Origin of the sequence: Streptomyces sp. NPDC007095 (assembly GCF_040634475.1) — a bacterium.
Lineage (GTDB): Bacteria > Actinomycetota > Actinomycetes > Streptomycetales > Streptomycetaceae > Streptomyces.
The window spans coordinates 1-56,683 of the sequence record NZ_JBEYFS010000050.1 but is presented as its reverse complement, the minus strand read 5'-3'; the positions used below and the strand labels follow the sequence as shown (position 1 = coordinate 56,683).

General features: G+C 69.1%; 49 protein-coding genes and 7 pseudogenes (1 of these 56 cut by a window edge). 28 read left to right on the top strand and 28 right to left on the bottom strand.

The features are described from left to right. Positions 1 to 754, top strand: partial view of an MFS transporter gene (locus ABZ656_RS19025; RefSeq protein WP_360269351.1) — the 3' portion only. 383 nt of this gene lie to the left of the window's left edge; only the last 754 of its 1,137 coding nucleotides appear in the window; its start codon lies beyond the left edge, outside the window; it ends in the stop codon at positions 752 to 754. Between the two features lie 46 nt (positions 755 to 800). Here the strand turns inward: ABZ656_RS19025 and ABZ656_RS19020 are convergent, their stop codons facing one another. Beyond that, positions 801 to 1,112: an antibiotic biosynthesis monooxygenase gene (locus ABZ656_RS19020; RefSeq protein WP_101408316.1), complete on the bottom strand. Its 312-nt coding sequence runs from the start codon at positions 1,110 to 1,112 to the stop codon at positions 801 to 803. Between the two features lie 295 nt (positions 1,113 to 1,407). Between ABZ656_RS19020 and ABZ656_RS19015 the strand changes: the two genes are divergently transcribed. Continuing rightward, positions 1,408 to 1,569, top strand: coding sequence for a hypothetical protein (locus ABZ656_RS19015; RefSeq protein ID WP_360269341.1), 162 nt, complete (start codon positions 1,408 to 1,410; stop codon positions 1,567 to 1,569). A 152-nt stretch (positions 1,570 to 1,721) separates the two neighbouring features. After that, positions 1,722 to 2,153 (top strand): cupin domain-containing protein, encoded by a 432-nt coding sequence (locus ABZ656_RS19010; RefSeq protein ID WP_360269349.1) that lies wholly within the window; start codon positions 1,722 to 1,724, stop codon positions 2,151 to 2,153. Between the two features lie 292 nt (positions 2,154 to 2,445). Here ABZ656_RS19010 and ABZ656_RS19005 read toward each other — a convergent pair whose 3' ends face one another. Further along, positions 2,446 to 2,913, bottom strand: a complete 468-nt coding sequence (locus ABZ656_RS19005; RefSeq protein WP_101406579.1) for a GNAT family N-acetyltransferase — start codon at positions 2,911 to 2,913, stop codon at positions 2,446 to 2,448. A gap of 330 nt (positions 2,914 to 3,243) precedes the next feature. Between ABZ656_RS19005 and ABZ656_RS19000 the strand changes: the two genes are divergently transcribed. Together ABZ656_RS19000 and ABZ656_RS18995 are read left to right on the top strand one after the other, a co-directional pair. Then, the gene (locus tag ABZ656_RS19000; protein WP_101406578.1) at positions 3,244 to 3,561 is read left to right on the top strand and encodes a hypothetical protein; all 318 of its coding nucleotides are present in this window, start codon (positions 3,244 to 3,246) and stop codon (positions 3,559 to 3,561) included. Between the two features lie 55 nt (positions 3,562 to 3,616). After that, the gene (locus ABZ656_RS18995) at positions 3,617 to 4,099 is read left to right on the top strand and encodes a GNAT family N-acetyltransferase (protein ID WP_360269338.1); all 483 of its coding nucleotides are present in this window, start codon (positions 3,617 to 3,619) and stop codon (positions 4,097 to 4,099) included. A gap of 399 nt (positions 4,100 to 4,498) precedes the next feature. Here ABZ656_RS18995 and ABZ656_RS18990 read toward each other — a convergent pair whose 3' ends face one another. The 8 genes and pseudogenes from ABZ656_RS18990 to ABZ656_RS18955 form a co-directional block, all read right to left on the bottom strand. After that, positions 4,499 to 4,849 carry a metalloregulator ArsR/SmtB family transcription factor gene (locus ABZ656_RS18990; RefSeq protein ID WP_101406576.1) on the bottom strand — a complete coding sequence of 117 codons (351 nt, stop codon included), beginning with the start codon at positions 4,847 to 4,849 and terminating at the stop codon, positions 4,499 to 4,501. Between the two features lie 357 nt (positions 4,850 to 5,206). After that, a complete protein-coding gene (locus tag ABZ656_RS18985; protein ID WP_101406575.1) occupies positions 5,207 to 5,575 on the bottom strand; it encodes a hypothetical protein in 369 nt (122 codons plus the stop codon). Positions 5,576 to 5,633: 58 nt separating this feature from the next. Then, positions 5,634 to 6,059 carry an ATP-binding protein gene (locus tag ABZ656_RS18980; RefSeq protein ID WP_101406574.1) on the bottom strand — a complete coding sequence of 142 codons (426 nt, stop codon included), beginning with the start codon at positions 6,057 to 6,059 and terminating at the stop codon, positions 5,634 to 5,636. Then, positions 6,056 to 6,466, bottom strand: coding sequence for a pyridoxamine 5'-phosphate oxidase family protein (locus ABZ656_RS18975; protein WP_101406573.1), 411 nt, complete (start codon positions 6,464 to 6,466; stop codon positions 6,056 to 6,058). The genes ABZ656_RS18980 and ABZ656_RS18975 overlap by 4 nt, the downstream gene beginning before the upstream one ends. Then, positions 6,463 to 8,196 carry a SulP family inorganic anion transporter gene (locus tag ABZ656_RS18970; RefSeq protein ID WP_101406572.1) on the bottom strand — a complete coding sequence of 578 codons (1,734 nt, stop codon included), beginning with the start codon at positions 8,194 to 8,196 and terminating at the stop codon, positions 6,463 to 6,465. The genes ABZ656_RS18975 and ABZ656_RS18970 overlap by 4 nt, the downstream gene beginning before the upstream one ends. Further along, a complete protein-coding gene (locus tag ABZ656_RS18965) occupies positions 8,193 to 8,534 on the bottom strand; it encodes a metalloregulator ArsR/SmtB family transcription factor (RefSeq protein WP_101406571.1) in 342 nt (113 codons plus the stop codon). The genes ABZ656_RS18970 and ABZ656_RS18965 overlap by 4 nt, the downstream gene beginning before the upstream one ends. Positions 8,535 to 8,694: 160 nt before the next feature. Next, positions 8,695 to 8,996, bottom strand: a pseudogene (locus tag ABZ656_RS18960) (zinc ribbon domain-containing protein YjdM). A gap of 8 nt (positions 8,997 to 9,004) precedes the next feature. Next, positions 9,005 to 9,136 (bottom strand): annotated as a pseudogene (locus ABZ656_RS18955) (helicase); the annotation flags it as partial. A 14-nt stretch (positions 9,137 to 9,150) separates the two neighbouring features. Between ABZ656_RS18955 and ABZ656_RS18950 the strand changes: the two are divergent. Beyond that, positions 9,151 to 9,276: a hypothetical protein gene (locus ABZ656_RS18950; RefSeq protein ID WP_360269353.1), complete on the top strand. Its 126-nt coding sequence runs from the start codon at positions 9,151 to 9,153 to the stop codon at positions 9,274 to 9,276. A gap of 111 nt (positions 9,277 to 9,387) precedes the next feature. Here the strand turns inward: ABZ656_RS18950 and ABZ656_RS18945 are convergent, their stop codons facing one another. Both ABZ656_RS18945 and ABZ656_RS18940 read right to left on the bottom strand, forming a co-directional pair. Then, positions 9,388 to 9,954 carry a SigE family RNA polymerase sigma factor gene (locus ABZ656_RS18945; protein WP_360269334.1) on the bottom strand — a complete coding sequence of 189 codons (567 nt, stop codon included), beginning with the start codon at positions 9,952 to 9,954 and terminating at the stop codon, positions 9,388 to 9,390. A gap of 359 nt (positions 9,955 to 10,313) precedes the next feature. Further along, a complete protein-coding gene (locus ABZ656_RS18940) occupies positions 10,314 to 10,823 on the bottom strand; it encodes a hypothetical protein (RefSeq protein ID WP_360269332.1) in 510 nt (169 codons plus the stop codon). Between the two features lie 205 nt (positions 10,824 to 11,028). Between ABZ656_RS18940 and ABZ656_RS18935 the strand changes: the two genes are divergently transcribed. After that, positions 11,029 to 11,715 (top strand): response regulator transcription factor, encoded by a 687-nt coding sequence (locus ABZ656_RS18935; RefSeq protein WP_101406567.1) that lies wholly within the window; start codon positions 11,029 to 11,031, stop codon positions 11,713 to 11,715. Beyond that, on the top strand, positions 11,709 to 13,397 hold the full coding sequence (locus tag ABZ656_RS18930; RefSeq protein ID WP_360269330.1) for an ATP-binding protein: 1,689 nt from the start codon (positions 11,709 to 11,711) through the stop codon (positions 13,395 to 13,397). The genes ABZ656_RS18935 and ABZ656_RS18930 overlap by 7 nt, the downstream gene beginning before the upstream one ends. A 583-nt stretch (positions 13,398 to 13,980) precedes the next feature. Here the strand turns inward: ABZ656_RS18930 and ABZ656_RS18925 are convergent. Then, positions 13,981 to 14,946 carry an ADP-ribosylglycohydrolase family protein gene (locus ABZ656_RS18925; protein WP_360269328.1) on the bottom strand — a complete coding sequence of 322 codons (966 nt, stop codon included), beginning with the start codon at positions 14,944 to 14,946 and terminating at the stop codon, positions 13,981 to 13,983. A 357-nt stretch (positions 14,947 to 15,303) separates the two neighbouring features. Between ABZ656_RS18925 and ABZ656_RS18920 the strand changes: the two are divergent. Then, positions 15,304 to 15,921, top strand: a pseudogene (locus ABZ656_RS18920) (aldo/keto reductase); the annotation flags it as partial. A gap of 277 nt (positions 15,922 to 16,198) precedes the next feature. Then, a pseudogene (locus tag ABZ656_RS18915) lies at positions 16,199 to 16,507 on the top strand (alpha/beta hydrolase); the annotation flags it as partial. Positions 16,508 to 16,895: 388 nt separating this feature from the next. Here ABZ656_RS18915 and ABZ656_RS18910 read toward each other — a convergent pair. After that, positions 16,896 to 18,185 (bottom strand): cellulase-like family protein, encoded by a 1,290-nt coding sequence (locus ABZ656_RS18910; protein ID WP_360269326.1) that lies wholly within the window; start codon positions 18,183 to 18,185, stop codon positions 16,896 to 16,898. Positions 18,186 to 18,344: 159 nt separating this feature from the next. Between ABZ656_RS18910 and ABZ656_RS18905 the strand changes: the two genes are divergently transcribed. After that, positions 18,345 to 20,393, top strand: coding sequence for a glycoside hydrolase family 2 TIM barrel-domain containing protein (locus ABZ656_RS18905; protein ID WP_360269324.1), 2,049 nt, complete (start codon positions 18,345 to 18,347; stop codon positions 20,391 to 20,393). Between the two features lie 56 nt (positions 20,394 to 20,449). Here the strand turns inward: ABZ656_RS18905 and ABZ656_RS18900 are convergent, their stop codons facing one another. Genes ABZ656_RS18900 through ABZ656_RS18885 form a run of 4 tightly spaced genes read right to left on the bottom strand, consistent with a single transcriptional unit; the run spans position 20,450 to position 25,746 of the window. Continuing rightward, on the bottom strand, positions 20,450 to 21,322 hold the full coding sequence (locus ABZ656_RS18900; RefSeq protein WP_360269347.1) for a carbohydrate ABC transporter permease: 873 nt from the start codon (positions 21,320 to 21,322) through the stop codon (positions 20,450 to 20,452). Positions 21,323 to 21,378: 56 nt separating this feature from the next. Next, positions 21,379 to 22,308 (bottom strand): sugar ABC transporter permease, encoded by a 930-nt coding sequence (locus ABZ656_RS18895; RefSeq protein ID WP_101406563.1) that lies wholly within the window; start codon positions 22,306 to 22,308, stop codon positions 21,379 to 21,381. After that, positions 22,305 to 23,657 (bottom strand): extracellular solute-binding protein, encoded by a 1,353-nt coding sequence (locus ABZ656_RS18890; protein ID WP_101406562.1) that lies wholly within the window; start codon positions 23,655 to 23,657, stop codon positions 22,305 to 22,307. Before ABZ656_RS18890 ends, ABZ656_RS18895 begins: the two co-directional genes overlap by 4 nt. 49 nt (positions 23,658 to 23,706) lie before the next feature. Beyond that, entirely contained in the window at positions 23,707 to 25,746 is a 2,040-nt protein-coding gene (locus tag ABZ656_RS18885; RefSeq protein WP_101406561.1) for a beta-galactosidase, read from the bottom strand. Positions 25,747 to 25,872: 126 nt separating this feature from the next. Here ABZ656_RS18885 and ABZ656_RS18880 point away from each other — a divergent pair, with 126 nt between their 5' ends. The 6 genes from ABZ656_RS18880 to ABZ656_RS18855 all read left to right on the top strand — a co-directional run bounded on the left by ABZ656_RS18880 (position 25,873) and on the right by ABZ656_RS18855 (position 31,128). Next, positions 25,873 to 26,616: an SDR family oxidoreductase gene (locus tag ABZ656_RS18880; RefSeq protein ID WP_360269321.1), complete on the top strand. Its 744-nt coding sequence runs from the start codon at positions 25,873 to 25,875 to the stop codon at positions 26,614 to 26,616. A 67-nt stretch (positions 26,617 to 26,683) separates the two neighbouring features. After that, positions 26,684 to 27,430 carry a FadR/GntR family transcriptional regulator gene (locus ABZ656_RS18875; protein WP_101406559.1) on the top strand — a complete coding sequence of 249 codons (747 nt, stop codon included), beginning with the start codon at positions 26,684 to 26,686 and terminating at the stop codon, positions 27,428 to 27,430. Then, positions 27,427 to 28,572 carry a galactonate dehydratase gene (dgoD, locus tag ABZ656_RS18870; RefSeq protein ID WP_101406558.1) on the top strand — a complete coding sequence of 382 codons (1,146 nt, stop codon included), beginning with the start codon at positions 27,427 to 27,429 and terminating at the stop codon, positions 28,570 to 28,572. Before ABZ656_RS18875 ends, dgoD begins: the two co-directional genes overlap by 4 nt. A 46-nt stretch (positions 28,573 to 28,618) precedes the next feature. Next, entirely contained in the window at positions 28,619 to 29,239 is a 621-nt protein-coding gene (locus ABZ656_RS18865) for a bifunctional 4-hydroxy-2-oxoglutarate aldolase/2-dehydro-3-deoxy-phosphogluconate aldolase (protein WP_360269318.1), read from the top strand. Continuing rightward, on the top strand, positions 29,236 to 30,210 hold the full coding sequence (locus tag ABZ656_RS18860; protein WP_101406556.1) for a sugar kinase: 975 nt from the start codon (positions 29,236 to 29,238) through the stop codon (positions 30,208 to 30,210). The genes ABZ656_RS18865 and ABZ656_RS18860 overlap by 4 nt, the downstream gene beginning before the upstream one ends. Positions 30,211 to 30,225: 15 nt before the next feature. After that, entirely contained in the window at positions 30,226 to 31,128 is a 903-nt protein-coding gene (locus ABZ656_RS18855) for an SMP-30/gluconolactonase/LRE family protein (RefSeq protein WP_360269316.1), read from the top strand. A gap of 121 nt (positions 31,129 to 31,249) precedes the next feature. On the opposite strand, the gene ABZ656_RS18850 is transcribed toward ABZ656_RS18855, so the two are convergent. The 6 genes and pseudogenes from ABZ656_RS18850 to ABZ656_RS18825 all read right to left on the bottom strand — a co-directional run bounded on the left by ABZ656_RS18850 (position 31,250) and on the right by ABZ656_RS18825 (position 35,273). Beyond that, on the bottom strand, positions 31,250 to 31,672 hold the full coding sequence (locus ABZ656_RS18850; RefSeq protein WP_360269314.1) for a nuclear transport factor 2 family protein: 423 nt from the start codon (positions 31,670 to 31,672) through the stop codon (positions 31,250 to 31,252). Next, positions 31,663 to 32,472 carry an MBL fold metallo-hydrolase gene (locus ABZ656_RS18845; RefSeq protein WP_360269312.1) on the bottom strand — a complete coding sequence of 270 codons (810 nt, stop codon included), beginning with the start codon at positions 32,470 to 32,472 and terminating at the stop codon, positions 31,663 to 31,665. The genes ABZ656_RS18850 and ABZ656_RS18845 overlap by 10 nt, the downstream gene beginning before the upstream one ends. Positions 32,473 to 32,524: 52 nt before the next feature. After that, positions 32,525 to 33,141: pseudogene (locus tag ABZ656_RS18840) on the bottom strand (DsbA family protein). A gap of 153 nt (positions 33,142 to 33,294) precedes the next feature. Continuing rightward, entirely contained in the window at positions 33,295 to 33,789 is a 495-nt protein-coding gene (locus ABZ656_RS18835; RefSeq protein WP_101406551.1) for a MarR family transcriptional regulator, read from the bottom strand. Positions 33,790 to 33,870: 81 nt separating this feature from the next. Further along, positions 33,871 to 34,095, bottom strand: a complete 225-nt coding sequence (locus ABZ656_RS18830; protein WP_360269310.1) for a hypothetical protein — start codon at positions 34,093 to 34,095, stop codon at positions 33,871 to 33,873. 140 nt (positions 34,096 to 34,235) lie between these two features. Beyond that, positions 34,236 to 35,273: a LacI family DNA-binding transcriptional regulator gene (locus tag ABZ656_RS18825; protein WP_101406550.1), complete on the bottom strand. Its 1,038-nt coding sequence runs from the start codon at positions 35,271 to 35,273 to the stop codon at positions 34,236 to 34,238. Between the two features lie 331 nt (positions 35,274 to 35,604). Here ABZ656_RS18825 and ABZ656_RS18820 point away from each other — a divergent pair, with 331 nt between their 5' ends. The 6 genes from ABZ656_RS18820 (at position 35,605) to ABZ656_RS18795 (ending at position 45,113) form a co-directional block, all read left to right on the top strand. Continuing rightward, positions 35,605 to 36,552 (top strand): sugar ABC transporter permease, encoded by a 948-nt coding sequence (locus ABZ656_RS18820; protein WP_218978313.1) that lies wholly within the window; start codon positions 35,605 to 35,607, stop codon positions 36,550 to 36,552. After that, positions 36,549 to 37,370, top strand: a complete 822-nt coding sequence (locus ABZ656_RS18815; RefSeq protein WP_360269307.1) for a carbohydrate ABC transporter permease — start codon at positions 36,549 to 36,551, stop codon at positions 37,368 to 37,370. Before ABZ656_RS18820 ends, ABZ656_RS18815 begins: the two co-directional genes overlap by 4 nt. A gap of 32 nt (positions 37,371 to 37,402) precedes the next feature. Further along, a complete protein-coding gene (locus ABZ656_RS18810; RefSeq protein WP_360269305.1) occupies positions 37,403 to 38,671 on the top strand; it encodes an extracellular solute-binding protein in 1,269 nt (422 codons plus the stop codon). Between the two features lie 157 nt (positions 38,672 to 38,828). Next, entirely contained in the window at positions 38,829 to 41,849 is a 3,021-nt protein-coding gene (locus ABZ656_RS18805; protein WP_360269345.1) for a family 78 glycoside hydrolase catalytic domain, read from the top strand. A 63-nt stretch (positions 41,850 to 41,912) separates the two neighbouring features. After that, the gene (locus ABZ656_RS18800; protein WP_360269303.1) at positions 41,913 to 44,711 is read left to right on the top strand and encodes a family 78 glycoside hydrolase catalytic domain; all 2,799 of its coding nucleotides are present in this window, start codon (positions 41,913 to 41,915) and stop codon (positions 44,709 to 44,711) included. An 84-nt stretch (positions 44,712 to 44,795) separates the two neighbouring features. Further along, positions 44,796 to 45,113: a hypothetical protein gene (locus ABZ656_RS18795; RefSeq protein ID WP_360269301.1), complete on the top strand. Its 318-nt coding sequence runs from the start codon at positions 44,796 to 44,798 to the stop codon at positions 45,111 to 45,113. 47 nt (positions 45,114 to 45,160) lie between these two features. Here ABZ656_RS18795 and ABZ656_RS18790 read toward each other — a convergent pair whose 3' ends face one another. The 4 genes and pseudogenes from ABZ656_RS18790 to ABZ656_RS18775 form a co-directional block, all read right to left on the bottom strand. Continuing rightward, positions 45,161 to 49,432 carry a serine protease gene (locus ABZ656_RS18790; RefSeq protein WP_360269299.1) on the bottom strand — a complete coding sequence of 1,424 codons (4,272 nt, stop codon included), beginning with the start codon at positions 49,430 to 49,432 and terminating at the stop codon, positions 45,161 to 45,163. Next, complete coding sequence (locus tag ABZ656_RS18785) at positions 49,429 to 49,812, bottom strand: CU044_2847 family protein (RefSeq protein ID WP_360269297.1); 384 nt, start codon at positions 49,810 to 49,812, stop codon at positions 49,429 to 49,431. Before ABZ656_RS18785 ends, ABZ656_RS18790 begins: the two co-directional genes overlap by 4 nt. Before the next feature lie 311 nt (positions 49,813 to 50,123). Continuing rightward, positions 50,124 to 50,726, bottom strand: a pseudogene (locus ABZ656_RS18780) (peptidoglycan recognition family protein); the annotation flags it as partial. Positions 50,727 to 50,785: 59 nt separating this feature from the next. Continuing rightward, positions 50,786 to 51,082, bottom strand: a pseudogene (locus tag ABZ656_RS18775) (M23 family metallopeptidase); the annotation flags it as partial. Between the two features lie 71 nt (positions 51,083 to 51,153). Here ABZ656_RS18775 and ABZ656_RS18770 point away from each other — a divergent pair. From ABZ656_RS18770 to ABZ656_RS18750, 5 genes are all read left to right on the top strand, one after another. Continuing rightward, positions 51,154 to 51,327, top strand: a complete 174-nt coding sequence (locus tag ABZ656_RS18770; protein ID WP_180362621.1) for a hypothetical protein — start codon at positions 51,154 to 51,156, stop codon at positions 51,325 to 51,327. 754 nt (positions 51,328 to 52,081) lie between these two features. Further along, positions 52,082 to 52,933, top strand: coding sequence for an alpha/beta hydrolase (locus ABZ656_RS18765; protein ID WP_101406544.1), 852 nt, complete (start codon positions 52,082 to 52,084; stop codon positions 52,931 to 52,933). A gap of 441 nt (positions 52,934 to 53,374) precedes the next feature. Continuing rightward, positions 53,375 to 54,244 (top strand): alpha/beta hydrolase, encoded by an 870-nt coding sequence (locus tag ABZ656_RS18760; RefSeq protein WP_360269295.1) that lies wholly within the window; start codon positions 53,375 to 53,377, stop codon positions 54,242 to 54,244. A gap of 183 nt (positions 54,245 to 54,427) precedes the next feature. Further along, on the top strand, positions 54,428 to 55,339 hold the full coding sequence (locus tag ABZ656_RS18755; RefSeq protein WP_360269293.1) for an alpha/beta hydrolase fold domain-containing protein: 912 nt from the start codon (positions 54,428 to 54,430) through the stop codon (positions 55,337 to 55,339). Between the two features lie 39 nt (positions 55,340 to 55,378). Then, complete coding sequence (locus ABZ656_RS18750) at positions 55,379 to 56,392, top strand: NADP-dependent oxidoreductase (RefSeq protein WP_101406542.1); 1,014 nt, start codon at positions 55,379 to 55,381, stop codon at positions 56,390 to 56,392. The last annotated feature ends 291 nt before the right edge of the window (positions 56,393 to 56,683 follow it).

The following is a 56,683-nucleotide window of genomic DNA, read 5'->3' as shown; positions in this document are numbered from 1 at the left end:
CGGCTTCTACAAGTCCGTCGGCTACACCCTCGGCCCGCTGCTCGGTGGGGTGCTGGTGTGGGCCGGAGGTCTACGGCTGCTGTTCACGGCGCTGGCGTCGCTCGGCACGGCGGTCGCCGGATGGGCCGCGCTCGCGGTCCCGGTCGTACCTCCGCTGCCGAAGGTCCGGCAGACGGTCCTCGACCTGGCCCGGCGGCTGACCCACCCCGCCTTCCTCCGTCCGACCGCGGCGCTGGCCGCAGCGACCGCCGCCCTCTCGGTCGGCGTGGGCTTCCTGCCCGTCTCCGGCAGGGCGGCCGGGCTGGGTACCGTCGCCACCGGCGCCGCCGTGTCGGTGCTCGCAGCCTGTGCGGCTCTGGTCCAGCCCCGGGCCGGTCGAGCCCTGGACGCCGGGCGCCTCACCGCACGCGGCGGCATCACAGCAGGTCTGCTGCTCACCGCCGCCGGCCTGGGGTGCGCGATGCTGCCGGGCCTGCCCGGGGTGCTGTCCGGCGCGGCTCTGATCGGTGCCGGAACCGGACTGATCACCCCCCTGGGCTTCGCCGCCCTGGCCGCCTCCACCCCGGCCGAACGGCTCGGCCAGACCATGGGTGCTGCCGAACTGGGCCGTGAACTCGGCGATGCGGGCGGCCCGTTGCTGGTCGCGGCCGTCGCCACGCTCACCACCCTCACCTCCGGCTACGCGACACTCGCCGTACTGCTTGCGATCGGGCCGGCCTGGGTCCTCATACGCAGAGTCTCAGGAGCTCGCTGACCGCTCCTGCCCACGTGGACACGGGCCCACTGGGACGGTGTGGGCTTCAGCTCGGCCGGGTCTGTGCCATGCGGTGAGCCTTGACATCGAACAGTGCGAGGGCGGGTTCCGCGCCGACTCCACGGAAGAGCCGGGGCGCTGCCATTCCCTCCGGTGCCGCGCGCACGGCGTCGACTGCGGCGCGGTCCCGCCACAGCGTCTGAATGCGCCAGTGTCCGTCCTCTCCGCCCAGTAGCTCGGTGCGGATCAGTCCATCGGGCAGGGTACGAGCGACGAGCTCACGGTAGGCGGCGACAAGGTCGGCTTCACGCTCGGGTATGACGATGGCGCTGACCTCGGTCAATACCTGTCCGGCCATGATCCTCATCTCCTTCTCCGTCCACGCTACGCGGCACGCCCCGGGGACACGCACGTGAAACCAGGCGTGATCGCGGCCCCATGGGGAGGATGCCGGGGTTCGGATTCCACGCCACGAATGATCATCTTCCAGTCCTGCGGACGGGTTTCGCCCGATCCGGGGGTTTGCCACCCGGCCCGGCATGATCGCCCCGGGCCGCGGCGAGACTGCCGCTCGTGACCGCACCCGCACACGTCCACCATTTCCTTCTCCCGCCGGCGAGATCCTCGACCGGCTCCGCCGGCGGGAGGAGGAAATGGAAGAACAGCTGACAGCCGTGCGCGAGCGCCTGGCCGCCGTCGAGCGTTGGCGATGCCTGCTCGATGCTTCCGCGGCCCGAGCCGTGCTCGCCACCGGTGATGGCGTCCCCGCCGAAAACGCGGAGGACGCGCCTCGGACGTGTTTGTCTGTTCGCTGATCGCCGCTGTTTTGTTGCCGGCCGAGATTCTGACTTCAGGGGCGCCCGGATTGCGGAGCAGGCCGGCAGGAGGGAGCCTGGATTCGGTGCCCTCAGCAGGCGGCTGCCGACGTACAGTGCGTGCCGGGCAGGTCCAGGGAGGTGTGTTCGTGGTGTCAGGAGAGAGCCCCCAGCCATTCGACTTGAACTCGCTTCAGGAATTCCTGACGACGCTTCAGGACGTGAAGCCACCGTTCATTCCGGAGGGTGCTTCGGCGATGACCCTCCTCGCCGAGTGGCCTCCCGGTCACCCCGGGCTTCCGCCGCATCGCCACTCGGGGCCGGCTTTCGGGTACGTGATCGACGGCGCCGTCCGGTTCGAAATCGAGGGTGAGCCGGAGCGCGTGGTCAGGACGGGTGAGACGTTCTGGGAGCCGGGCGGCGACGTGATCCACTATCAGGACGGCAACGCCCAGTCGGACGCACCGACCAAGTTCGTCGTGACCATGCTGTGTGAGCCCGGTCAGCCGATGCTCACGTTGGTTGGCGAGGAGGAGCTCAAGAAACGGGCTCACCAGCGCGCTCCGCGTCCCGGAGCCGCCTGACCCGCGAGTTCGAGACGGCCAAGCGGCCGACCGCGGTTACGGCCACGACAGGTGCCGGCGCCTTTGCGGGCATATGGCACTCGTCCCCGGTCATTACCGAACGGGGCCAGGAACACGGCTCGGGTTGGGCATTTTCCGTCCGACTTCGATCCGATGGGAGCGGCGCGGTGACATCCACGAGGCACGCCCCGGCCTCGCCACGCGCCTGATCGCCTACGGGCATGTCCAACGTCTTGGTCAGTACCTCTTACGGCCTGGGGAGCGATACCCAGTGACGGCAGGTTGGTCAGGGCTACGAGACGTTGAGCGGCAGGTCTCGGTGGAAGACGGCCATAGCCAGGCCAGGGCCGTTGTAGTCGTCGACGATCTTCGTGTCGAAGCCGAGGCTGCGATGGAAGGCGATTGAGCCGGTGTTCTCGATTGACGTGATCGCCTTCAACTGCCGTGCACCGTGACGTTCCGCCGCTTCGGCGAACGCCGTATACAGACGACGCCCGAGACCGGTCCCACGGGCGTCGACCCGTGTGGCGATCAGATGCACGTACCCGGTGCCGCCTGGGGTGACGAACCCGAAGATGTACCCACGGATTCCGTCCTCGGCTCGGGCAACCAAGCAGGTAGACCCGAACTCCTGCACCAGTGCCAGAAGGTGCAGCGACCGAAGATCGCGTTTGCCCCAGTAACGGGGGTGATCGGTCAGGACCTGGTGGAAGTCGGCCACCCCGGCTGGTGCGATGTGTATCCCCATGATGGCGATCATGGCAGGCGCCTTGGCCGTTACAGGCCAAGGTCCGTACGAGTTGGGCAAGTTGTGACGACCGCTCGCTCTTCTGGACACAGGGCGGTGCCAATTTCTCGATGGGTGGGTCGCCGTGCTGATCGCTCGGACGCCAGTCAGGCGACCGCGGCCTGGGTTTCGAGGAAGTCCTCACGCCGTCCGGTGTGGCGCTGCTTCGTCCGCCACTGCTTGTGCTCGGCACTGTCGTGTTCCACCGTGCGATCCGTTCTGAGGACTGGCGGGGCGGACGACGGGCCTGGCGGCGGGCATAACGCTCCCGCTGGACTTCAGGGGCGGCTTCCCCTCCCGGCCGTGGCCGACGTATTGAGCGTGGCCGAGGACATCCAGCGGACCTTGCCACAGGCCGTGGTCGTCAAGACATTGAACACGGTGGGCAACTCCGTGATGATGGAGCCCGGGCAGGTCTCCGGTCGGCCAGGTCATCGTCAGCGGCGAGGACCAGGCGGCGAAAGACACCGTAGCCGCGCTGGTCGGCGAGTTCGGCTGGGGCCGGACCGGATACTGGACCTCGGCGGGCTGTCCACCGCGTGGCCGATGGAGCAGTACGTCGGACTGTGGATCGCGCTGGGCACCGCGGACATCAATATCCAAATCCACCGGGAGGGCTGAGCGGCCGCGCACCCGATCTGGATCAGCGACCGGGCCGGCGGGTAGATTCCGGATCGTGACGTCTGCGCAGGTGCGACTCGACCCGATGACCGAGGCCGAATTCCAGGCCTACTTCGAACACATGCTGGTCAAGTACGCTGCCAGCAATGTGACCTCGGGCAACTGGACGGCCGAGGAGGCTGCGGCGAAGTCCGCGGAGAACCTGGCCCGGCTGCTGCCCGACGGGCTCGCCACCAATGACACCCATCTCTGCCTGGCCCGGGATGCTGCGAGCGGCGACCGTGTGGGCATCATCTGGCTGAATCTGCGCCCGCATGGAACGGAGACTGCGGCATTCATCTACGACATCGAGGTCGATGCCGGGTTGCGCGGTCGCGGCTACGGCCGGGCGGTGATGCTCGCGGGTGCCGACCTCGCCCGTGAACTCGGCTCGGTACGGATCGGACTGCATGTCTTCGCGTACAACGAGACTGCGATAGCGCTGTATACCTCGCTTGGCTTCGCCACCACCGATCTGGTCATGTCCTTGCCGCTGTAACAGATGGGGCAGCTGTGTCCATCGGGCAGCGTCGGCTTGGCGGTTCGGCTCTGGGGTGATCGTGGTCAGCAGGCGGCGGTGCGTGCGAGGAAAACGGTGGATGCGATCGGGACCCGCCTGTCCGGCTCCTTCCGCGAGCGTCCCAGCCGCACCGATCCGCCGAACCCGGCGGCCGCTCGCCCTCCGGCATGGGCGGAGAGGGCTCGGCCACCCGCCCGGTGTCCCGGATCTTGCGCAGCAGGCCCATGAACCCTCCCTGACCCGGTGAGGACTTGTCCGCGGGTGTCCGACGGGCCACCTGCGACCGGAGCTACGTCACTCGGTGTGAAGCGACCGCCTCCCGCACCACAGAGCGCTGTCGACTCGTGGGAGGCGGCCGCCGATTGTGGGCCGCCGCCGCTACGACGGCGGTTTCGGCTGCGGCTGGGCGGCCTGCAGATCGGCAAGCAGCTCGGCCTGCCCCGCCAGGACCCCGGACAGGATGGTCCGAGCGACCCGCAGCAGCTCCGCCACGTGTGGGCTGGTCAGGGAGTAGTACACGGTCGAGCCCTCCCTGCGGGTCTTGACCAGGTTCGCCCGTCGCAGCACGGCCAACTGCTGTGAGAGGTGCGCCGCTTCGACGCCCACCTCGGGCAGCATCTCGGCCACCGCGTGCTCACGCTCGCTCAGCAGTTCCAGGACACGGATGCGTGCCGGGTGCCCGAGCGTCTTGAAGAACTCGGCTTTCAGTTGGTACAGCGGCGTACTCATGCCGGCGTCCCCTCCCCGACACAACAGCACGGCCGTACCGGCCGCTCCCTGGCGCATCGCATCCACCCACTCGTCAAACACATGCGGCCCATCCTCGCCCGCGCCACCGGCCACACCGAATCAGCGCACGAGAACCCAGCCGTCCGAATGCAGTAGTGATGACCTCATGAGTTGCTAAGATCAGCAACTCCATACGTTGTATGGGGGAGGCATGAGTGCGAATCACCCCGCTGCGCGGCCTGGGCGTCGCCTTGCACAAGTGCCCGAACTGCCGCCTCAAGTGCCGCCCCACCGCCGTCGGCCCCGACGGTCAGTGTCCCCGCTGCCCGGCGGTCAGGCGGGCCAGCCGCCGGTCCGCTACTCGTGTCGGCCTTCGTCGCCCTGGTCGCGTGCCCCGTGTGCGGCGAGGGCCGCTGCGAGGTCGCTGTGGACGGCGATGGGCGGGCAGTCGCCGTCGGGGACGAGGGAGCCGTCGGCGGGGATCGCGGCCAGTTCCAGACCGCGGCCTTTCCCTGTGAGGCGGCGGGCGGCCTCGGTGACGGCGAGCTGCCCTTCCAGCGACCAGCCGCGCAGTCCGGTCATGTCGGCGACGACCGGTCCGGTGCCGCGGGCCATCACCCAGTCGATGGCTCCGGTGAAGCGATGAGCGCCCTCCGGGCCGAGGTATCCGGAGAGGGAGAGGAGGCCGAAGTGCTCTCCGGCGGTGTACTGCCATTCGATGGTCATGGTGGTGAACCTCCTTGCGCGGGCGGCCGGTTTGGATCGGTCGTGTCGGTCATGCGGATCAGAGGGGCAGCGTGATCCAGATGCTTTTGCCCTGGCCGTCGGCGTCGCCGCGGACGACCGCGGTACCGCCCAGTCCGAGGGTGAGTTCCATGACGGTGGCCAGGCCACCCGTCCCTCTGCCGGTCACCGCCCCGTACAGCGGCGGCTGGTGGGGGTGGCGGTCATGGACGGCGAAGGCCAGGCAGTCCTTGCTCGCCGCGTAGATGATGGTGATCTGCGGGGAGAGGTCGACGGCGTGCCGGACGCTGTTGGTGACCAGCTCGCTGAGGATGAGCAGGGCCGGTCCGACAGTGGGATGGCGCAGGCCGATGCCCCACTCGGCCAGGGCCTGCTCGGCGGTTTCCCGGGCCGTGCGGACCGCGGAGGGCATCGTGGGCAGAGTCAGCACATGGCGGTAGGGCAGGGTTTCGAGCTGCGATCTCACAGCGCCTCCGCCCGGGCGAGGCGGAAGCCGGTCACGGTCTGCGGACGGAGGCGCAGCAGGGTGTCGTGCGGTCCGTGCGTCCAGCCCCGCAGAGTGCGCCGGTAGTGGGCCGCCTCGTCGCGGTCGGTGATGACCTCGGCGGGTCCGGCAGCCGTGACGGTCCATCCGGTGCCCGTGGCGGCGCGGACCTCGTCCACGTGATAAGTCGCCGTCAGCGGGACCGCGGCCGCCTGGACCGGTGTGCGCACGACGAGGCGGCCGTACTCCCACACATGCCGGGCCGGACGTACGACGGTCAGCTCCCGCTGCACGTACACCAGGCGTCCCAGCGCGCTGCCCTCCAGCAGCCAGACCGCCTCCGCGCCGGAGACCTCGATCATGCGCAGGATGGAGGACGGGGTACTCATCGAGCGGGTTCCTCGCTGGCAGTCGTGGGCTTCGGGGTCGTCTGAACGGAGGCTGCGGGCAGGATGCCGGCCATCTCCAGGTAGTCGTGGGCGCCACGGATCGCCTCGGGTGTGGTGGCGTACTCGCGGCCCTCGACGCGCAGCAGGTCGAGGGCGCCGACGGAGTCCAGGACCTGGCGCTGACCTGGCCGTATCCCAGAGGCCAGGACGACGATGCCGCGCCGGTTCAGCTTCTGCACCGCGTCCTTGAGGACGAGTGCGCCGGTGGCGTCCATGGTCGACACCCGGGACATGCGCAGGATGACGACCCGTACGTCGGCGACGTCGGTCAGCTCCAGGAGGAAGCGGTGGGCGGCGGCGAAGAACAGCGGTCCGTCGATGCGATAGGCCACGATGTGCTCGGCGAGCAGCGCGTGCTCCTCGGCGCCGTGGTCACCGCGGTCGAGCGGCACCTGGTCGAAGCGGGCCTGCTGGGCAACGGCGCGCAGGGCCAGGGCGCCCGCGACGGCCAGGCCGATGATCACGGCATACACAAGGTCGAGCGCGAGGGTCGCGACGGCGGTGAGGACGAGAATCAGCGCGTCGGAACGGGTGGCCTTCACCATCGCCTTGAGCGAGCCAACCTCGACCATGCGGATCGCGGTGGCCAGCAGCACACCCGCGAGCGCGGCGAGCGGGATCCTGGAGACGAGGGGCGCCGCCGCGAAGACGATCACCGCGAGGACCGCGGCGTGGGTGAGGGCTGCCAGCCTGGACCCGGCGCCGGTACGGACGTTGACCGCGGTCCGCGCGATCGCGCCGGTCGCGGGTACACCGCCGAACAGAGGGGCCGCGATGTTGGCCAGGCCTTGCCCGAACAGCTCGCGGTCCGGGTCGTGCTTCTGGCCCACCGTCATGCCGTCGGCGACCGAGGCCGACAGCAGCGACTCCAGGGCGGCCAGTGCCGCCACCGCGACGGCTGGGGCGAGCAGCGAGCCGAGCGCGCCCGGGTCGACGAAGGCGAGGGACGGTGCGGGCAGGCCGGACGGCAGGTCCCCGATCGGCTTCGCCGCGTCCAGGCCGGCCACCTGGGCAACGATGGTGGCCGCGGTCACCGCGAGGATGGAGAAGGGGATCGCGGGCCGCCAGCGAGCGCCGACGGCCATGACCGCGGCTACCGCGAGGGCGAAGGCGACGGCGGTCCAGTTCGGGTTTTTCGCGAACGCCTCCAGGGCGCGCCAGGTCACCACGAGGACACGGTCGCCCTCCGGCTTGGGCACCCCCAGGGCGTTCGGGACCTGCTGCAGTCCGATCACGCAGGCGATGCCGAGCGTGAAGCCCTCGACGACCGGGGCGGGCACGTACTGCATGTACTTCCCGGCTCTCAGCAGGGCGAGCGCGACAAGCATCACGCCCGCCATCAGTCCCACCGTGAGCACTCCGGACGGTCCGTGCTCGGCGACGATCGGCACCAGCACGACTGTCATGGCGCCCGTCGGCCCGGACACCTGCAGGTTCGATCCGCCGAACACCGCGGCAAGCGCACCGGCGATGACCGCGGTCGCCAGCCCCGCCTCGGCGCCGAGGCCGGAGGAGACGCCGAAACCGAGCGCGAGCGGCAGCGCGACGATCGCCACCGTGAGGCCGGCCAGCAGGTCCCGGCGCGGGTCGCGGCGTATCTCGGCCAGATCAGTACGGCCAGGCAGCAGCGCGGCGAGCCGGGCCCCGAACCAGCCGGCGGAGACTCTCATCGCGCGGCGACCTGGGCTTCCCGCAGCTCGGCCAGCAGCTCGTTCTTCCCTGCCAGCATCTCGGTCAGAATGCGGCGCGCGGCCCGCATCAGGTCGGCTACGTCCCCGCTGGCGAGCGCGTAGATCACCGTCGAGCCCTCCCGCTGGGAGGTGACGATGCCCGAGCGGCGCAACACCGCCAGCTGCTGCGACAGGCTGGCGGGCTCCACCTCGATCTCGGCCAGCAGATCACGTACCGGCATCGGCCCGTCCTGCAGCAGCTCCAGCACCCGTATCCGTACGGGATGCCCCAGCATCCGGAAGAACTCGGCCTTGGCCTGGTACAGCGGAACGGACACGACTCCTCGCCTTCCTCGACAGCACCCCTCCCGGGGCAAGCGAACGCTGCGCCCGCGGCTACCTTGCAGGCATAGTAAACACAGCATCTAACCAATTGCATAATTTTGCAATTCGACATCCTGCTGCTGCCGGGCCGTCCCCGCGGTCGGGGCGGGCGGGTCAGCCCTTCTTGACCATGCTCGACTTGAGCTGCATCGCCCCGAAACCATCGATCTTGCAGTCGATGTCGTGTCCGTCGACTCCGTCGACCAGACGGATGCCGCGCACCTTGGTGCCGGCCTTGATCCCCGAGGGGCTGCCCTTCACCTTGAGCGCCTTCACCACGACCACGGAGTCGCCTCCCGCAGCACATTGCCGACGGAATCCTTGCCGACGCGCTCCGCCGGGGCGCCGGAATCCGTGCCGCCCTCGGCGGGCACCCATTCGTGGCCGCACTCCGGGCATACCACCAGGGCGTGCATCTCGTACTTTTCCTCGGCGCTCGAAGGTGCCCCTCGCGCTCGTAGAAATGGCGGGCGGCGGCATAGTTCATCGACCAGCCGTAGGCCTGAGGGCGGCGCGCGGGTGGCTTATCGTCCTCGGTGGTGGGCTCGATGGTGAGTCGGGCCGCCCGTAGTGCCGGAGCCATTTCAGGGATACGAAGTCTTCTGGTTCGGCCACGACGAACTGCGCGACCGGGACCGGGCCCGGACGGTGCTCACTCCCTTCTTCCGCGCGCTCCTGCACCAGCCGCACTCGTGAGCGGTCGCCGCGGCACGCTGGGGGTGACTCCAAACGAGGCCCCGGCTGGCCTGTGCCTAGTCGAGGATGCCGAGGGCCGGGTCCGGTCGGCAGTGGACGCAGGGCGGCGCATCATCGTGCCTGGTGGCTGGCCGATGGGCTCACACGACAGGCTGCTGGCGTTGAAGTTGAGTCGGGGTCGCGGTGCCGGAGTTCGCGGCGGAGTTGGGCGAGTGCTCGGTGCAGTGTGCTTTTGACGGTTCCGGGCGCCATGCCGAGGGCGTTGGCCGTCTCGTGGGTGGACATCTGTTCCCAGTGCCGCAGCGTGACGACCCTGCGCTGCTGGGGCGTCAGCGTCTTCATGATGTCGATCAGCAGGGCGCGGTCGGCGTACTGATCGGTGGAGTCCTCGACGGGTGCGTCCGGCAACTGCTCTACGGGGAGCTCTTTCAGCTTCCGGGCCCGCCACCACTCCGTCCGGGTGTTGATCATGACGCGGCGCAGGTAGGCGTCCGCGAGCTGCTTGTCCGCTATTCCCTCCCACCGGAGGTATGTGCGTACGAGGGCGGTCTGCAGCAGGTCCTGGGCGTCGAGCGGGTCGGCAATCAGGCGCTGGGCGCTGCGCAGCAGCGCCTCCTGCCGAGTACGAACGTACTCCTCGAAGTCCATTGAGAGGTCGGGGTATTTGCGCGGATGCATGTGCGGGTCCCCTTCGTATGTAGGTGTGAAGGGCAGGGAGGGATGAGTGGAGATGACACGGGGCGGCGGGCGGGGGTACGACTGCGTCCCTCGCGGCTTTTGGTAGGCGTCGTAGCCTTGTTCGTCCCGCTGTTGCCCAGTGCGCCCTCGTGACGGCTGGACGACGGCACTCGCATCGAGCAGGCTGCGGGTGACGCCGGCAGTGCGAGGCCGGTCGGCGGTCTGCCGCCGACACCGCAGGTTGATAGAACCGGTGCGCGGCCGATGCATACCCCCGTGAGGCATCGGCCGCGCACCGGGGTGAACCGGCGTGTGACGCCGGGCGGGAAGAGCAGTTGCCCGCCCGGCGTCATCGCTGATCACCGCCTGTAGGACGCCCAGACCTCAGAGCCCTGGTCGCCGTTGACGACGATGCGCAGGTGGTCAAGGTGCTGGAACGCCTTGGTCTTAGTGTGGAAGGCCTTGTGGGGGTTGCAGGTGACCTTGCCGCTGTCCGCGATGTACCGCTGGGCTTCGACGTTGTAGATGCGCACCCTCATCTTGGCGTTGGTGTTGTAGCACTGCAGGTACGCGTATGCAGTCTTCCCCTTCGACCGGTAGGGCTGGGAGACCCACTTCTTGCCGTGGTGGGTGAGGTAGGAGCCGGAGATCCAGCTCGGTCCCCACTGACGGCGGAGGGTCGACTGCACGGTGGCCCCTCCCTGCACGGCCGTGCCGGTCTCGTGAACCGCCGTGTGCTGCTGGGCGACGGTATGCGCGGGGGCCTGCGGTGCGGTGGTCGCGAGGGCGTCGGCGGCCGGCCCCGAGGCCATCGCGACGGCGCATACGGCGGTACCGAGAGCGAGCGCAGAGCGCCTGAGTGCAGTCATGATCAACTCTTTCTTCCAGGTATACGGAGAGGCGGACACCGGCCGATGCAGGGGCCTTGAGGCGGACCTGACCGGTGCCTGGCGACGACTGTGGCAGCGAGGAGCTGTGGGGAAGCTGAAGATTTCTGAGAGGCCCGTACGTCAACTCCGAGGCGCTGTGCGGTTCTTCAGGTTGGCCACAGGTGTTCTCCCTCATGCTGGAGTCATGCGCTTACTCGTGGTTGAGGACGACCGGCGGATGGCGGAGCTGCTGCGGCGCGGCCTGGTTGGTGAAGGGTGGGCGGTGGACGTCGTGCACGACGGGCCGTCAGGGCTCGAGCGGGCGGGCGAGAGCCCGTACGACGCGATCGTGCTGGACGTGATGCTGCCGGGCCTGAACGGATATGGAGTGTGCGGTCGGCTGCGTGAGGCGGGCATCTGGGCGCCGGTGTTGATGCTGACCGCGATGGACGGGGAGTACGACGAGGCAGAAGGGCTGGACGTCGGGGCGGACGACTACGTGACCAAGCCGTTCTCGTTCGTGACGCTCATGGCCCGGCTGCGGGCGCTGATGCGGCGCGGACAGCCGCAACGCCCCGCCGTGCTGCGCGTCGGGGACCTGGAAGTTGACCCCGCCGCCCGGCACTGCCGTCGCGGCACGGTGCCGGTGACCCTCACGGCACGGGAATTCTCGGTCCTGGAGTACCTGGCGCGGCGCGGCGGCGAAACGGTCACGAAGACGGAGATCCTCGAGCACGTCTGGGACGACCGGTTCGACGGGGACGTCAACGTGGTGGAGGTCTACGTCAGCGCCCTGCGCCGCAAGATCGACACCCCCTTCGGGCGGCGGTCCATCCGTACGGTCCGGGGGATCGGGTACCGGCTCGACGGCATGCCGGAGACGGCATGCTGAGGACGCCTCAGCTGCGCCGAGACGCCCGCGGCCCGCGGCCGGGCAGCGCGCGGCTGCGGCTGACACTGGCCGCGACCGCCGTAGCCGCCGTCCTGCTGACACTTGCCGCCGTTGCCTGCGCCGTCGCCGTGCGCAACTCACTGGTCGCCTCGGTGGTCCAGGTGGTCACGGACGGTACCAGCGTCGAGCTGGTCGAGTCGCCTCCGGGCGACGACACTTCATACGTCGAAACCCCGCTCGACGAGTACACCGGCCGGCGCGACAGGCTCCCCCTGATCCACGGCGAACGCCTGTCCCTGTGGCCGTGGACCGACCCGGGCGATGCGACGCCCGCGGAGTTGATTGAGGCCGACGGGACGTCCCTGTGGTTGGCTCGGGAGGACTCCGGTCCCTACCCCGACGCCTGGACGGACCAGCAGCGGCTGAACACCACCGTGGGGTGGCTGGCTGGCGGCACGCTGGGACTCACGATGCTGACAGCCGGCGGGACATGGCTGGTCATCGGCCGGGCCCTGAAACCGGTGGACGACATCCGGACGCAGTTCGCCGCCCTGAGCTTGAGCCGTCTCGACCAGCGCATACCGGCGCCGCGTGGCGGCCGGGAGTTCAAGCAGCTGGTGGCGACGATGAACAGCGTCCTGGACCGCCTCGATGCGGCGGCCGCCCGGCAACGGCAGTTCACCTCCGACGTCGCCCACGAACTGCGTACCCCGCTCGCCTGCTTGCGCGCCGAACTTGAACTTGCGCTCACCTCGTCCGGGGCCGCCCACTGGCTCGACGCCGCCCGTGACTCCCTGCACGACACCCTGCAACTCCAGGACATCACCACCAACCTGCTGCTCCTGGCCCGGCTCGACGCGCACGCCTCCCACTCGAGAACTCTCCTGACCGAGCAAGTCGACGTAGCTGACCTGATCCGCGATGATGTCGCCCGCCGTGACGTGCCCGATCACCTGAGTCTCGCCGTCACCGCACCCGACGAACCCGCGCCCGTGACCGGCCACCGAGGCCTGCTCGCCCGCGTCCTGGCCAATCTTCTCGACAACGCCGAACGCCACGCGGCCACCAGGATCACCGTCACGCTCGCCCTAGACCACGAACGCCGACAAGCCGTAGTCGACGTGGCCAACGACGGCCCGCCCGTCCCGCCCGAACATCAGGAGACGATCTTCGAACGCTTCAGTCGGCTCGACGACGCCCGCACACGGGACGCCGGGGGCACCGGCCTCGGCCTGGCCATCGCCCGCCGCATCACCGCACTCCACCACGGCACCCTCACCCTCGCCCCCAGTCGGCAAGACCAGGCGGGCGCCCGGTTCACCGTACGACTGCCCCTCACCCACGAGGACGCCCAGCCGCTGGTCACCGAACTCCTGCACGCCTGGGACCAGCCCGCGGACATCCCTGCGCTCCTCACCCACAACGCCGGAGGTCAGCCCCTCGAAGACGTCGTGCCCGATCTGGCACGTGCCCTCATCACAGCCGGACGCGACCACCACCTCCACGCACTGCTCCTCCACGTCGCACGGCAGGCACCCGCCTGGGAAGTCACCGGCCTCGCCGACATCCTCCGGGACGAAGGTATGCCTGCAGCCGCCGACGAACTGCTCGCCGCCCGCACGGCACAGCGCAGGCTCACGTCGGCGAAACCACGACAGCGTTCTGTTAAGGAGACCCCGTAGACCGTCGCGTTGAGTATGCCGCTCCGAGCCCGACGAGTGCTGCGGCTGAACGGCTGGCTCGCCGGGTCCTGGTGGTTGGAGCCGGCGGCCGGGCCATGTATGACCCACGCCTCGAAGACCCGCGCCACTGGGACTGGTCCGGCGACACACCTTGAAACTACGTCAGGCACCCCGGCTGCCGGCCCGCCTTCATTCCGCGCCGCCAGGGCTCGTGCGCGGAGTTGAGGACGCGCAGGTTGATGAACGCCCAGCTGCGCAGGTTCAGGCGGCGTTTCGTTGAGTCCTTCTTCCGGGCTTCGGAACGCCCGGCGGATACATGGCCGGGGCGGCGCGCTGGCTTCACCGGGGTCGCGGGATTCCCGGCTGTGCGTGGATGGGTCCAAGTGAGCCGACTACTCGGGGGAGGTGCCGTGCAAGGCCTGCCTGGCGCCCAACTTCAAGCGCGCTCCTCGTATGGCGCGCCGCCTCGACCGCCCCGGCTCCGCGCCGGGCGAGCCGGTTCTGCAATTGCTCGAACGCCAGGTGGCCCACGGCTTCCCATACGACCAGCTCGCCGTTCATGCGGGCTACCACACCTGTCTCATCAACAGCTCTCATCCGCCTGCTGATCACCGGCGTGAGTGGTTTCGAGGCGGTGCGCAAGACGGAGTAGATCTGCCAGGCGCAGCACCCGTCCATCGAATCCCGGGAGGGGGACATGGAGTGGCTGGGTCCAGTGTGCGGGGATTGCATCCAGGCCGTAGTACGCCCCCGCGAGGCCTCCGGTCACCGCGGCGACGGTGTCCGTGTCACCGCCGAGATCGATCGCCGCGCGTAGGGCGTCTTCGAAGCTGGTGGTGATGCGCAGGGCCCAGACGGCGGAGCCCAGGCAGGGCCATACGGCGCCGTTGAACTCGGTCGCCTGATCGGGGTGCCAGTCGGGAGCGAGGACCGTGGCGTAGCGGCCGCGGTGGTCGGGGTGGACGAGAGCCAGGATGTCCGGGAGCGCGGTGAGGGGGTCGGTGTCCTCGAGCGTGACGCGGATGAGTGCGTGGAAGATCGCGGTGCCTTCCCAGGCCGCGCGGTCGCCGTGGGTGAGGGCGGCGATGCGGCGGGCCGCGTCCATGGTGGCCGTTGGGCCGGCGGCCGCGAAGTGGACCGCGGAGGTCGATGCCCGCATCAAGGAGCCGTTTCCCGCTGCTCGTTGGTTGACCTGGAAGTGGATCGCGGCGGCGAGGTCCCAGGGCATGCCGTTGGTCAGGACGTCTTCGGTCTGCAAGCCGATGTCCTTCGGTTCTGATGCTGCCCATCGCTGGAAGCGGGCGAAGATGTCCGGCAGGTCCAGTCGGCCCCGTTCCAGCAGGGACTCCGCGACCAGGACGGCCATCTGCGTGTCGTCAGTGGCCTCGCCGGGGTCCCAGCCACCGCCTCCGCACATCTCGCCACCGGTACCAGGCGCGGGAAACCGCGCGGAGAATGCTCCCTGGGGACCGAACTCGAAGGGGCCGCCCAGGGCGTCACCCACCGCTGAGCCGACGACCGCGCCAGCCGCCCGCTGAATCCGCCTCATTCGCGCAGGTTATCTGTGCCGCGCCGACGGCCGCGCAGCCCTGTTCCTTCTTCGGCTCCCGGAACCATCGGCGACAAACGCGTCTGGTCCCCGGGGGTAGCCGCCTGAGACACCCTGGAGTCCAGCCATTGCGACAGGTGTGGTGCTGTCGCCTGAAGGGGCTATAGGTGGGCTTTCGCGTTGACGTTCCGGGCGGCGTGTCCAGCCTGGTCGACTGCGCACTCCTCGGCTCCGAAGTCCTTCCAGCCATCCGCGCGGGCGGGCAGTTGGTCATGGCCCGGAGGTCCGACATGCCTGGAGCCCCCGCGCTGGGTGATCACGGAGACATCACTGTTCACGAGGCCTTCGTACCGGACTATCGACCTCTACCAGATCCACCGCTTCGACCCGCAGACCCCGGTCGAGGAGACCATGGAAGCCCTGCACGACCTCGTCAAGGCCGGCAAGGTCCGCTACCTCGGCGCCTCCTCGATGTGGGCCCGGCAGTTCGCCACCATGCAGCACGCGGCCCACAGCCACGGCTGGACGCCCTTCGTGTCCATGCAAGATCAGTACAACCTGCTGGCGCGGGAGGAGGAGTGCGAGATGTTCGGCCTGCTCGCCCACTCCGGCGTCGGCTCCATCCCCTGGAGCCCCCTGGCCGGCGGCCGTGGCGTCCGCCCCTGGGGCCAGGACAGCACCGCACGGGCCAAGACCACCCCCGACACCGACTTCGCCGGCCGCCCCATGTTCGTCGACACCGACGAAGCCATCGTCGACGCCGTCCAGAAGATCGCCGACGCGCACGGTGTCCCGATGGCCCAGGTCGCGCTGGCCTGGGTACTGAAAAACCCTGTCGTGTCCGCGCCCATCGTCGGCGCCACCAAGACCCACCACCTCACCGACGCCGTCGCCGCGCTCGACCTCACGCTCACCGCGGACGAGATCGCCGCACTGGAAGACCCCTACACCCCGCGCCTGCCCACCTTCTTCTGATCCGGCCAACCACTGCCGGTCCCGCAGCTCGGGCCGCCGTCGAGCGCCCAGCGTCGTCGCCGACCCCAGACCTGGCACGAGGGAGTGCAGGTCACCTCCGCAGCCAGGAGACGGAGGCGAAGCACACGGCGGCCGACAATGAGTACTACGGGCGGCGTCGAGAAGAGATCGCGAAGTGGAAGGCCGCGGCGCAGAAGGACCGGATCGCGGCCACTTCAGCTCCCCGCCGTGGCCACTTCGATTCCCCACTGGCGGCCACCTCGTGTACACACTGTGTGAGACTGGCTGGAGCGCCCCGCTGGGAGAGGCGCGTGGCACCGCCGGCGTCTCGCCCTATGCCGCGCCTGCCCGCGCCGACGATCTGTCCAGCCTTCCTCCGGCGTTCATCGACGTCGGCTCGGCGGAGACCTTCCGGGACGAGGACTGCGCGTACGCGAGCCGCATCTGGCAGGCTGGCGGCATCGCCGAGCTACATGTGTGGCCGGGCGGCTTCCACGGCTTCGACGGCCTCGTACCGCAGGCCTCCCTCTCCGTGGACGCCCGCGCGGCCCGGCTTCGTTGGTTGCGCCGACTGCTGGGCGAGTGATCGGCGAGGGGCTTCGCGTGATGCGGCCTGGGTGATCTCCGGTGGGAGCCACGCCTTCCCCGAAACCGCCCCACTCGCCGACCGCTCCCACAGTATCGACGTATCCCAGGACGGGCTGCTTTCACGAGGCTTGTCGACGCTGACCACGATCCGGCAGGACCGATCATTCGAAGGGGGCCATCATGGTCAACGCGTCCCCGTCATCTACCAGGAACTGATGCACTGTTGAGCTGTCCATGGACGCTCGTCGCCGCCATGCCGATCACCGGTACGCGGGTGCGGGATCACCGTGGCCGTCCTGGCTATGCTGCTCGCTTCCTCACAAGCATCACTTCTTGGGCATCGTGTCGGCATGGCTTGGCGTCTGCGTTCCGGGCCGCCGGCGCGTTCAGACCGCGGTGATGCGGGCGTTGACCCGCCGCATCCAGTCCGGATCGGTGTGCCACATGGGGTGGTGCGGGGCCGCGTTGGAGGTCAGGACGACGCCGTGGAAGCCCGCGGCGAGGCAGCGGTCGACGACGAACTCGGCGATGTCCTTGCCGACGGCGTCTTCCTCGAAGCGCGTCAGCAGTGGGGTGTAGCCCACGACGCCTTCGCCGAGGACGGCGGGGATGCCGCGGCGGCGGGCGAAGTCGGCGACGGCGTCGATCCATCCGGCCAGGGTCTCGCGCATGGCCTGTCGGTGCGTCGGATAGTTCTCGTAGAGCCACAGGTCCCAGCGGTCGGGGTCGACCCAGTCGTGTGCGTAGAACAGTTCGCGCGGGATGCCGGTGGCGGCCAGTCGCCAGGGTTCGTCCGGCTGGTAGTCGGTGAAGGCGGGCGCGTCGGGGCGCAGCATGGCGGCCAGTTCGGGGGTGGGCCAGGTGGCCGTTTCGGGGGCCGCTTCGGTGCCGTGCCCGAGCCCCACCGCCTCGTACAGCGCGCCGAGCACGCCGTAGACGTAGAAGTGGAAGTGCGCGATCTGCGCCTGCTCCGGCAGGTCGTCGAGTTCGCCGGGCCAGGGCTCGCCCAGCGAATAGGTGACGGGGATGTCGGGGTGGCGTGCTTGCAGCAGCTTCACCGCGCGTTCGAGGGGGCCGCGCAGCCGGGCGTAGTGGCCGGCGGTGCCGTCGGCCGGTACCAGGGAGCAGTTGTCGACCTCGTTGTGCACCTCGACGTAGGCGACGCCGTCGGCCAGTCCGCGGTCGGTGAGGAAGTCGAGTAGCGCGGCGAGGGCTTCGGCCACGGCCTCGGCGCGGTCCGGGCCGGGGACGGCGGCCAAGGCGCGGTGCCAGGCGTCGGTGTCGGCGAAGCTGGGGGACTGCTGGTACTCCCAGGAGGACACGATGACCTTGCAGTCGTGGCGGGCCGCTGCCTCGAACAGCTCGACGAGCCGTCGGCGGCTGTCCAGCGGATAGCCGCCGCGCACGTCGTACCAGCGGGTGCGCTGTCCGAACTGATCGCCCAGGCCGCGGACTTGGAGGGACTCCGGGGAGTGCACGTGTCCGGAGAACAGCAGGAAGGGCATGGCGCAGACGCGCACGGTGTTGAAGCCCCGTTCCACCGCCTCGGCGAAGGCGCGGTCGAGGTCGGCGAAGGGTTCGCCGGGTCCTGCCTGCGTGTACCAGCTGAAGTCCCACAGGGTGATGGCGAGTCGGCCCGTGGTCTCGCGCGTGGTGGCTTGCTGCTGTGCGGTCATGAGGTCACCCGTCGTTCGTGTGCGGTGGGACGCCGTCGGCGGCTCGACGGCACCACGTTAGCTCAATTCATTATTTATGAATAATCCTTGACGAGGGTGACGGCGTTGTCCAGGCTGTGGGGCGAACGGACACGCACGTGTTTCAAGGAGCCGCCTGCCATGACCGAATCCATCCATCCGTCCCGGCGCACCGTCGTCACTGCACTCGGTGCGGCGGCCTTCGTCGCCCTGCCGGCGTGGCCGGAGACGGCGCGAGCGGCAGACGGCACGGCCGCGGCCGCCGCGAACGGCCCGGTGCTCGACACCCATCCGGCCACCGAGCCCTCCGGCACCCATGTGCGTGATGTCGGCGGCACCAACGTCGTCTTCCAGTACGGCACGGTCCTCCCCGCGTTCGACGGCTGGCGCACCCACGAGCCCACCCGCGACTACCTGTCCCTGGACAAGCGGTGGCGCTTCCGCTTCGACCTCGCCGACCAGGGACTCGGCGAGGGCTGGCAGTCCCCGCACCACGACGACAGGGCCTGGGACCTCATCGACGTCCCGGCGGCCTGGGACCTACTGGACACGCCCGGATTCGGCTCGGAGAGCGCCCCGTTCGGCAAGGGCACGGCGTTCACCGACGGGTACGCCTGGTACCGCACCACCGTCGACGTGCCCGCGTCCTGGCGTGCCCGGCACGTCCGCATCGCCTTCCTGGCCGCCGGATACAGTGCCGAGGTCTGGGTCGACGGCACGCACCTCGGCAAGCATGAAGGCGCCAACTCGCCCTTTGCGCTATCGGTGGAAGGGGCGCTCCGGCCGGGAGCCCGTCAGACGATCGCCGTGCGGGTCTTCCGCCGGGCGAGCTACACCGACTACACGGCCTCGACTCCGCAGCCGGTCACCGACGAGTACGAAGTGCCGTACAAGCCCGTCGACTACTGGCCCTACGCGGGGCTGACCCGGTCGGCCTGGATCGAGGCGGTCCCGCAGGTCACCATCGCCAAACTGCTCGTGTCCGCCGCGAACGGGCGCCTTGAGGCACGCGCGGTCGTCGAGAACCACGGTGCCTTCGACTTCGAAGGCCGGCTCACCCTGGATCCCGGCCGGGGCAGCGGTGGCCGGCCTGCCGTGATCGCGGCCCGGATCGCCGCCCGATCGGCAGGCGTCGTACGGGTCGTGCTTTGCGTGCCCGGTGCCCCGCGATGGAGTCCGGCCTCGCCGCACACGCTCACCGCCCGCGCCACCCTGACCGCTGGGAGGCACCCGGGCCCGCGGGTGGACACGCTGTCCACCGTGTACGGCATGCGTGAACTGACCGTCGGCGACGCGCAGTTGCGGCTGAACGGCAACCCACTGTTCCTCAAGGGGCTCAACTGGCACGAGGAGACGGCCGCGCACGGCAGGGCGATGATGCCGGCCGAGTACGACCGCGAGCTGGGCCACATCACGGCACTGAGCGCCAACTTCATCCGCAACTGCGTCTACAACCGCCACCCCTACGTCTACGACTGGGCGGACGCGCACGGAGTGTTGGTGATGGACGACATCGACACCATGTGGCTCAACACCGCCCAGGAGAAGCTGCAGACCGAGCGCTACGGCCTCGCCCGCGCGCTGGCCCTGACCATGGCGTGGAACCAGCACAACCACCCCTCGGTGATCCTCTGGGGCCTGCAGAACGAGTCGGAGATCGACGCCGACGGCGCCCCGGTCTACCGGGCCTGGCTCGCCGACCTGAAGGCGGCCGTGAAGGCGGTCGACCTCACCGCCCGCCCGGTGACCTGGGCCTCCAACACCAGCAACGACCCCGCCTTCGACCTCGCCGACGTGATCGGGTTCAACGAGTACTTCGGCTACTTCTACGGCAAGGACGCCGACCTCGGCCCCACGCTGGACGCCGTGCATGCGAAGTATCCGGACAAGCCAATTCTGATCACCGAGAACGGCACCTGGTCGCAGGCCGGCAGCCACGGCCCCAGCACCACGCAGGGCACCGAGGAATGGCAGGCGGCAAGCTTCACCGCCCACTGGGCACAGGTGGCCGCGCGCAGCGAGTTCGTCGCCGGCTTCACCTACTGGGTCCTCAAGGACTACAAGCAGCGGGCCGGCTACAACCAGGCCTACAACGGCATCTCCGTCATGGGCCTGGTCACCTTCGCCGAGGAGCGGCCCAAGCTCGTCTACGACACATTCCGCAAGGCCGCCAATCCGCGGGGAAGGTGACCCGCAGGACCGGCGGCCGGTGACGAGGGGAGGGGCAGGCTGCCCCTCCCCTTCTTTCAGCCCTTGACGCTGCCCTGGGTCAGGCCGGAACGCCAGTAGCGCTGGAGGACGAGCATCGCGGCGGCCAGCGGAAGGATCGACAGGAACGCCCCGCCCACCGTGAGCTGGTAGAGCTCGGGGTGCCGGTCCGCCTGCGACTGCCAGGTGGTGAGGCCCAGGGTGAGCGGGTACTTGTGGTCGTCGGACAGCATGACCAGGGGCAGGAAGTAGTTGTTCCAGATGCCGACGAACTGGAAGAGGAACACGGTCACCAGCGCGGGCGTCATCGTGCGCAGGACAAGGGTGTTGAAGATCCGCCACTCGCCGGCGCCGTCGACCCGTGCCGCCTCCAGCATCTCCGCGGGTACCGCCGCCTCGGCGTAGATGCGGCACAGGTACACCCCGAACGGGCTGACCATGCTGGGGATCAGCACGGCCCAGTAGGTGTTGGCCAGGCCCACCTTGCTGAACAGCAGGTACAGCGGGAGCGCGAGAGCGGTGCTGGGCAGCAGCACACCGGCGAGCACGACCTTGAAGACCGCCTCGCGACCGCGGAAGCGGTACACGGCGAGGGCGTACCCGGCAGCACACGCGAACAGGGTCGCCAGCGCGCCGCCGACTCCCGCGTACAGGAAGCTGTTCCACGTCCAGTTCCAGAAGACGCCGTCGTCGTAGGAGAAGACCTGCGACAGGTTGTGCAGCCACTGTGGGTCGGAGAACCACAGCCCGAAGCTGCCGAAGAGATCCGCACTGCTCTTGGTGGAGGCCACCACCAGCCAGTACACGGGCAGCAGGAAGTACAGCGCCGCTACCGTGAGCAGGGCGACCACCAGGATCCGTGACGGCCGCACCCCTCGCCCTGGTCGGTGGTCACGGCCGGCCCGGGCGATCCGCGAGGGGTCGGTGGGGAGGTCCACCGACGTCGTCGTCTGTGGTGTGGACACGCTCACCGCGCACCCCTTTCCTTACGGTTCACCAAGCTGAGGAAGCCGAACGACAGCACGCTCGCGACCAGGGCGAGGATCACCGACTCGGCCGCGGCGAGGTAGATGTTGTTGTTGGCGAACGCCTCGTTGTAGGCGGCCAGGTTCGGTGTGTACGAGGTGGTCACCGTCGAGGTCAGCGGTTTGATGACGAGTGGCTCGGCGAACAGTTGCAGGGTGCCGATGATGGAGAAGACTCCGGTGAGTACGAGGGCGGGCCGGGCCAGCGGCAGTTTGATCCTGATCGCCGTCTGCCAGGCGCTCGCGCCGTCGATGCGCGCGGCCTCGTACAACTCCTGTGGGATCGACTTGAGCTGGGCGACGATCACCAGCATGTTGTAGCCGGTGAACTCCCAGATCACGATGTTGGCGATGGACCACAGCACGCCGTGGTAGCCGAGGAAGTCCGGTGCGAGACCGATCCTGCCGAGCAGGTCGACCAGGGGGCTGACGCCCGGTACGTAGAGGAAGCCCCACAGGATCGACGCGATGACACCGGGGACGCCGTACGGGAGGAAGTAGGCGGCTCGCAGGATGCCCGCCCAGCGCTGGGAGAGCGTGTCGAGAACCAGCGCCAGACCGGTGGCCAACAGCAGCATCACGGGGACCTGCACGATGCCGAAGAGCAGCACCCGCCCGAAGCTGCCCAGGAAGTCCGACTGCTGCAGCGCGAGGGTGTAGTTGTCGAGACCGGCGAAGCCGATGGTGGCCGGGCCCAGGCCCAGCGGCCCGGAGCGGATCGGTTTCAGCAGGCTCTCGTAGACCGCGTAGCCGAGCGGAAGGACGAACACGAACAGGAAGAGGGCGACGAAGGGGAGGAGGAATCCCCAGGCGGAGCGGTCCGGGCGGGCGGTGCGCCGACGGCCGTTCCGGGCAGGGTCGTTGCTGCTCATGACTGGCTCCTCGCCTTCAGGCCCTTGGCCAGCAGGTCGTCCACCGCGCGTTTCTGCGCGTCGGCCAGCGCCGAGGCGAGGGTGCCGTCTCCCGCCATGACGGCGCCGAAGGCGTCGCCGAGGTGGGCGAAGTCGGCGTCCGTGGTGGGTGACCACTTCCAGGAGGTGTCGATGGCCCGGTCGGAGGCGGTGAACACGTCGTTGTACCGCTGGCCGCCGAAGAACGGGTCGGGCTTGTCGAGCGCCGAGCCGCGGAAGACGCCGGTCGCGGCGGGCCAGCCATAGCCGACGGCGATGTTGAGGTCGACGGCCTTCGGGTCGCTGTTGATCCAGTGCGCGAACTGCAGCGCCTCACGTGGGTGGCGGCTGCCCTGAAGGACCGCGGTGGACGCTCCGCCCCAGTTGGCGGACGCGTTCTGTCCCGCCGTCCACTGGGGGAGCGGGGCGACCCGCCACTTTCCCTTGGTGCCGGGTGCGTTGCCGCGCAGCAGGGCATCGCCCCACTGCGGTCCGATCCAGGTGACGACCTGCCCGGTCTGCACCTGCCGGTACCAGCCGCTGGACATGTCGGGTTCGACGAAGACGAGGTCGTCGCGGACCATCCTCTGCCAGTATTCGGCGACCTCGCGCGAGGGGTCGTCGTTCATACCGACGATCCAGGTGTCGCCCTGGGTGCGTACCCAATGGGACCCGCGCTGCCAGCACATCGCGGCGAACCAGGCGGGCGAGTTGGGGTTGAACGCGGACAGCCTGGCACCGCCCCCGCGGGCCTTCACCACACGGGCGGCCTTCTCGAAGTCGGCCCAGGTGGCGGGTGTTTCGATGCCCCACTTCGCGAGGAGGTCCTGGCGGTAGAAGAGTCCCATCGGGCCGGATGCCTGGGGGACGGTGTGGACCCGCCCGCCGAAGACGCCCTGATTCCACTGCCACGGCACGTACTTGTCGCGCAGCGCGTCGGCCCCGTAACGGCTCAGATCCGTCAGGCCGTTGACCAGCATGAAGGCGGGAAGTTCCTGGTACTCGACCTGCGCCAGGTCCGGCGGGTTGCCTGCGGTGAGGGCGGAGTACATCTTCTGGTAGCCGCCCTGGGTGCTCGCGGGGATGGTCTGCATCTCCACGTGAATGTCGGGGTGCGTCTTGTTCCAGAGATCGACGGTCTTCTGCATCGGCACCCAGGTCCAGAAGGTGAGTTTCACCTTCCGGCCGGGGCGGGTGGATTCCTGCCGGCTCGTGCGGGCGGCTCCGACGGTCTGGCCGCAGGCGGTGAGGGCGGGGAGCGCGGCAAGTGCTCCGGCCGCCCCGGCCCCCCACCGGAGCACGGACCTCCGCGAGGGTGGTGAGCTGTTCATGTGTGTCCCTTGTGTACCTTGTGGCTTCTTCTGCGGCTCGATCGGTTGTCTACGGCTCGGTCAGTACGGCGACTCCGGCTCCGGGCAGCGTGATGCGGTCGGCGGGGGTCGTCCCTCGGGCCAGGGCGTTGGTCATCGGCTCTGGGAGCGTGATCTCCACCTCGTCCTGACCGTGGTTCAGCAGGAAGACGAACCGCCCGCCGTCGCCTTCGCGCACGGACGCCTGGACCTGCTCGGGAAGATCAGGGAGTACGGGGGTGACGGACGCCGTATGGCTCACGTCGTCGATCAGGGCGCGTATGGCCTCCGGCGCGAGACGCGTCGCGACATACCAGGCATGTCCCTCGCCGAAGGAGTGGAGGGTGACGGCGGGCTGCCCCGCAAGATGCCCGGAGCCGAACTCGGCCACTGCCCGGGCGCCTTCGAGTACGACGGCCTCCGACCACAGGCCGGCGCGGCTGACCGTGCCGTCGGGGTGGCGGATGTCGACCGTCTCCTTCTCCGCCGGCGGCCAGAACTCCTCGACGCGCAGGCCCAGTACGTCGCGCAGCGGGGCGGGGTATCCGCCCAGGTGCACCCGGTCGCAGTCGTCGACGATGCCGGAGAAGAACGACACCAGCAGGTGGCCGCCGCCGCGCACGAACTCGGTGAGGCGTTCGGCGTCCCGTTCCTTCAGCAGGTACAGGTTGGGCGCGACGACGAGGCGGTAGCCGGAGAGGTCCCGGTCCGGGGGTACGACGTCACAGGCGATCCCGGCCTCGAACAGCGGCCGGTAGTAGGCGAGCGCGATGTCCATCTGGCTGAGCGCGGTGGACGGGTGCGAGTCCAGCTCCAGAGCCCACCAGCTGTTCCAGTCCAGCACCAGGGCGACCTCGGCGGTCGAGCGGGTGCCGGCGATCTGCGGCACGGAGGCCAACTCCCGCCCCAGCTCACGCACTTCACGGAAGGTACGGGTGTCGGTGCCGCCGTGCGGGACCATCGCCGAGTGGTACTTCTCGGCGCCGCCCCGGGACTGGCGCCACTGGAAGTACAGCACCGCGTCCGCGCCCTGGGCGACCGCCTGCCAGCTCCACAGCCGCATCCGCCCCGGCGGCTTGGGCCCGTTGCGCTCCCGCCAGTTCACCGCGCTGGGCGCCTGCTCCATCAGCATCCACGGCTGACCGGCGCGGGCGGAGCGGGTGACGTCGAAGATGAACCCGGCCGAGACGTGGGTGTCCTTGTCGTGCGGGTCCTGGTAGACGTCGACCGAGACGACGTCCTCCTCGGCGGCCCACCGGAAGGCGTCGACGGGCTTGTGGACGCCGATGAAGTTGGTCGTGACGGGCACGTCCGGGGTGATCCGCCGCAGGACCTCCTTCTCCACCAGGTAGCACTGCAGCAACGCGTCGTCGGAGAAGCGGGCGAAGTCCAGCTGCTGGGCGGGGTTGGGAAAGGTCGGCGCGAGCCGGGGCGGAAGCACCTCGTCGAAGCTGTCGTAGTGCTGGGCCCAGAAGGCCGTCGACCAGGCGTCGTTGAGCGCCTCGACGTCGCCGTACCGCTCGGACAGCCAGCGCCGGAAGTCGGCCGCCGACTCGTCGCACCAGCACTGCGGGGTGTGACAGCCGTACTCGTTGCCGATGTGCCACATCTCCAGCGCCGGGTGGTCGGCGTACCGGGTGGCCAGTCGCTCGACCAGACGCGCGGCGTACTCGCGGTACACGGCGCTGGAGGGGCAGTAGTGCTGGCGTCCGCCGGGCCACATGCGGCGGCCGTCGGCGGTCTCGGGGAGGATCTCGGGGTGCAGCCGGGACAGCCACGGTGGCGGGGAGGCCGTCATCGTGGCCAGACACACAGCCACACCCGCCCCGGCGAGGTTGTCCATGACCCGGTCGAACCAGCCGAAGTCGTACTCACCCGGCCTCGGTTCCACCTTGGCCCAGGAGAAGATCCCAGCCGTCACCATGGAGACGCCCGCCTCCTTCATCAGCGTGACGTCCTCGGCCCACACCTCCTCTGGCCACTGCTCGGGGTTGTAGTCGCCGCCGAAGGCGATCCCGGCCGGGCGCAGACGCCGCCGGCCGTCGATCGGTACTGAAGGTGCCTGATGCATGCGGGTCAGTTTTGGAGTGTCATCGCCACGCCGTCAAGATATATTCATAATTAATTGAAAGAGCTATGGTGGGTGTCGTCAGCAGGGTTCAGACAGGAGACGCACACGATGACGGAGTGCCGCAGGATGGCGGGACGCGTGGCGGTGATCACCGGCGCCGCGCACGGGATAGGCGCGGCCACGGCTCGAAGGCTCGCCGACGAGGGTGCGACCGTCGTGGTCACGGACGTGGACGACGCGGCGGGCAAGACACTTGTCGCGGACATCGAGGCCAGCGGCGGACAGGCGGAGTACGTACGCTGCGACGTGACCTCGGCCGCCGACTGGGAGAACCTGGCCCGCCACGTCGACGTGCGACACGGGCGGCTGGACGTGCTGCACAGCAACGCTTTCGCCCAACTCAGCAAACCCGCCCACGAGTTGAGCGAGGCCGAGTGGGACGGTCAGATGGCCGTCCTGCTGAAGCCGGCCTGGCGCGGGATGAAGACCTTCGCGGCCATGCTCCGCTGGGCGTCGGGGTCTGTCGTCCTCACCTCCTCGGTGCACGCGGTCATCGGCCTGCCCGGCCACGCCGCCTACGCCGCCGCGAAGGGCGCGCTGTGCTCGCTGGGGCGGCAGTTGGCCGTCGAGTACGGTCCTGACATCCGGGTCAACACGGTGCTGCCCGGACCCATCCTCACCGCGGCCTGGGAGGGGATCCCGGAGTCCGAGCGGGCGCGCAGCGTGGCGGCCACGGCGGCGAAGCGGTTCGGGCAGCCGGAGGAGGTCGCCTCGGCCGTCGCCTTCCTGGCATCGGCGGATGCCTCCTATGTGACCGGAGCGAGCCTGGTCGTCGATGGAGGATGGAGCGTCATGAAGGAGTCCTCGTGAGCGCCGCGTACCGCGCGGTGTGCCGTGCGCGGCATCCGCGAACAGGACCGATACGGAAACGGAGAACGTGGTGACCCATCCCGGTAGGGGGCTGCACGGCCAGGCGGTGGAAGAACTGGGCCGGCGCATCATCCGCGGCGACTACCCCCCGGGCTCCGTGGTGGACCCGGTCAAGTTCGAGACCGAACTCGGCGTCAGCAAGACCGTCGTGCGCGAGGCACTGCGCGTGCTGGCGGCCAAGGGGCTGCTCGAATCACGGCAGAAACGCGGTACGACCATCCGGCCCCGCGCCGACTGGAACCTGCTCGACAGCGACCTGCTGCGCTGGCAGGGCGGCAGCGCTCCCACCGACGGCTTCCTGGAAGACCTCGCCGAGGTCCGCGCCGTGGTGGAGCCCGCCGGAGCCCGGTTCGCCGCAACCCGCCGCACCGCAGCCGACCTGGACGCGATGCAGCAGGCGCTGGACGCGATGGCGGCGGCGGGGACGGACGCGGACGCGATGGTCGAGGCGGACCTGGCCTTCCACCGCGCCCTGCTGGACGCAGCCCACAACGAACTCCTCAGCCGGATGGAAGTCGTCATCGAGGCCGGTTTGCGGGTGCGCGACCGGATCGTTCACGGCGCCCGGCACTTCTCCGACTCCATCCCCGTGCACCAGAAACTGCTCGACGCCGTCGAAGCCGGCGATCCGGACGCCGCCGTGGCCGCCGTCGAGTCACTCCTGGCGCAGGCCTCCGACGACCTGGAGGCAGTACGGGCGCGGAAAGACCACGACGACGTCGCGACCGACCCGCTGCCGAAGGAAGTGCCTTGAAGATAACCGGACTTGAGACGTTCCTGGTGGCTCCGCGCTGGCTGTTCCTGCGCGTCGCCACCGACGAGGGCGTCACCGGCTGGGGCGAGCCGCTGATCGAGGGACGCGCCGAGACCGTGCGTGCCGCAGTCCACGAACTGGCCGACTACCTCGTCGGCCGGGACCCGCTGCGCATCGAGGACCACTGGCAGGTGCTCACCAAGGGCGGCTTCTACCGCGGCGGCCCCATCCTCTCCAGCGCCGTCGCCGGCATCGACCAGGCACTGTGGGACATCGCCGGCAAGACCTACGGCGTCCCGGTGCACCGCCTCCTCGGCGGCCCCGTCCGCGACCGCGTCCGGATGTACGCCTGGATCGGCGGAGACCGCCCCAGCGACGTCGCTGAACTGGCCGAGGAACAGATGAAGGCGGGCTTCACCGCCGTGAAGATGAACGGATCGGCCGAACTCGCCCCGATCGACACCCCGGCTCGCACCGCCGAGGTCGTCGAACGCGTCGCCGCCGTCCGCGAAGTGCTGGGCGACGAGCGGGACATCGCCGTCGACTTCCACGGCCGCGCCTCCACCGCCATGTCACGCCGCCTGCTGCCCCAACTGGAGCCGCTGCACCCGCTGTTCGTAGAGGAACCCGTCTCGCCGGAACACTCCGGCCACCTGCGCAGCCTGGTGGAGTCCACGAGCATTCCCCTCGCGACCGGCGAACGCCTTTACTCGCGCTGGGACTTCCGCGAGGTCATGACCAGCGGCATCGCCGTCGCCCAACCCGACCTGTCACACGCCGGCGGCATCTCCGAGGTGCGCCGCATCGCGGCCATGGCCGAGACGTACGACGTCACCGTGGCTCCCCACTGCCCCCTCGGCCCGATCGCCCTGGCCGCGAGCCTCCAGATCGCCTTCGCCGTACCGAACTTCCTCATCCAGGAACAGAGCATGGGCATCCACTACAACCAGCAGTGCGACCTGCTGGAGTACGTCATGGACCCCGAACCCTTCCGGTTCCAGGGCGGATACGCCGTCGTCTCCACGCGCCCGGGGCTCGGCGTCGAGATCGACGAGAAGGCGGTACGCCACGCCGCCGAGACCGGACACCGCTGGCGCAACCCCGTATGGCGCGGCCCCGACGGGGCGTTCACCGAATGGTGACCACCGCCAGGCCCTCGCACCCCACGCACAAGGAGAGCTTGCTCCCATGAACCTGGTGGAATCGCTTCGAGCCCACCGCCTGCTGGCGATCGTCCGCGGCAAGGATCCCGCCGCGGCCCTGCGCACCGTACGCACTCTCGCCGAGGAGGGCATCGCGGCCATCGAGGTCTCACTGACCACCGCCGACGCCCTGACTGTGATCAAGCAGGCGCGCACCGAACTGGGCCCCGGCGCACTTCTCGGCGCCGGAACCGTGCGCTCGGCCGCGGACGCCACCCGCGCCATCGACGCCGGGGCGTCCTACCTCGTCACTCCGGCACTGGTCGACGGGCTGGAGTCCTGCGGCATACCCGTTCTGATGGGAGCCCTGACACCGAGCGAGATCGAGATCGCCATCGCGCGGGGCGCCGTCGCGATCAAACTCTTCCCCGGCGCGCTCGGCGGGCCCGGCTATCTGCGGGCGCTGCGCGACCCCTTCCCCGAGGTGCCCTTCGTGCCCGTCGGCGGAGTGGATGCCCAGGCGGCCCGCGACTACCTGGACCGGGGTGCGGTCGCCGTCGGCGTCGGCTCACCTCTCGTGGGGGACGCGGCCGACGGCGGTGACCTGGACCAACTTCGCGCCCGCGCGGTCACGTTCCGCGAGGTGGCCGCAGGGGAGACGCCGTGACGACACCTGATCACCAGGCCCCGCCCGAAGTGGTGACCTTCGGCGAGACGATGGCCGCGCTGCGCGCCCACGCCGCCCTGCGGCTCGGCGGCAGTCTCGGCCTGTCCGTCGCGGGCGCCGAGTCCAACGTCGCCATCGGTCTCGCCCGGCTCGGACACCGGGTGCGCTGGGTCGGCAGGGTCGGCGCGGACGAAATCGGCGCGCTGGTACTGCGCACACTGCGCGCCGAGGGCATCGACACCGACCACGCGGTCACCGATCACACCGGCCGGCCCACGGGGCTTCTGCTGACCGAACCCCGCCTGGGCACACTCACGCGCGTCAGCTACTACCGTGCCAATTCCGCCGGTTCGGCCCTCTCGCCGGCCGACGTACTGCCCGCGCTGGCCTCGCGACCCCGCATCCTGCATCTGACCGGCATCACACCGGCGCTCAGCGCATCGGCGGCCGGGACCGCCCTGGCCGCCGTCAAGGCCGCCCGCGACGGCGGCATCACCGTATGCCTTGACGTCAACTACCGCTCCCGGCTCTGGACTTCGGACCGCGCCCGCACAGCGCTCCGGCCGCTGCTGGCCCGCACCGACCTGCTCATCGCCTCCGAGGACGAGCTGCCACTGGCGCTGGAACGGCCGGGCGCGGGCGAATCCGGGAACGTGCAACGCATCCTGGCCGCGGGCGTGACCGAGGTGGTCATCAAACGCGGCGCACGTGGTGCGACCGCCTTCACCGCCGACGGGGCGACCGACTGCCCGGCGCGACAGGTCGGTGCGGTCGACCTGGTCGGCGCGGGCGACGCCTTCGTGGCCGGATACCTGTCCGGGCACCTCCACGGCGTGGACATCCCCGCCCGGCTGCACCGGGCCGTCACCACCGCGGCCTTCGCCGTCGCCACCCGGGGTGACTGGGAGGGCCTTCCGACGCGGGACGAACTCGGCCTGTTCGACCAGCCCGAGGGCACGACCATCCGCTGATCCGGAGGACTGATCATGGCATCCACGTCAGTACCGGCGGCGGTCGTCGTCGACGGCGCGTACGAACTCGCCGAGGGCGGTCGCTGGGTCGACGACCGGTACGTGTACGTCGACATCCTCAGCGGCCGGCTCTTCGAACTGCGCGACGACACCGACCCGTCGGCTCCGCGTCAACTGGCGTGGCTCGACGTGCCGTTGGGCGCCGTCGCGCCGGTGGGCGACCGGCCGGGCGCATGGATCGCCGCCGCCGGCACCGGCATCGCGCTGCTCACCCCCGACGGCGCACTGGAATGGCTGGACCGCCCCGAGGACCGCACCCCGGTCCCCAGCCGGATGAACGACGGCGTCGCCGACCCCGCCGGCCGCTTCTGGGCAGGCAGCATGGCCTACGACGGCACCCACGGCGCGGGCTCGCTCTACCGGACCGACCCCGACGGCACGGTCGTACGCGTCCTCGACGGCCTGACCATCGCCAACGGCCCGGCGTTCACTGCCGACGGCGCGATCATGTACCTCGCCGACACGGCCGCCGGCACGATCCTGCGCTGCCGCGTCGATCCCGTCTCGGGCGAACTCTCCGGCGGCCCGGAGACCTTCGCCCAACTGCACGACGGCGAAGGCAGCCCCGATGGAATGACCGTCGACGCCGAGGGCTGCCTGTGGGCCGCGATGTGGGGCGCCGGCGCGGTCCGCCGGTACCACCCCGACGGCAGCCTGCTCCACACCGTGACCGTCCCCGCCCCGCACCCCACGTCGGTGTGCCTGCATCCCATTGACAACCGTCTCTACGTCACCACGGCCCGGTATGGGGTGAAGAGCCCGACCGCCGCCTCCGGCGCGGTGCTGAGTATCCCCGTACCGGTCCCGGGAACGGCAGGTTGCACCTGGCGTGCAGGTCGTCCCGTGCCCAAGGGGTAGTGCATCTGGGCCGTTCGGCCGACAGTCCTCCTGGATCGGCTCGCGCATGCGGCTGATCCGGACGCCGTTGCCGAAGGCGAGTCGCTTTACCCCGTGTGGCCGACACCCGGATCCGAACCGCTCAGTCGGTCATGGCGTCGCGGGCGAGCGCGGTGTCGACGAATTGCTCGAAGCGGACGATGAGTCCACCCCGTACGACGAAGTGATGGGCGACGCGGACGTCGATCGGCTTGCCGGTGGCCTTGTTGGTCGCGGTGTAGCGGGCGAGGACGACGACGCTCTCACCGTTGACGACGAAGGTGTCGTCGTGCGCGGTCCACCCGTCCCAGCTCTGGCCGAGCTTCTCCATCACGCTGGACGTGACACCGTCGGGGGTGCGGTAGGTGCCTGCGAGCGGGAAGCCGGCCATCTCCGTCCACTCCACGTCGGGAGCGAGCGTGGCGCGCAGGGCTTCCAGGTCACCGGCTGCGGAGGCCGGATACTGGCGGCGTACGACGTCGGCGGGGGTGGTGGATGCGGCGAACTCGTCTATGGTCAGCCCCACTTCATCTCGCCCTTGGCGACCTTCGCGCCGATCTGAGCGGCGATGAGCATCCCGTTGTCGGGGTAGCGCTTGACGAGCGCCTCGGTGAGCGCGGCGCCGTCGGCCGCCTTGGCCAGCTCCTCCTCGAAGGCGAGGAGGTAGTCGCGGGTGGCGGTGATGGCGGAGGCGTCGGCCGGGGTGGCGGGCAGGCGGTGGCCAGGTACGACCAACTCCGGTTCGAGGGCGGCCATTTCGTCCAGGAGATCGATCCAGGCGGCGCGGTCGCCAGGGGTGGGGGTGTCGGCGACCCAGACGTGTTCCTGCTGGAAGAGGAGGACGCCGCCGAGGAGGGCGCGGTGCTCGGCCTGCCAGAGGTAGTGGCGGTCGGGCAGCGCGGCCGGGCCGCCCTTGAGCTCGAAGCGGTGGCCCTCCAGGGCCAGGGCGTCGCCGGTCAGCGGTGTGAGGTCGACCAGGCGGGTGGGGAGGTTCGGGCCGAGCGCGGCCCACGCCTTGAGCTTGCCTTCGTAGGAGTGCTGGATGTGCTCGATGACGAGCGGGGTGGCGACGAAGGTTGCGTTGGGGAAGGCGTCAGCGATCACTTCGGCGCCGAAGTAGAAGTCGGGGTCGGCGTGGCTGACGAAGACGGTGGTGAGCTTCTTGCCGGAGTCGAGGATCTCGGCGGCGAGGCGGTGGCCGTCGGCGCGGGTGAAGGCGGCGTCCACCAGGAGGGCCTCGTTCTCGCCGGTGATGAGGGTGGCGGTCTTGTTCTTGCTGCCGGCCGGGAAGTCCAGGTCGAGGACCTTGAAGGTCAGGGTGCTCATGGATGACTCCTTGCAGAAAGAGATGAGCAGGGTGGGCGGGGACGGGGGAAGTTCAGTGGGCGCGGAGCGTCGCCAGGCGTCGGTCGATCTCGTCGGCGGTGGCGCGGCCGTGGGCCAGAGGAGTGACGGAGTCGCCGTCGACGGCCAGGAGGGTGGGGAAGCCGGTGACACCCAGTGAGGCGGAGCGGTGGAAGTCGGCGCCCGCCGCTACCCGCGTCTCGGACCTGTCGAAGGCGGCGAGGACGGCGTCGGCGTCCAGCCCTGCCTGCTCGGCGAGCTTCCGGTAGGTCGCGGAGTCGGAGAGGCTGAGGCCGTCGATGTAGAAGGCCCGCTGCAGGGCGACGGCCAGCTCCGCCGCGCGGGCCGGTGCGGCCCGGCGCAGGGCGGCGACACCGCGTGCGGCGGCCTCCGAGTCCATCACGAAGGAGCCGTCGGCGATCAGCTTCTCGTAGGCCTCGCCGAACTCGGCGCCGGTCAGCTCGGCGATCTTGGCATTCGCGCCCTGGACGTAACCGAACTCGCGGATCGGTACCCGGCGCGATCCTGTGAACAGGCCGCCGGAGACGACTTCGACCGGCAGGTCGGGGTGACGGAGGCGACCTCGCTCAGTGTTCCGGAGAACCCGTGCGACCAGCCGCAGTAGGCGTCGAAGACGTAGACGAGCTTCATCGAAGACCTCGGCAGAGGAGCGGTGCTCGCCGGTTGCGAGCGATTCACCTGACAGAACAGTAACTGACGTGTCAGATATTTCTGGATGCTTGTGAACCGGGACACATAGGTGTGGCTGACGTCACTACAGCAGTGCGGTCGCTGGTCCGCAGGTCAGGGCAGGCGGGGGAGCAGGTCCCGGGCCGTGTGGCTGAGGATGCGGAGATCCTCCGCGAACCGCTTCCGGTCGGCCGCAGGCAGTGGGTCCACGAGGTACCGCTTGATGTTCTCCAGGTGGACATGGGAGGCGCGTACGACGGTCTCCTCGCCTTGCGGAGTCAGGCGTACCAGCCGCCCGCGCCGGTCGTCCGGATCTTCCGCGCGCTCGACCAGCCCGGCAGCCTCCATGCGGTCCACCAGCCGGGTGGCGCCGCCCGTCGTCAGGATCTGTTCCTGGGCGACGGCTCGCATGGAGAGCCCCGGCTCGCCGGCCCGGCCGAGGATCAGCAGTACCTCGAACATCAGATGGCTGATGCCGCACTCGACTTCGAGTGCCCGGCCAAGGATGTACTCCAGCCGGTTGGCCGCGCCCTGTAGCCGGCCGAACGCCAGGATGAGTTCGTGATCCGCGGCCTGTTTCGCCGTCGTGATCTCCGCCTGCTCGCCCACGGTCGCGCCGCCCCTCTGGTCGTCTCGGTACCACCGTACCGATCATGCCCCGGACAGCGGCGACGGCGGTGGACATCGGTGCTACGCGCCCGGGTGCAGCCCGAGCCAGCCAGGTGTCGGGTCGTCCTTGGCCTTGCCGAAGTGCAGGGCCGAAGGTCTGCTTCCATCGCTCGACGCCGACGCGGTCGGCCATGAAGGGGGGAAGCCGTCCATGTGGGCGTCGGGGTACTCCCACAGCGGCTTCAGGCCTGCCGGGGGAGTGATGTCGGTGCGGACGGACCGGCCGTTGAAGGATCCGTTCTGCATCTCTCTCGACAGCTGTCAGTGAGGAAGAGCTTGGCGGCCGTGGAGTTCTTGGCCTGCCTGAGGATCGCCGTGCGCTGACCCCAGCCCGTGAACGGGTGCCTGGCAGTTGAACGTCCCTTACGCGGCCCGGCGTTGAGGCCTCAGTACGACGGCTGTGCCGTGGACCGTCGCGGCACCAGCGTGGGGGAGAGGGTGACCTTGGCCGACGGGCGGTCGCGATCGGCGATGCGCTCCAGGAGGAGCCGTACGGCATTTTTGCCCATCTCGTAGCCTGCCTGGTCGACGCTGGTGAGGGAGATCGGGCCGAACGCGGCGAACGTGGTGTTGTCGTAGCCCGCCACCGACAGGTCACCGGGCACGGATAGCCCGGCCTCGGCGACCGCCTCCAGCACGCCCATGGCAACGATGTCCGCTCCCGCGAAGACGGCCGTGGGCCTGACCGGGCGTGCGAGCAGCTCCTTCGCGCCGTCGTACCCGCCCTGCTGGGTGTAGCTGGTGGAGACGACGTCGATCTCCTCGTCCAGGCCGAGTTTGCGCATGGCCTGCAGGTAGCCGTCGGCGCGCTGGGCGTTGGGCATTTCGACGCTGCGTGTGGGGTCGGTCTCGTGGTGTTCGATGTGGGCGATCCGGCGGTGGCCGAGTGCGGCGAGGTGGCCCACGATAAGGGCGGCGCCCGCGACGTCGTCGTCCGTGACGGTGTCGTAGGCCGGGGAGTGCCCGTGGCGGCCGACCACGACGGTCGGGACGGCGGTGGCGACGCGTTCGAGATGGGGGCGCGGCGAGACGGGGGCGACCAGGACGAGGCCGTCCATGCCGCGGTCGATCATGGCCTCGGTGACGCGGGCCTCCTCCTTCTCTCCGTTGCAGCCCGGGCCGAGGAGGACCTGGTAGTCGGTGTCCGCCAGGCAGCCGGTGACGCCGTCGAGGATCTCGGGGAAGAAGGGGTTGCGGATGTCGGGCAGCATCACGCCGATGGTGTACGTCTGCCCGCGCAGCCCCCGCGCGGCCGCCAGGGGCCGGTAGCCCAGCTCATCGATCGCGCGGCGCACCTTGGCCCGCATCTCCGGGCTGGCCCCGTAGGCGTTGCGCAGCACCTTGGACACGGCGGTGGTGGACACCTGCGCGTGCCGGGCGACGTCGACGATGGTGACGCGGCGGGGCGAGACGGGCGGCTCCATGCGGCTTCCTCCGACGTCGTGGGCAACGTTGGCGGAAAGTGTACGGACGAACCTCCTGCTCGGTAAGAGCGATCACGGCAAGACCCACAGAGCCGGTCGAGGCCTTTCCGTAACAATCGTGCAGCGTGCGCGGCATCTTGACGTCACGTAGAGGGCTCTCTAGGGTCTGGCAGCACCCCGTGGGAAACGTTGCCCACTGGCCACCGGAGGCGCGTCCCCTGGTGTCGTCCGCACCCCACAACCCAAGAAGTCGGCAGGTGTCTCACCCCGTCTGGCCGGTGCGCCCTTCACCGGGCTCTCTTTGAAACGTTTCAAGGAAGCAGGTCCGCCCGTGACTCTCGCCCCGAACGCCCAACTCCCGGATCGCGACCATCCTCCGGACAGCGCCCCGCTTGCCCGTGTCCGCCGTGCGCGCACCACGCCTCCGTGGTGGTTCATGGCGCCGGCTCTGCTCCTGTTCGCCTTCGTCGTCCTCGTGCCGAGCGCACGTGGCGTGTACTACGCGTTCACCGACTGGGACGGCCTCGATCCCCACTTCTCCTTCGTGGGCCTGGGCAACTTCGCAGACATGCTCCGCGACGGCGACGCGATGCAGGCCGTCTGGCACACCCTGCTGATCGCCGTGTCGATCACCGTCGTACAGAACGCGGTGGGTCTGCTGCTGGCCCTGGGCGTCAACTCGGCCATCAAGTCCCGCAACGTACTCCGGGTGTTGCTGTTCGCCCCGGCCGTGATCACTCCGATCGTGACCGCCTATCTGTGGCGCGACCTGCTCGGTCCGGACGGGGCGGTCAACAGCCTGCTCGGGGCGGTCGGACTCGACGGCTGGCGGCAGGACTGGCTGGGCAGCCCGAACCTGGCGCTCTGGGCGGTGGTCGGAGTGATCGTGTGGCAGTTCGCCGGCTACTCGATGATCATCTTCCTGGCCGGGCTGCAGTCGGTACCCCAGGAGATCCACGAGGCGGCGGCCCTCGACGGCGCCGGACCCGTACGGCGTTTCTGGTCGGTCACCAGACCTCTGCTGGCCCCTGCGTTCACCATCAACCTGATGCTGTCGATCATCGGCGGCATCAAACTCTTCGACCAGGTCTACGCGCTGACCGGCGGCGGACCTGGCCACGCGACGGACACCCTGTCGACCCTCATCTACAAAGACGCCTTCACCCTGGGCGAGTTCGGCTACAGCATCGCCCTCGCGGTGGTCCTGACGATCATCGTCGCGGTCGCTTCCACCGGCCAGTACGCCGTGCTGTCCCGCAGTGAGAGGGCCGCGTCATGAACCGCTACCGCCCCCGCACGCTCGCCCTCGAACTGGCCATGATCTTCGCCGCGTTGGTCGTCGGCTTCCCGGTGTACGTCCTGGTCAACCTGTCCGTGCGACCGGCCTTGGACACCTCCTCGCCCATCCACCCGACCACCTCGCCGACTCTGGAGAACTTCTCCCGCGCCTGGCAACAGGGCGCGCTCGGCGGGGCGTTGGCCAACAGTGTGCTGGTGACGGTGTGCAGCGTGGTGATCGTGCTGGCGGTCTCCTCCCTCGCCGCCTACCCGCTGGCCCGCGTCACGGCCCGCTGGTCACGGGGCACCTACCTGCTCGTCCTCCTCGGCCTGGTCCTGCCCTTCCAACTCGCCTCGCTCCCGCTCTACCAGACCATGCGCGACCTCGGCTTGCTCGGCACCCCCTGGGCCCTCGTCCTCTTCTACTCCGGCCTGCAGGTGCCCTTCACCGTCTTCCTCTACGTCGGCTTCCTGCGCGCCCTGCCCCGCGACTTCGAGGACGCCGCCCTCATCGACGGCTGCACCCCGCTGCAGGGCTTCCGCCATGTCGTCCTGCCCATGCTCAAACCCGTCACCGTGACCGCGCTCGTGCTCAACGCGGTCGCCGTCTGGAACGACTTCTTCACCCCGCTGCTGTACCTCAGTGGCAGCGCCCAGCAGACCATGCCGGTCGCCATCGCCGGCTTCGTCGGCCAGTACGTCACCGACTGGAACCTCATCTTCGCCGCACTGGTGATCAGCATCCTGCCCGTCCTGCTCGTCTACTTCCTCCTGCAGCGCAGCATCATCAACGGCTTTGCCGGAGGGCTGCGGGGATGACGCCCCGCCTTTTGCTCTTCAAGGGAGACACCATGAAGACTCGCACACTCACGCCACTGGTCGCCGCGACGACGGCTGCCGCTCTCCTGGCCGCCTGCAGTGGCGGCACCAAGTCCGGAGGATCCGGTGGCGGCGGCTCCAAGACGCTGACGCTCGCCTCCGTCGACCAGGGGTCGGTCGAGGACGTCGTCAAGGCGTTCGAGAAGGCCAACCCGGGCGTCAAGGTCCGCTACACCACCAGCGGCGCCGACCAGTACCAGCAGCAGATCCGCACCCAGCTCTCCTCCGGCACGGCACCCGACGTGATGTCGGTCTGGCCGGGCAACGGCAACCCCGGCGCCACCTACGTCCTGGCAAAACCGGGCTACCTGCGCGACCTTTCCGACCAGCCCTGGGCCGCCCGGATGCCCGAGGCGATCAAGACGGTCGCCCAGTACCAGGGCAAGACGTACAACGCGATCTTCGGGCAGAACGGCATCGGCGCGGTCTACAACGAGCAGGCCATGGCGAAGGCCGGACTCACCCCGCCGGACACCTGGACGAAGCTGCTGGCGTTCTGCCGCGCCGCCAAAGCCAAGGGCACCCCGGCTTTCGCGCTGGGCATCCAGGACAACTGGGTGACCCAGCTCGTGCTGTACGCGATGGTCGCCACGACCGTCTACAGCCCGGACCGTGACTTCGACGAGAAGATGCAGGCCGGGCAGGCCACCTTCGCCAAGTCGCCGTGGACCACGGCGCTGGACAAGTACCTGACGATGGAGAAGACGGGCTGCTTTCAGAAGAACCCGCTCGGCACCAACTACGAGGCCAGCCAGCAACTCGCGGCCACCGGCAAGACCCTCGGCATCGTCCAGGGCAACTGGGTGATCGCCCTGCTCAAGCAGAAGAACCCCAAGGCCACCTTCACCCTCAAGCCTCTTCCCGCCACCGACGATCCGGCCGAGACCCTCATCCCGGCCGCGGCAGGCGCCGGCTACGGCGTCAACGCCAAGGCCAAGAACCCCGAACTGGCCCTGAAATTCGTGAACTTCGTGATGTCCCCGCAGGGCATGAACCTGTTCGTCAAGAAGCAGGGCGGCCTGCCCTCGCTCCCGGACACCGGCTTCCAGGCCGACCCCTCCCTCACCGAACTGTCGCAGTTCATCCAGAGCAACCGCACCGTGCCGTTCATGGACCAGCGCTGGCCCGACGCCAAGGTGCAGCAGGCCATGCTCAGCGGTCTCCAGGAGATCTTCAGCGGACAGTCCACGCCTCAGAAGCTCCTCAAGGAAATGGACACCGACTACAAGGCCGGCTCGTGAGTGCCGTGCCGCCGACCGAAAGGGCAAAGGTGTGAGCAATGAAGTCCGCAGCGCAGAGATCAGCGACCCCGAGAACCGGCCAGACGGCGATGCCGGCCCGCGCCGCCGGACCGTGCTCGCCGCCACCGCCGGCGCAGTGCCGGTGGTGACCGGCGTGATGGGAGCCGGCGCGACCGCGCAGGACGCACCGACTCACCCCGTGGAGGACGGCGCCGTGTACGGACTGACCGTGGAGCACCGCACCGACCCGCTCGGTGTGGACGCGGCGCACCCGCGCTTCGGATGGCGGATGCGGTCCGTCGGGCGCGGGCGGAGCCAGGGCGCCTACGAGATCATGGTGGCCGCCACACCGGGCAAACTGACGCGTGATCGGGCCGACGTCTGGAGCAGCGGCCTTGTCCAGTCCTCGGAGTCGGTGGCCGTTCGCTTCCGGGGCACGCCCCTCAAGGCCTCGACCCGCTATTACTGGACCGTCACGGTCTGGGACACCGTGGGCCGCCTGGTCGGCACAGGACCTGTGGCCTCCTTTGAGACCGGCCTGTTGAGCACCGACGGCACCACCGGCTGGGACGGCGCCCAGTGGATCGGGATGAAGGGGAAGGCGCCCAACTCACCCGGCGCACCGATGCTGCGCACCGAGGCACCACTGCGGGGCCGGGTCCGCGAGGCACGCCTCTACCTCTCCGCCCTCGGGGTCTATGGTGCCCACATCAGCGGTCAGCACGTCACCGTCCCGCAGGACGACGGCACCACCCTCGAACTGCTGCCCCCGGGCTGGACGAACTACGACGCCCGCGTCAACTACCTCACCTACGACGTCACGCACCTCGTGGCCCGGGAACCGGTCGTCACCCTGGCGGCCGTCCTGGGCAACGGCTGGTACAACGGCCGTATCTCCGACGGCAGCACCTACTACTCCAAGAACGGCAACGCCCTCGCCCTCAAGGCCAAACTGCTGATCCGCTATACCGACGGGACGACCCAGCCCGTCGTCACCCGCCCGGACGGCTCCTGGAAGGCCACCGACACCGGCCCCTACCGGGCCGACGACATCTACGACGGCCAGACCTACGACGCCCGCAAGGAATTGCCGGGCTGGACGTCGGCAGGCTTCGACGCCTCCGGCTGGTCGGACACGGAACGCGTCGCCTTCGAGACCAAGTACCCGGACGCCCGACTCACGGCCTACCCGGCCGAGACCGCCCGTCTGGTGAGCCGCTGGGACCGCCGACCCCAGTCGATCACCGTCTTCACGGGAGTCACCGGTGACGGTAAGGGCCGTATCATCGTAGACCCCGACCGCACGGTGACCGAGCCGCACCGGGCGGCCACCGCGCGGACCACCCTCGGTCCTGGCGACACCGCCGTCTTCGACCTAGGCCAGAACATGGTCGGCGTTCCCCGCTACAGCCTGCGCGGCCCGGCCGGCGCACAGGTCACCTTCCAGTTCGGCGAGATGCTCAACGACAGCAGCGCCGGCGCGGACGGCCCCGAGGGTTCCCTCTACCGAGCCAATCTCCGCAGCGCCAAGGCCACCAGCACCTACATCCTCAAGGGCGACCGGCACGGGGAGACGCACCAGGACTCCCTGACCTTCTACGGCTTCCGCTACGCATCCGTCACCGCGACCGAAACGGTCACGATCGCCGGCCTGACCGGCAGGGTCGCCACCTCCGCGATCCACGAGACCGGGGCGGTCACCACAGACGATCCCGACACCAACCAGCTGATCAGCAATATCCGATGGGGCCAGCGCGGCAACTACCTCTGGGTGCCCACCGACTGCCCGCAGCGCGACGAACGCCTCGGCTGGACCGGCGACACCCAGGTCTTCTCCGCCACGGGCCTGTACAACGCGGACGCGGGCCCCTTCCTCGGCCACTTCCAGGAGACCGTGGTCGACTCGGCGACCATCTACGGCCAGGACAAGGCCCAGTTCACCGGCGTTGCTCCCGGCGGTCGTTACAACTTCCCCGGCGGCGGCAGCGGTTGGGCGGACTGCGGGGTCATCCTCCCGTGGACGCTGTGGCAGATGACTGGCGATCCGGCCGCCGTCGAGCGCAGCTGGCCCGCCATGACTCGCTACCTCGACTGGATCCGGCAGCAGACCGGCGAGACCTACGCCGGCCAGGGCTCCCTCACCGGCGACTGGCTCGCCCCGCAGAAGACCAGCGCCCAGCTCATGAGCGACGTCTGCTACGGCTATGTCGCCAGACTGATGGCGCAGCTGGCCCGCGCGATCGGCAGGACGGCGGAGGGGGAGACGTACGATCGGCTGTTCGCGCATGTCAAGCAGGCGTTCATCGCCAAGTACCTGAGCACCGAGGGCGGCACGGTCACGGTCAAGTCCAGCTTGGGCGACGCCTCCCCGATCGAACCGGGGTCCGACCCCAACCAGAAGACGGAGGACAACACCCAGACCGCGCTGCTGTGGGTCCTCAAGCTCGGCTTCTACGACACCGAGGCCCAACGCCGCGCCCTGGTCGGCCACTTGGCGGACAACATCGGCAACGACGTGGCCTACAAGGCGGCCCATCCGACCAGCAGCCGGGTCAAGTACGCGCAGAACACCCTGTCCGTCGGCTTCCTGGGCGTCAACGTCCTCGCCCCCGTCCTCAGCGACGAGGGCCGCTCGGATCTGGCGTACAAGCTGCTGCACCAGGACGCGCTGCCCTCGTGGCTCTTCTCGGTCAGGAACGGCGCCACCACCGTGTGGGAGCGCTGGAACTCGTACTCCAGGGAGGCCGGGTTCGGCCCGGTCAGCATGAACTCCTTCAACCACTACGCCTACGGCGCGGTCATGGAGTGGATGCACGCCTATATGGCAGGCATCGCCCGCGACCCGGACAGCCCCGGGTTCAAGCACTTCCTCCTGCAGCCGCACCTCGACCCGACCGGGAAGATCACGTGCGTCGCCGGGCGGCACGAGTCGCCGTACGGCGAGATCAGTAGCGAGTGGCGGGTGACGGACGGCGGCGGGGCGCTGTCGTACGCGGCGGTCGTCCCCGCGAACAGCGAGGCCACCCTGCGTCTTCCGGCCCTCTCGGCCGACTCCGTCCGCGAGGGGCGGACTCCGCTGGCCCGGGTGGACGGAGTGCGGTTCACCGGACATGCGGACGGCGTGGCCTCGTACCTGCTGCCGTCCGGGTCGTACCGCCTGACGAGCAGGCTCCACTGAGGCCGTGAGGCTTTCAGCCAGCCCATGATTGAAACGTTTCAATCTCTTTCGAAGGGAACCCCTGTGAGAGGCACCCACACCGGTGCGGCAGCCGCGGTCGCGGCCGCACTGGCACTCACCGTCTCCGGCCCGGCCCAGGCCTCGCCTCAGATGTCCAGAGCCCCACAACCGTCCGCTGTCGACCTGAAGACGGAGAACAAGGCCGACCCGATCGGCCTCGACGATCGCGCGCCCCTGCTCTCCTGGCGTTCGGCGGGAAGCCCGCAGGCCGCTTACGAGATCAGGGCAGCCCACTCGGCGGACGTACTCCGCAAGGGTCGGGCCGACGTCTGGCGAACGGGCCGGGTCATCTCGACCTCATCCGCCAACATCCCCTTCACCGGCGCTCTCACGGCCCGGGAGGCGGTCGCCTGGCAGGTCCGGGTGTGGGACGGCGCCGGTCGTGTCTCGCCGTGGAGCTCGCCGGTCACCTTCGAGATGGGCCTGCTGAACGCGTCGGACTGGTCCGCCCGCTGGATCGAGAACGCCTCCTACGACTACACGCGGCCGGACGGCTCGGTCTCGCCGCTGCCCGTCTTCGGCCAGTCGTTCGCCGTGCACGGCAAGGTGGCCAAGGCCCGGTTGTACATGACCGGCCTGGGAATGTACGCCACCTCCCTCAACGGCAGACCCGTCAGCACGAACGTGCTGGAGCCCGGTCAGACGACGTACTCGGCCGAGGTCGACTACCGCACCTACGACCTCACCGGCCAACTACGCGACGGCGTCAACACGCTGGGCATCGAGACGGGCAGCGGCGCCTCCCAGCGCGTCAAGACGCCCGGGCACTACTTCTTCGGCGGCCGCCTGGAGACGTACACCGTGTACGGCGAGCCGAAGGCCATCGCCCAGCTGGAGATCACCTACGCGGACGGGCGCCGCGAGACCGTCAAGACGGACACCTCCTGGCGGACCGCCCTGGGACCGACCACCTACTCGTCATGGTGGAGCGGCGAGGAGTACGACGCCCGCCGGTCCGCGACCGCTCCCACCTCTGCCGCAAGGCTGGACGGGCCGGAGTGGCAGAACGCATCCCTGGTCCAGCTCAACTCCACCTCGACCCCACGCGACACCACACCCCTGCGGGCCGACCCCCGGCCCCCGGTCACGGTCGCCACGACACTCGAGCCGGTGTCCAGCACACCGGACGGCAAGGGGGCGTACATCCTCGACTTCGGCGCCAACCGCTCCGGATGGCCCAGCCTGAAGGTCTCGGGTCCGGCCGGGACCACGATCTCCATGATTCCGGCGGAGAAGCTCAAGGCCGACGGAACCCTGGACATCTCCTCCACCGGAGCGACCGCCACGGACCAGATCGCCTACCGCTACACCCTCTCCGGCCACGGCCCGGAGACCTGGCACCCGCGCTTCACCTACAGCGGCTTCCGCTACCTGAAGGTCGACGGCCTGTCCGCGGCCCCGAAGGCCGACACCGTCACCATGCAGGTGATCCACGCTGCCAACCCCCGGGCCAGTGACTTCACCTCGTCGAGTCAGCTCATCAACGAGATCCACGCCATCACCCTGCGTTCGATGCAGAGCAACATGATGTCGGTCCTCACCGACTGCCCTGACCGGGAGAAGGGCCCCTACACCGGCGACAATCTCCACAACATCGACGCCCTGCTCACCGACTACGACCTGTCCTCCTATGAGCCGCAGCTGGTGCGCAACATGGCCACCGCCCAGCGTCAACCTGGCGACGAGTCACCGGGGTTGATCGCCAACATCGCACCCGAGTTCCACCGGGTCGCACCGGTCAAGCTCCAGTACCCGCAGGGGACGATCGAGTTCCTCGACGAGGTCAACTGGGGCGGAGCCGTCATCCGTATCCCCTGGCAGCTCTACACGACCTACGGCGACACCCGCACCATGACGCTGTACTACGACACCATGGTCAAGTGGCTCGACTACGAAGCCGCCAACAAGGCCGCGAACAACGGCGACATACCGGGCCTCGGTGACTGGTCCGCCGGCGACAACACCACGCCCATGCAACTGGCGATCCTCGCCGGCCACTACACCGCCGCGCACGACATGGCGCAGATCGCGAAGGTCCTGGGGAAGAAGGCGGACCAGGGCAAGTACGCCGCCCTTGCCTCGACCCTGGCCGACGAGTTCACCACCAGGTTCCGCCACGAGGACGCCAGGGGTGTCTACTACGGCAGCGACAGCGAGACCTCCAACGCCATGGCTCTGGACGCCGGCCTGGTACCCGCCGCCGACCGGCAGCAGGTCCTCGACCGGCTGGTCGCCTCCGTCCGCAAGGCCGGTGACCACATCACCAGCGGTTCGGTCGGGCTCGGTCCTCTCTTCCGGGCCCTGCACGCCGGCGGGCGCGACGACGTCATCTACGACATGGTCGTCAACCCCACCTCACCCGGCTACGGCTACCTCGTCGCCAGCGGCCACACCACCCTCTCCGAGTCCCTCGACGGCTCCGGCTCACAGAACCACCACTTCCTCGGCCAGGTCGACGCCTGGCTCGTCAACGGACTCGCGGGCATCAACCAGACCGCCGACTCCGTCGGTTACCACGAGCTGGAGATAGCCCCGGCCGTCGTCGGAGACCTCACCCACGCCTCCGGCAGTTACCGCACCCCGCAAGGGGTGGTCAGCAGCGCCTGGCACAAGGACAGCCGAGGGCGCTTCACGCTGAAGGTCAGCGTCCCGGTCGGTAGCACCGCGGTGGTCCGGGTGCCCGCTCGGGCACATGACCACGTTACCGCCAACGGCACCACGCGGCCCTCCTCCCAGGACCGTACGGCCACCACGGCGAACTACCGTATCTCCGCGGGCAACTACACCTTCACCGTCGGCTGAGTCCGCGTCCCGCAGGGGGCTCTTGCGAGGCCCCTGCGGGACGACGTGTCTTCGCGAAGGGCAGCTGGCCACACACGGTGGGCGATGACCTCGACCGGGTACCGGTGCCCCTTGTACGACGGCGACACGTCCCTCACGGACAACCCCTCCAGCCTGATCACCCCAAGATCAGCCCACGGGCCAGCCAATGTGACAGCGCCCAAGATCCACCACGTCAGGGACACCACGTACGCCGAGGACGCCTCCCGCGTACGCACCGGCACCGCTCCACGTGCCATGGCATCCCTGCGCTACCTGGCCATCGGCGCTCTCCGACTCACCGGCCAGACGAACATCGCCGCCGGGCTCCGCCACCACACCCGCGACACCAACCGCCCGCTGATCAGCCTCGGAATCGTGTGATCAACCCGGATCATCACCTGAACGACGTGGCCCTGGAACGGACGGCGTCATCCGTCGTGGCAGAGGGGTGCTTCCGGAATGGCGATGCCCAGACTCTCCCTTTCAGTAATGGTGAATTCTCGGTAACCGATCACGCGGCACAGCTGACGGCTCCAAAGGGCGGCGTCGAGCTGGATGGTGCGGTACGCGGTGTTGAGCACTTCGTCGTCACGGAACAAGATCGTCCCGCCGTCGGCCGAGGCACCGATGTATGAATACCCCGGAGAATCACGGTCGGGAACGCCGAAAGTATAGGCATCCTCCGACCTGCCCTCGCCGATGTCATAGAAATGCACCGAGGTACGGGAAGCCAGCAGAAAACGCCCGTCGCGGAGGAATCGGGTGACAAATCCTTCTTCGTCGGGGTGAATGCTGGTGAAGATCGGTCCGATCTTCTTACGGGGCGGGTTGTTCTGCCAGAGTTCGACGTTCGCTCCCAGACGGAGCAGGGCGAAGTGGTCCCCGGACGGGTCGAACTGGATGGCTGATGTGTCCGGTCCCGTGCTGATCGTCTTCACCTCGCGCCACGTCACCGTGTCAACGATGTGGACCCTCGGGTCCCCCCACACCACGACGGCGAGATGACCGGGCTTCGGATACCTGGTGATCGAAAGGGTGCTCCTGGCTGAGACACCGGTAATCAGGCGGCTCAAGTCCTTCTGCACAGTCTGATGGCCGGTCTTCCAGTCCCACTGCTGCACCACCGTGCCGGACAGCGTCACCACGCTGTCTCCGATGCGGACGTAGCTGAACTCCAAGCCCTCCGGTTCAGGGTCAGTGACCGGCGGGTCCGTCGCGGTGATCGTACGGAGCGGACGCAGGTCCGAGGCCCGGCGCAGCACCAGGGTGCTCTTCCCGACCTGGTCGAACACCGTCTTCCCGTCCGCACTGAATGCGACCACCACACCCGATCTCTTGAGGTCGTCCGCCTGGCGTTTCATGCTGGCCAGCACTTCGCCGTGTTCATCCGACGCGCGGCGTTCGATCCGCTTTCCGTTGTCCGCCAGGCCCACGACGGATTTCCCGTCCGGGGAAAGGGCTGGATTAATGAGCGGCTCCGCCGGAGCGCTCTCCGGCAGGGCCGGAATGTATATCACGTTCTTGTCTGTGGAGGCCAGGATCACGGGTGCACCGCGGACCGATACCACCTTGTGGACCATTCTTACGGGGTCTCCGGTTTTCTCACTGAAGAGCCACCGATCATTTTTCAGATCGAGCAGAAAAAGACGGTCTCCGCCCGTATCGTATTCCTGCGTCACCGCCCATCTACCGCTGTCGTCAACCGCTTGCAACCCGCAGGCGTAGGCGCCATCGTTCAGGCCCCGGCCCGTGTAGCGAACCACCGCGCCGGGGCGCCCGGTGCTCCGTACGACGAGTGCGGGCCCCCCGTGCTTCTTCGACGGCGCGCAGCTGGCGACGATGTTCCCTCCGCCGGAGATTATGAAGTCCTCGGTCGGCGGCACGATGACTTGCGAGTGCCGAGTGCTCCGGTCGATGGCGAGTAGCGTGATCTTCTCGGTCTTCTTGTCCCAGACCTTGGCCAGCAGCTTGCGGTTGTCCGACCCGATGTGCACGCCGTCGAAGTAGCTTGTCTTCGGCAGGCCGGGAGGCAGCGGAACCTCTCCCGACGTTCCCTCTTGAAGATCCCACCAGGCGACGGCGGTGGAGCTGGCCCCGGTCTGCGCGACGATGCGCCCGTCTCTCGAAATCGCGGCGTCGTCACTGATGTTGCTGAGGTGGTGCGACGAGCCGAGGCGGGGTGGCAGACGGTGCGCTGGGCCGACCAGCTTTCCGGGACTGCCGTCGCGTCGCACATCGAACCAGACCAGTTCCCGCTCCTCCGTGAAGAATCCGGCCCGGCGCCCGTCCGGGGAGACGAAGCTCAGACCGGCCTGGTAGGGCAGGTCGAGCCGTTGCCGGCTCACCGTTCCGGTGGCCGCGTGCACGTACAGGGTGGGCTTGCCGATGTCCGAGTGCACGAGGACCACTTCGCCGTCCTCGCTCGCGGCGACGCCGCGGACGGAGCCGTCGGATCCGGACAGCATGCGCTGACCGGGGTTGTACGAGAGCCGGGCGCGCAGGAGGGCGTCGCGGGCCTGTTCGGTCGGGGACGTCCGGTAGGCCGCCAGCGCCACCATGACGGAGACCACCGGATCCGAGGTGGCCAGGTCAGCTGAACTCTGCGCCAGCGCACGTGAAGTGGACTCCGCCGTGCGCTGGCTGCTGACGTAGCGGTAGTAGGCGAACAGCGAGCCGAGAAGGACTGCCAGCGCGGTCAGGGAGGCAATCGTGGTGGTCAGGACCCGCCGTTTCCGCCGCCGTGCCCGCTGGTGGGCCCGCCCGCGGCGAAGGTAGTCCTGCTCGGCATCGGTCAGGAACCGGCCATGGTCGGGCAGCCGGCGTTCGGCCGCTTCCAGAGCCGACTGCGACGGCAGCAGGTCGGACGCCCTGTCGCCGTGCTCCCAGCGTTCCCTGTCGTGGCGCAGCGTTTCACGCCATACGAGAAAGGACCGGTCTTCCTCGGCCCAGTCGGCCAGGCGCCGCCATGCTCCAATGAGGGCCTCGTGGGCCACCTCCACCGTCTCCACACCCTCGGCGCTGCGCCCGGTGACGAGCAGGCGCGCATCGGCCAAGGTCTGAGCGATGTTCCAGCTCTTGGCGTCCAGTTCACTGCGCAGGGCCGTCCGCCGTGTGATCGCGCTGGCGCCGAGGGGCACGCGCACCAGCGCCGCGAACAGGCGCCGCGCGGCGGGCAGTTCGGACTCCGGGACGTGCGCGCTCCACAGACGTTCGGCGTGCTGCCCCAGCGCGCCCCCGACACCGCCCAGTGCCTCGTAGGACTCGTGGGTGAGGACTCCGCCGTCCTGGTCCCGCCAAAGCCGGTCCAAGGCGAAGCCGAGCAGAGGCAGCGTGCCCGGTTCCTCTCCCGCGTCAGCGAGTACGCGATCGACGAGACCGGCCTCGTAGCCGACTCCCGGTACGGCGGCCACTGGTGCGGTGACGATCCGGCGAAGCTGTCGCGGGCTGGGAGCGGCAAGGGCGTAGAGCCGGTTGCGGAAGGCGGCACCCACCTGTGCATCGGCCAGCGCCTTCTCCAGGAAGTCGGCGCGGAGGGTGGTGAGGACGTGCAGGTCCGGTGGGAGGGTCGGAATATAGAGTGCGTCGGCCAGTTCGTCCACCAGGTTGGGGGCGGAGACAAGCAGTTCCTCGAACTGATCGACGACGAGCAGCAGGCCACGCGTCCCCTGACGTTCCTGTATCGCGGTGACGGTGTCCGCAATCCCCTGCTGCTCAAGGATGCGCACCAGGGCCTGAAGCCGGTCCAGCCGTTCGACAACGGACAGGTCAGGTTCCAGCAGGGGCAGCAGCGCGGCCGCCAGTGACGACAGTGGCCGACTGCCGGAGGCGGGACGCAGTATGCCGACGGAGAATCCTTGGGCGCGCAGGCGCGGCACCACGCCGGCCAGGGCGAGTGAGGACTTGCCCGATCCGGAGGGGCCGACCAGGCATACCTGGCGTTCGGCGGCGACCTTGGCGGTCAGCTCCTCGCTCTCTTCGTCCCTCCCGTGGAAGGATGCCGCGTCCGCCTCTCGGAATGGGGACAGCCCGCGGAACGGGGAGGGCGGCAGTGTCAGGGCCCGCAGCGGTTCCCAGTTGCGCAGCAGTGTGTCGGAGGGGATGAGGTAACTCGCTGCCGGCTCCCCGGACTCGGCCACTACTACCATGCCGACGACGGCGGACAGGTCCTCGTCCCACACGGGACTGCCGCTGAATCCCCCGGAGACCCGGTAGCCGTCGGACGCCAGGTCGGTCTGGATCCAGCCGTCGGCCTGGCGGGAACGGAGTACTCCGGCGTGCCACACGCCGGCCGGGCGCCCCTGGGGGAAGCCGAAGACCCGGGCCGGGTGTCCCCACACGTCCGGTGCGTCGACCATTCTCACCGGGCGTCCCTGCGGGATCACGGTTTCCAGACGCAGCACCGCGACGTCGTCGCCCGCCGCGAAGTGCACGATCCGTGCCGGTACCGGAGCCCGGCCGGGCTCGGCTGCGGACAGTAGCGGCAGATCCACGAACACCCGCGCCGCGGCCGTGGGCGGTTGCTCCTCGGGCGTTCCGAGAGCGGCACTCACCACGTGGGCACAGGTCAAAGCAGTCTGTTCCCCTACCAGGAAGCCGACACCCCAGCAGTTTCCCTGCTGGTCCGTGATGCGCAGGACGGCCGAGTCGAGCGCAGTCGGGCCGCCCCGGACTGTCAGTGTGGCACTGTCCGGCACCCTCATCCCTCCGGTTCGGCAGTCCGGCGACCCGCTTCCTCCGCCTGGTTCTCACTCCGGTCCCATTTGAGGGTCACGGTGAAGTGTGCCTGAGCCGTGCTGCTGCTGATCACGATGTCGGCGCCGGCCGACAGCGACAGACCGAACTCCACGGTGATCTCTTGTGGACCCCGCACCGGCTCACTGAAGGTGTCCACCAATTGCCGGGCCATGGGCCGGAGCTCGGACAGCATCTCTCCCATGGACCGGGTCGCCCTGCCCACGACCTGCCCAGGCCGAGCCACCTTGACCAGTCCATCGCCCGGCTTCTCCTGGACCTCGACCTTGACGACCCGAGCCACCCCGTCACCGCCCTCGTCGAGCGGCAACTCCACCACATAGGCCATCGCGCTCCCCCGTCACATCCGTTTGCTCCGCCCCTCGTTTCGTGGAAGGCGCAGCCTCATCAACCACTCCATCGTCGCTGGTCACAGGGCAGCAATGGCTATTTCGGCCAACTTCTCTCGCTCCTCGGCGAGAAGGCCCGGGCCGGCGGTGGCCTCGTGGTGCTCGGGGCCGCTGGTGGCGTTCACGAATCCGGTCTTTCTCGGGCGTTGGCCCCAGGTGACGCCCGTGTGGGGGTGTCTCCGTACGGAGGCACCCCCACGGACCTCAGGCTCACTCACCCGGCGACGAGCGCGGGCTTCGGTGTCTTCTTCAGGCGGGCCGCGACGCGGTCACGCATCCCGGGCATGGGGAAGCCCTTCGGATCGATCTTGTCCCGGGACCATTCGAGGTGGCCGATGACGCTGCGGGCGGTCCAGCCGTGGGCACGGCAGATCGCGGCGCTGACGCGTTCGATCGCTTCGAGTTGTGCCGCGGGCCATGGGTCGTCGCCGTCGCCGCGGTTGACGCATTCGAAGCCGTAGAAGCAGACATTGCCGTCCACGCCGTCGTCGTTGCCGCGCGTCGGCTTCGGCGGGCGGGTGCCGTAGTCCTCGGCCTTCACGCGCTCGAGGACCTCGGGATCGCCCCCGCCGGCGTGGTTGGCGCGCCAGTGGCCGACGAGGTGGACGGTGCCGTCCTTGGCTATGACGCCGTGGCAGAGCGGGCCCGGCAGTGAGCTGGAACCGTCCCGGCAGATGGCCACGGACTTCTGGGTGCCCGAGGTCACGGTGTGATGGATCATCACACCGTTGACGGGTCCCCAGGGGCCCTTGTGGTTACGGTTGTGCGTGCGCCAGTCGCCGACTTCCACGCCCTGTACGCCTTCGGCGCGCAGGGCGGCGAGGAGCTTCGCTGCGGACAGGGGTGTCGCCATGGAAACCTCCTGGGAGGTAGGTAGATGGGTGTGTGGTGAGGGCCGTGGGTGGGCTGTGCTCACCAGGAGGGCTCGCGGTCGTTGCCGTATCCGCCGCCGCGGGGACGGTCCTCAAAGTGCAGGTGCGGACCGGTCACGTTGCCGGTCGCCCCGACCTTGCCCAGCCGCTCGCCCGCCTTCACCTTGTCGCCCTTGGAGACGGTGCGCGGGGACAGGTGGCAGTAGATGTGGTCTCGGCCGTTGTCCGCGCGCAGGCAGATCCAGTTCCCGTACGCGCCCCCGTCGCCGTTCGACCAGGCGATGGTGCCCGCCCGTACTGCCACCACGGGGGTGCCGGTGGGTGCCGCGTAGTCGTCCCCGGTGTGGTAGCCGGCGGAGTAGTTCGAGTCACGGACGCCGTATGCGTACGTGACCTTGTGGCCGGGACATGGGCGGTACGAGCCCCAGGCTCACGACGGAGACCGAACGTCCCATGCTCTGGGACCGGATCAAAGACGAGTACAACGGCCCCGGTGGAACGTCGCCGACCGGCCGATACCTGGCTCACGAGTTCCGCGCCGAGCCGGGACGCCGCATGCTCTATGTCGAAGACAACTGCTGAAATCCGCGCGCGGCGATCGAGCCAGAACCCGTCCTCGCGAACAGACCCATTTGACAACAGCATTAGGAAGCCAGACGCTCCTGATGCGTCCAGGACTCGGCGGTGGCGCGCTCAGCGAGCCGGTCGGCAGCCGCAAGCACGACGCTCCGGTCGGCGAGCTGCCTCTGCCGTCCCACGACAGCGCCGTACCCCGGTGTGACGCTGCTGGCCGGCACATCGCGATCAAGACGTCCCCGACCGTCAGGCTCCTCACCGGTTCCACGCCTCCGTTCCCCTGGGACGATGCGGGTTCTCCCGAACCGCATCGACTTTCGATGGTCGCTCCCTGACGCCCCCGCGTGCCCCTTGCCGGCGACCCCCCCTTGCGGCATTGACTTCCCCTACTTAGTATTATGGACGTAATATCATCTCGGTACTCCGGAGGCTGCCGCCTCGCGATCGGCGAGGTGCTTCCCGGGTGATCCGGGCACGTCGCAAGATCTGAGGGCAACCCCTCTGTGGCGACTGGCCTTTGCGGAGATCGACGCAGTCGGTGCCGCGAAGGCTGACGTTGCAGCCGAGCGGGGGGCCGGGCGGTGTCGGGTGGACCCATGCCTGGTGCGCTGCGCCGACTCCATGTGTCGGGCGCGACGAGGAGAACTCCGATCCGTGCCCCCCGGCCCCTCTGTGCCGTGTTGCGCAAGTGGTCCCGCGAGTGCGGTCCACGGGGATGGTCCGCGAAATGTCACGCACCCGCCAACAAGAGAAGGACAGTATGAGTACGTATCTGGCAGACAAGGCCGAGGACCTCACGGTCGAGGGCCCCTCCGCGCGCTTCACCTACCGGCGGATGGGTCCGCAGGGCGGCGTCCCGCTGGTCCTGCTGAACCGCTTCCGCGGGACCATCGACTGGTGGGACCCGGAGTTCCTGGACTACCTGGCCGCCGACCATGACGTGATCCTGTTCGACAACGTCGGCGTCGGCTACACCGACGGCGAACCGCGCGACTCCCTCGAAGGCTTCGCCGAGGGGGCCGTCGAGTTCATCGAGGCGCTCGGCCTTGCGCACGTGGACCTGCTCGGCTGGTCTCTGGGTGGCATCGTCGCCCAGCGTGTGGCCCTGCGGCGCCCCGAGTTGGTGCGCAAGCTCATCGTGGCCGGCAGCGGCCCGGCCGGCTGGGTCCCGGGCGCGCCGGACTTCAGCGAGAAGGTCCTGGGCATCATGGCCAAGCCTGACGCCGACCTGGAAGACATGCTGTTCCTCTTCTACCCCGACGCGGAGGCGGCCCGCGCCTCGGGCCTGCAGCACTTCGACCACGTCTCGGCCCGGCTCGCCGTCGGCGGTCCTCCAGTCTCCGAGGCGGCGGCGCAGGGCATGCTCGCCGCGGCGGCCGCCCTTCTGTCGGCGCCCTTCGAGCAGGTCACGGCGGAACTGGAGGCCATCAAGCACCCTGTCCTCTATGCCAACGGCCTGGAGGACGTCATGATCCCCGCCCACAACTCCTATGTCGCGGTCCAGTACCTCGACAACGCGACCCTCGTTCTCTACAGCGGCGCCGGTCACGCCTTCCTCTTCCAGTACGCCAAGGCCTTCACCAGGCAGGTGGCCGACTTCCTCGCCGCCTGACCCGCGCCGCTCCGCCGCCTGCCGCGAACGACGCGGGGTGGTGGTCGGCTGCCCCTACCGGTGCCGTCTCACGGTGACGTGAGGCGGCACCGCTTTGTCTGCCCGTACGGGGACCCCACCGGGAGATCTGGTCAGGAGTCGATACGTCGCCGGTGGCGCGCTCTCGCCGAGACGGCCCACGCGCGGACTGTTGCCCTGTCGGATACGCGCACACCTTGCAGACTCATGAAATTACGGTCATAATCTAATGGTGCGTGATGAGGAGGGCGTAACCACTCGGAGCTCCCGCTCCCGCTCCCGTGGTCCTGGCCGCCCCGCGTGTTCGTCGACCCCCAACTGCTGCAGCGGCAGCCGGGAGACGCAGGTGACCGCTCCGCGGCCCCCTCCTTCTGGAGGAGCCGGGGCCTGCTCGCGGAAACCCCCGCATCGAAGGGCATGATCATGAGTGATTCGCAAGAAGTCAGAGATGGCGTGGTGACGTCGTACAAGGACGCTCCTACCCGCACTGTTGCCGCCGGAGGGGTGACCTTCGCCTATCGTGACCTCGGTCCGCGGTCCGGCGTTCCGGTGATCTTTTTCAATCACCTGGCCGGAGTGCTCGACAACTGGGATCCGCGGGTCGTCGACGGTTTCGCCGCTGGGTGTCGGGTCATCACGTTCGACAACAGCGGTGTCGGCGCCTCCACCGGTTCCACGCCGCGCACCATCCAGGAGATGGCGAAGGGCGCCGTCACCTTCATCCGCGCGCTCGGTTTCGACCGCGTCGACATCCACGGCTTCTCGATGGGCGGCATGATCGCCCGGGTGGTCGTGCGGAGGGAACCGCAACTCGTCCGCAAGCTGATCCTCACGGGTACCGGTCCCGCGGGCGGCGAGGGCATCAAGAATGTGACCAGACTGTCCAATCTGGACACCGTCCGGGCGCTGTTCACCCTTCAGGACCCGAAGCAGTTCCTGTTCTTCACGCGCACCGCCAATGGCCGCCGTGCCGGAAAGGAGTTCCTGGCCCGGCTGAAGGAGCGCACCCGCGACCGGGACAAGGCGATCCGGCTCGGGGCGTACCGTGCCCAGCTCAAGGCCATTCACCGCTGGGGAGTGGAGCGGCCCCACGACCTCTCCGGTGTCAGCCAGCCGGTGCTCGTCGCCAACGGTGAGGTCGACCGGATGGTTCCGGCGCAGAACTCGGTCGACCTGGCCCGGCGGGTGCGGAACGGCGAGCTGGTGCTCTATCCCGACGCCGGTCACGGCGGCATCTTCCAGTTCCACCGGGAGTTCGTGAAGACGGCTCTCAAGTTCCTCGAACGCGAGTAGTCGCTCGGCGACGGAAGCGGGCGCGCGGTGCGGTCGACGTCGAGCATCCGGCCGACCTGAGTTTACTTTCCGATACTCAGCAAGTAGCGTCCAGAGCAGCACGCCGATTCAGCCGCAACCGGCACACGGCACAGCACTTCTCACACCCCCTCTCAGCCCCCGGATCAGAGCAGGAGTATCACCATGGCAGTCAGCCCCGAGGCGCAGCGGTTCGCGCAGTTCCTCGCAAGCGTCAGCGCCAAGTCCGCGACCCCCGGTCTGGACCTGGCGATCATCCGCGACATCGTCGACTCCAACCACAAGGCCGCCACCGAACCCGAGGGCGTCACCTACGCCGAGGTCGACGCCGATGGTGTCCCCGCACTGTGGGCCATTCCCGAGAACGCCGACCCCGCCAAGGCGCTGCTCCACTTCCACTTCGGCGGCTCCGTCACCGCCTCCATGCACTCCGACCGCAAGGCCGCCGGTCACATCGCCAAGGCCGCGGGCGCCCGCTCCCTCGTCGTCGACTTCCGCCTCGCCCCGGAGCACCCTCACCCCGCCCAGCTCGACGACGCCGAGACCGCCTACCGCTGGCTGCTCTCGCAGGGCTACGAGCCGCGGAACATCGGCAGCACCGGCCACTCCATCGGCGGCACCCTGGCCGTCATGCTCCCCCTGCGCCTCCTCGCCAAGGGCGAAGCCACCCCTGGCGCGATCATCAGCGTCTCGCCCTGGACCGACCTCACCATCTCCAACCTCGCCGTGGACGCCAACGAGCCCACCGACAAGATGCTCAGCAGGGCCACCCTCGAACTCTTCCGGGGAGCCTGGCTCCAGGAGCCCGGCCTCGACTTCGCCGACCCCGCCGTCAGCCTCGTCCACGCCGACCTCACCGGTCTGCCCCCCACCCAGGTCCACTACGGCGAGTACGAGACCCTCGCCGAGGACGGTGCCCACCTCGCCCAGCGTCTGGCCGACTTCAAGGTCACCACCGAGGTGCACCCCATGCCCGAAGGCCAGCACTCCTTTGTCCTCGGCGCCGGACGCGTCCCCGAGGTCGACCACGCCATCCAGCAGATGGGCAGCTGGCTCCGCACCCACCTCGGCAAGTGAGCCCGACCACCGAGAAGATCACGCAGAAGGCTAACTGATATGAAGGCATTCGTCGTCGAGAAGTACGACCAGGACGGTATGCGTGCTGCGGAAGTGCCCGAACCCGCCGTAGGGGATCGCGACGTTCTGGTAAGAGTGAGCGCCACCAGCATCAATCCGCTGGACAAGATGGTCCGCAACGGGGAGTTCAAGCAACTCCTGAAGTACAAGCGCCCCTTCGTGCTCGGCCACGATGTGGCGGGCGTCGTGACAAGGGTCGGTTCCGCCGTGCGCCACTTCAAGGTCGGCGACGAGGTCTACGCCCGCCCGCGCGACCTGCGGATCGGGGGCTTCGCGGAGTTCGTCGCGATCCACGAGGACGACGTCTCGCCCAAGCCGCAGTCGCTCACCTTCCAGGAGGCCGCCGCGGTCCCGCTGGTGGCGTTGGCCGCCTGGCAGATTCTCGTCGAACGCGCCCGCGTGCAGCCGGGACAGAAGGTGCTTGTCCACGCCGGTTCCGGGGGTCTCGGCTCGACGGTCGTCCAACTCGCCAGCCACCTCGGCGCCACGGTGGCCACGACCACGGGCCCCGGCACCGAGGAACTGGTCAAGAGCCTCGGCGCCGATCTCGTCATCGACTACACCAAGGAGGACTTCTCGAAGGTGCTGTCCGGCTACGACCTGGTGCTGGACTCCGTGGGCGGGGCGAACCTCAAGAAGTCGCTGACCGTGCTGAAGCCCGGCGGCCTGGCCATCAGTGTCGTCGGCCCGCCGGACGCCGGGTTCGCCAAGCAACTCGGCGCCCCCTCCTTCCTCCGCGTGGTGATGAACGCTCTCAGCCGGAAGATCCGCAAGCAGGCCAGGTCGCTGGGTGTGCGCTACGAGTTCCTCTTCATGCGGGCCAGCGGCTCCCAGCTGCGCGAACTCGCCGGTCTCTACGACAGCGGGCGGCTCCGCCCGGTCATCGACCGGGTCTTCCCGTTCGACCAGACGCTCGACGCGATGGCGCACGTCGAGCAGGGCCGTACCAAGGCCGGCAAGGTCGTCGTCTCGATGGTCCCCGAGAACGACTGAGAACGGGCCGACCGCAGGCCGTTCGCCCACGCTCCTCACCGGGGCGGCGGCGAACGGCCTGCGGTCGGCGACCCTACGGCGGCCACGGGCTGAAACGGGTCGTCGGTCTCCGGGCGTCCGTTCGGGGCGCCTGGTGCTTCCACCTGCTTGAGGAGCTGACGGAATGTCGGTCACGGTGGTGCGGCTCGGCAACTGCGCCCACTTCATGGCGCGTTGTCGCGGCGAGTTCGGAAACGCCCGAGTCGCCGGGCGGCGCTCCTTCCCCGCGCCCGATCGTGATGCCCCCCGCCG

Coding starts and splice junctions, on each gene's coding strand:
- ABZ656_RS18895 (WP_101406563.1), bottom strand. CDS start 22,308: ATGAGCAGCAACGACCCTGCCCGGAACGGCCGTCGGCGCACCGCCCGC.
- ABZ656_RS18930 (WP_360269330.1), top strand. CDS start 11,709: ATGCTGAGGACGCCTCAGCTGCGCCGAGACGCCCGCGGCCCGCGGCCG.
- ABZ656_RS18765 (WP_101406544.1), top strand. CDS start 52,082: ATGAGTACGTATCTGGCAGACAAGGCCGAGGACCTCACGGTCGAGGGC.
- ABZ656_RS18905 (WP_360269324.1), top strand. CDS start 18,345: ATGACCGAATCCATCCATCCGTCCCGGCGCACCGTCGTCACTGCACTC.
- ABZ656_RS18945 (WP_360269334.1), bottom strand. CDS start 9,954: ATGCATCCGCGCAAATACCCCGACCTCTCAATGGACTTCGAGGAGTAC.
- ABZ656_RS18825 (WP_101406550.1), bottom strand. CDS start 35,273: ATGGAGCCGCCCGTCTCGCCCCGCCGCGTCACCATCGTCGACGTCGCC.
- ABZ656_RS19015 (WP_360269341.1), top strand. CDS start 1,408: ATGGAAGAACAGCTGACAGCCGTGCGCGAGCGCCTGGCCGCCGTCGAG.
- ABZ656_RS18785 (WP_360269297.1), bottom strand. CDS start 49,812: ATGGCCTATGTGGTGGAGTTGCCGCTCGACGAGGGCGGTGACGGGGTG.
- ABZ656_RS18940 (WP_360269332.1), bottom strand. CDS start 10,823: ATGACTGCACTCAGGCGCTCTGCGCTCGCTCTCGGTACCGCCGTATGC.
- ABZ656_RS18830 (WP_360269310.1), bottom strand. CDS start 34,095: ATGCAGAACGGATCCTTCAACGGCCGGTCCGTCCGCACCGACATCACT.
- ABZ656_RS18880 (WP_360269321.1), top strand. CDS start 25,873: ATGGCGGGACGCGTGGCGGTGATCACCGGCGCCGCGCACGGGATAGGC.
- ABZ656_RS18885 (WP_101406561.1), bottom strand. CDS start 25,746: ATGCATCAGGCACCTTCAGTACCGATCGACGGCCGGCGGCGTCTGCGC.
- ABZ656_RS19020 (WP_101408316.1), bottom strand. CDS start 1,112: ATGGCCGGACAGGTATTGACCGAGGTCAGCGCCATCGTCATACCCGAG.
- ABZ656_RS18760 (WP_360269295.1), top strand. CDS start 53,375: ATGAGTGATTCGCAAGAAGTCAGAGATGGCGTGGTGACGTCGTACAAG.
- ABZ656_RS18925 (WP_360269328.1), bottom strand. CDS start 14,946: ATGAGGCGGATTCAGCGGGCGGCTGGCGCGGTCGTCGGCTCAGCGGTG.
- ABZ656_RS18970 (WP_101406572.1), bottom strand. CDS start 8,196: ATGAGAGTCTCCGCCGGCTGGTTCGGGGCCCGGCTCGCCGCGCTGCTG.
- ABZ656_RS18890 (WP_101406562.1), bottom strand. CDS start 23,657: ATGAACAGCTCACCACCCTCGCGGAGGTCCGTGCTCCGGTGGGGGGCC.
- ABZ656_RS18935 (WP_101406567.1), top strand. CDS start 11,029: ATGCGCTTACTCGTGGTTGAGGACGACCGGCGGATGGCGGAGCTGCTG.
- ABZ656_RS18910 (WP_360269326.1), bottom strand. CDS start 18,185: ATGACCGCACAGCAGCAAGCCACCACGCGCGAGACCACGGGCCGACTC.
- ABZ656_RS18810 (WP_360269305.1), top strand. CDS start 37,403: ATGAAGACTCGCACACTCACGCCACTGGTCGCCGCGACGACGGCTGCC.
- ABZ656_RS19005 (WP_101406579.1), bottom strand. CDS start 2,913: ATGATCGCCATCATGGGGATACACATCGCACCAGCCGGGGTGGCCGAC.
- ABZ656_RS18990 (WP_101406576.1), bottom strand. CDS start 4,849: ATGAGTACGCCGCTGTACCAACTGAAAGCCGAGTTCTTCAAGACGCTC.
- ABZ656_RS18865 (WP_360269318.1), top strand. CDS start 28,619: ATGAACCTGGTGGAATCGCTTCGAGCCCACCGCCTGCTGGCGATCGTC.
- ABZ656_RS18815 (WP_360269307.1), top strand. CDS start 36,549: ATGAACCGCTACCGCCCCCGCACGCTCGCCCTCGAACTGGCCATGATC.
- ABZ656_RS18790 (WP_360269299.1), bottom strand. CDS start 49,432: ATGAGGGTGCCGGACAGTGCCACACTGACAGTCCGGGGCGGCCCGACT.
- ABZ656_RS18985 (WP_101406575.1), bottom strand. CDS start 5,575: ATGACCATCGAATGGCAGTACACCGCCGGAGAGCACTTCGGCCTCCTC.
- ABZ656_RS18975 (WP_101406573.1), bottom strand. CDS start 6,466: ATGAGTACCCCGTCCTCCATCCTGCGCATGATCGAGGTCTCCGGCGCG.
- ABZ656_RS18755 (WP_360269293.1), top strand. CDS start 54,428: ATGGCAGTCAGCCCCGAGGCGCAGCGGTTCGCGCAGTTCCTCGCAAGC.
- ABZ656_RS18770 (WP_180362621.1), top strand. CDS start 51,154: ATGGGCGGTACGAGCCCCAGGCTCACGACGGAGACCGAACGTCCCATG.
- ABZ656_RS18805 (WP_360269345.1), top strand. CDS start 38,829: ATGGGAGCCGGCGCGACCGCGCAGGACGCACCGACTCACCCCGTGGAG.
- ABZ656_RS18750 (WP_101406542.1), top strand. CDS start 55,379: ATGAAGGCATTCGTCGTCGAGAAGTACGACCAGGACGGTATGCGTGCT.
- ABZ656_RS18795 (WP_360269301.1), top strand. CDS start 44,796: ATGACCTCGACCGGGTACCGGTGCCCCTTGTACGACGGCGACACGTCC.
- ABZ656_RS18855 (WP_360269316.1), top strand. CDS start 30,226: ATGGCATCCACGTCAGTACCGGCGGCGGTCGTCGTCGACGGCGCGTAC.
- ABZ656_RS18845 (WP_360269312.1), bottom strand. CDS start 32,472: ATGAGCACCCTGACCTTCAAGGTCCTCGACCTGGACTTCCCGGCCGGC.